Here is a 57671-nt window from a genome sequence, read left to right on the forward strand (position 1 = left end):
TTGGAACATGGGTATGCGTCGAGATTGCAGATGTATATACGATATGATATATAAAGTTAGGAGTTAGGAATTAGGAGTTAGGAGTTGCTGAGTTTATGACCTGTTTTTTAACTAAGGAACTAAGAAACTAAAGAACTAAGCGGGTTACTTTGATATTAAAAGAGAGGTGACGAAACCCCTCGAAGTAATCTCAGAAAGTTATCGTTTTCTTAAAAATCTTTTCTTTTCCATATCTCTCGGTTTTCTAATCTTCCATAGCGAGGGGTGTAACTCATCGATACACGAACTATTAGGTAGTAGGTAGTAGGTAGTAGGTAGTAATTTAAACTTAGTTTAGCTTAGATGGAATTGTTTTTAAATATAATTGATATCATTATTTCTCCGTCTTCAACGAGGTGGCCTTGGCCCCTCGCTACACGAACTATTAGAAAAATAAACCACGGTAAACCCGTAAGTTTTGATACTCCAAAGCATCAAAACCTGCTACCTACTACCTACTACTTACTACCTAAAAAAAACCTGCTACCTGCTACCTGCTACCTACTACCTATTTTCCTCCTCCTCCCACTCTTCTCATCTGCCCAATGGATGCGTACCGACGTCGACCGTGTCACCTATCTTCGAAGTGGTGGCGATTATAATAGTCCGGTATTGATGAGGATTGAGCCTGGTCGGGATATTCTTACTCTGCCTTTGGACTCGACTTCTCTGTATGTTCGTGCTTGGGATTACCTTTCAGGGAAAAGAGGATATGTGGCCCGAAAAGATATTCAGATCGTAGATGTGTTGGTGAAAGGGGTGCTGACAGCCGACACGACTGACCATAACTCTATGAGAGATGAGGCGATTTTAAGGATTGAAAATGAAGCGAACCAATCCATTATGGTGGAGATCAATCAGCATGCGTATAATCTTAGGGCGTATGAATCGATTAAACTGAATCTACAGCCTGGGTCTCATGGTTTTTGGACGACTCGAGATGGTGCTTTTCCGTTTTGGGGTGAGTTAAGATTACCTGCACATTCGGAAAATATTCTTCAGATAGATATTCAAGACAGTGTTATTATTGCTCAACTTGAACCGATCGTGCATCAAAGAGATACGGTGGTATTGGAGCAACATCATAATGAGGTCGTCAATTTAAAAGAGATTATTAAGGTCGATACCACGAAGATTGTTGAACAGGTCCATCCACAAGATATCGCTCAGGCATCCACATTCTTAGGAATACGTGGCTATGTTAAAATGAATACGCTGGTGGATTTTAACGGATTAACAGCCACCGGAGGTTTTGCTCCTTACAATATTCCTGTGGGGGAAAGAAATGATCAAGTGGGATATCATATGGATGCTCGACAGTCGAGAATTGGTTGGTCATCACGAATAGAAACAGGAGATGGTTTTATCAGATTCTATGTAGAAAGTGATTTCGCTGGAGGAGGAACGGGTATCAATAATTTCCGTTTACGACATGCTTATGTGAGTTACGGTTACCTAACGGTGGGTCAGACTTGGACGACGTTTAACGACTTAGCTACTACTCCACTAACGGTAGATAATGAAGGTCCAAGTAGTGGTTCATCGACAAGACAAGGGTTAATCCGTTATGAGAAAAAGATTGCCAATACCGAAAATGAATTCGGTGTAAGTATAGAAACTCCCACACGTACATTTACCGATTCTGTGGCAATAGACAGAAGACAGTTTATACCTGACTTTGCTTGTCGTTATAAATTTGTCCGCGATAATTTGAGTTTACAATCGGCAGGTTTACTTCGATTTATATCAAGTTATAATAGCGATGAGCAGGTGGTGACAGATGTGGGATTTGGAGCCATGCTTAGTATGTTGATCGATTTGGATATTAAAGAAACACGAAATCATATTTACCTTCAAGCTATCGGAGGAAAAGGAATTACTCGATACATATCTGCTTTTTCTAATTATCAATTGGATGCTGTCCCTAACCCAAGTGGCGATCTTTTTATTCCTTATACCGTGGGTGGTTATTTAGCTTTAGAACACTATTTCAGAAAGAATATATTCGTCAATTTTGTAACAGGTTTCTCTTGGATCGACAATGCCGATTTCCAACCGGGAAGTACTTTCGAAAGAAGTTATTACACCAGTTTAAACTTATTTTGGTTTCCTTTCGATCGTATGAGGTTTGGCACAAGTATCGTTCATGGTGAGCGATTCAATAAAGATCAACAAAGAGGAGGTGCACAAAGATGGCAGATGTATATTCGTTACGATATCTAACCATTATCGAATTATTACGTATTAAATTGAGTAATACACAAAACGTATTTCCATGATAAAAGTACGCACTGCATTTACACTATTATTTGGAGTGATTATCATCTCCCTAATAATTACCACCATGGTCTTTCTAAAGTTACTCGATAACAGAAAAGGCTTTGGCAGGATGCAGTTTACAAAACATGCGAAGCTACAACTAAGTCATCAGATAGCCGAAAAGAACAACGACCTCTCCTATTTGTTTTCTCAATACCTTCTCACCCAAGAAGCTGACTGGAAAAATCAATATCAACAACTTAAAAATGAGCCTTCAGAAGCATTAGCCGATTACCAAAAGTATCATCTCAAAGATACGGTGTTCCGCTTAGCTGAAAGTGAAATTCAACTGCTTCAACTTGCTCAAGAAAAAGATAATTATTTGCGTCAGCTAGAGGCTGATGTATTCAAAGAAAAATCACCAACATCAGCTATAGAACGATTTTCTGATAATGAAGAGGAATATCAAATAGCTAGAAAACAACTCTTACATCATTTAGAAGATTTTGATGATCTCATCGAAAATGAAAGCACTAACAAGTGGAATAAAAGTTCGGAAGAGGGCTATTTTTACTTCTATGTATCCCTTTCATTGTTGCTGTCGATCCTTTTGTTCTCTTGTATATCATTTATCTTAATTCAAAAAAGAGTAAAGCAACAGGAACAGTTGGATCTTCAACTTCAAGAAAATATTAAAGAGATAAAAGCGACCAAGAACGAGTTAGAAAAGAGCGATGAACGTTTTCAATTGGCCATAAAAGGTAGTAAGGCATTAATATGGGATTTTGATACACAGCAGAAGAAAATCAAATGGTTTCCAAAGGGAAAGGATTTTCTTGAATATGATGCTGAGGAATTAGGAACTGATCTTCAATTCTTAAAAGACCATATCCATAAAGACGATGTATCCCTTTTTGATAAGGAGATCAAGGAACATAAAGAAACGAGAAACCCCATTGCTTTTGATGCTCGATTCTATTCAAAAAATAAAGAACTTAGGTGGCTAAGGTGTCAAGGTCTGCCGGTATTTGATGAAAACACCAAAGCTTTGAATCGTATTGTGGGTACGTTTGTGGATATCACCGATGAATTAAAAGCGGAAGAAAAAATCGTGAATGCAGTGCTGGAAACTGAGGACAAGGAAAGAAGTCGAATTGCTAGAGATATTCACGATAGCTTGCAACAAACGATGTCGACTGCCCTGCTTCATTTAGAAAAAGTGAGGCACCATCAACCGGAATTAAATTCAGAGGAACATTTTCAATTGGGGTATTCCCTTTTAAAAAAATCGATAAAGGAAAGTCGATCTTTGGCACATAATCTTATGCCAAAAGTCGTCGAAGAAAATGGCATCGTCCCTGCCCTACAATCCTTAATTACAGCAATGAAAGGATCTACGGATACTCAGATTTCATTTTTTGAAAATATCGGCGAAGAACGTCTAAAGCTGAGTTACGAAATTAGTATCTACAGGATTGTTCAGGAGAGTATCAATAATATGATGAAGCATTCGAAGGCATCAGAATGTACCATACAACTTATGAAATATCCTGACCTTTTGGTGCTTACTATTGAAGACAATGGAGTTGGTTTTGATACTTCAAAAACGGATCAATCGTTTGGAATCAATAGTTTAAAAACACGTGCTTCGGCTATCGGTGCCTACCTACAAGTCTCTTCGAATTTGGGTAAAGGGACAGAAATTTTCTTAGAATTAGCATTATAATATGGAAACCACTATAAAAATACTTTTAGTCGATGATCATCAAATGGTTAGGGAGGGATTGAAGTCTTTTCTAGATCAAGAGCATTATCAAATTGTCGGCGAGGCCAATAACGGAACAGAGGCATTATCACTCTTATCAGATAGAGAGGTAGACGTTTTGGTTACTGATATCACCATGCCTGAAATGGATGGTATCGACTTAACAAAAGAAGCTATTAACAAATATCCTTCATTAAATGTATTGGCTTTAACCATGATGAATGAGGGACACAATATTAAAAAGATGTTGGCAGCGGGGGCGAAAGGGTATGTATTAAAAGATTGTACTCAAAGTGATCTCCGAAAGGCCATCGAAAATGTGGCGAATGGTCAGACTTTCTTCTCAGATGAAGTGACGGAGACGATCATGCAGGGATTAACCGCTCAACCTTCTCTGAAGAAAAGAGTGGCAACAGAAATTCCCTTGACTAACAGAGAAACAGAAATCCTACATTTGATATGTAAAGAATATTCCAATACAGAAATAGCAGAGGCACTTTTTATCTCTGCAAGAACCGTAGAAACCCACAAGCGAAATCTATTGGAAAAAACGGGAGTAAAGAATATTGCGGGGTTGGTTTTATACGCCATCGAAAGGAAATTATTCGATGATTTATAAACTAAGGGATTCACTTATTTTTTGAAGGTCAGTGGTCCGCGTAGCTTAATGAAAAGAACATCCTTGATATTTGTAACATCACAAAAGGGGAATGAGTCCCTATTAGATTACTAACTTAAAATTAAGAGGATGAAAACATTAAAGTCTACTGTAGTAATTGGATTCGCATTGCTACTATCGTTATTTACACTAGGATCGTGTGACAACAATAATCAAGAGGTTGGGCCGGAAGAAAAACCGGAACATCCAATTGTTAACCCAATACCTACTCCATTAGAACAATAACAAATTAGGTTAAAGAAATAAAGTCCTTGAGGCAGTTTGTCTTGAGGACTTTTTTTGTGCCTTGTAAAAACTACGTGATTCACGTAGCTACTCAAAATGCTGTTTTTACAGAGAATTTCATCGAGTGGAGCGTCTACATTTGTACATATCAAATAACACAAGAGATGAAAAAAATAACATACACCTTTTTATTATTGCTATTTGGTTTTCACTGTTTCGGACAGAAAAAACCTAACATTATTATGATTATGACGGATGACGTCGCTCCACAAGATATCTCGATTTATCATCGAGGAATCGGAGCGGTGAATACTCCAAATATCGATCAAATTGGTAAAGATGGTATGATGCTGACCGATTATTACGCTCAACCAAGTTGTACCGCTGGTCGATCATCATTTTTAACTGGTCAATATCCTATTCGTACTGGTTTAACCTCGGTAGGTCAGCCCGGGTCGAAGCTAGGCTTACAAGCAGAAGATGTAACGATTGCCGAATTACTAAAAGACAAAGGGTATAATACTGCTCATTTTGGGAAAAGTCATTTAGGCGATAGAAACGAACACCTTCCAACGGTCCATGGTTTCGACGAGTTTTTCGGGTTCCTTTATCATTTAAATATGATGGATATGCCGGAACAACCTGAATTCCCAAAGGACAAAAACTTTGTGGGTCGTCCAAGAAATGTCATCTATAGTAAAGCCACTGATAAAGATGATCAAACTGTAGATCCAAGATGGGGAAAGGTAGGCAAGCAAGTCATCGAGGACAGAGGCGAATTGGGTAAACTTCGTCAGGAAACATTTGATGATGAAGTGTTGGAAGCTTCTCAAAAATGGATGAAAGAGAAAAGTAAAAAAGATGAACCTTATTTCTTGTTTTTCAATCCTTCGAGGATGCATCAAGAAATCTATGTGTCGGAAAAGTGGAGAGGAAAAAGTGGGCACAGCACGTATGCTGACGGTTTACTTCACTTAGATTATCTAGTGGGCGAATTATTATCCACTTTAGAAAAAACGGGAGAAGCAGAGAATACCATCGTCATGTTTACTTCTGATAATGGGGTGAACTTATCACATTGGCCAAGCAGTGGATCAGCTTCTTTTAAGGGAGAAAAAGGAACAACTTACGAAGGTGGTTTCAGAGTACCTATGTTAGTAAAATGGCCTAAGCACATTCCTGCAGGAGAATATAGCGGGGAGTTATTCACAGCTGAAGACTGGTTACCAACATTAATGGCAGCAGTGGGAGACACCACTGTAAAAGAAGATTTACTTGATTGGACCATAGTAAATGATAAAGACTATAAAGTACATATCGATGGTTACAATCAATTAGGGGTGCTCACAAAAGGGGAAAAATCGAGAAGAAGAGAGTTCTTCTATTATGCCGAAAATGAACTACAGGCCATTCGTGTGGATCACTGGAAAATCTATTTAGCCATTAAAGATGAGTGGTTGAAAGAATCGGAAAAACTGCCTGCAGGATTAATTTGCAACCTAAAACTAGACCCTTACGAAAGGTCTTTAGATACACCTGGTCACTTCTTATGGATGAAGGAGAAAACTTGGATTTTACCAACAATCGCAGCACCATTGATGAAGTTCGCAAAAAGTATGGAAGAATATCCTTCTAGACAAAAAGGAACGGGTATTGGTGCAGCAGCAATTATGAATCAATTAAGTAAATAAATATCCGAAACCTGAATTTAACTATTATTCGTTTCAGTAAGATTTCTTTTTTATATCAAAGCAAACATTATTGAGTTAGTAGTTCCGCTATAATTTTAATAAGTGTATTTTGATTTGAATAGTTATCAAAATAGAACTGGTTTTGTTTTGGCCGGATGCATTACGCATTCGGCTTTTTAATTATAACCTGACCTCAAACCTTCTCATCATATTCACCACTTTTTCGTCGGGAACATTGTGTACGGAAATACCGTCATGTCTGTTTTCTACAATCACCGAACTTACTTGATAATTATATTTTTCAGCTACTTTAAAATAAGGAATCATTTCCTGTTCTGTGGTAAAAGTATTTGAAACAATCACCAACTCCTGCCCTCTTCGAATACACATTTCGGCCATCTCCAAACAACTTTTGTGTGCATAATCTAATTTGCGGACATCAAACTCATATTCGCCTCTATCGTTTACCATAAAATCGTCTGCTTCAATGGAACCTCCTAACGATTGTGCTAGTGTTGTTTTACCTGAACCTGGTAACCCTCTCAATAATAGTAACCTACCCATAACTAAAAAATAACATAATATTTTTACTATTTAATAATATATCATTTAACTTTAAATACCAACCGAGTATTTATAATTTTCGTAACTATTACCTTATCAAATGATACACTTACAACACGTTACATTCAACAAATTGAGCTTGGTGCAGAAAGCTGAGATAGTTCAATACTTTTCAGATTTCCTTAGTACGATCACTAGGCTAGGCAAGAAAATCGAATTGTACAATTACGACGGTACATACATTGAGGTTTTGTACAAAAACAATACATCCTACGATAACGAAATTGAATCGATTATGGAATATGATCGTTTACTTCCTTTTTGTCCAAAAATCGATTGGAAAAAGTATTTAAAATAAAAAGAGATTGCTACATTTCACTGCAACAATCTCCTTAATTATTCTTTTTTTCTTTACTATTTCTTAGCCACTAATTCCGCAATCTTAATGATAACATTTGTTGCTGCTTCCATAGTTGGTACCGGCACATATTCGTAACGAGCATGCATATTATGTCCACCTGCAAAGATATTTGGACAAGGTAACCCCTTAAATGATAATTGAGCTCCATCAGTTCCCCCACGAATGGCTTTTACATCTGGCTCAATATTTAATTCTTTCATCGCCTCAATAGCGAAGTCGACAATATGCATATTTGGAGCAACTTTCTCCTTCATATTGTAATACTGATCTACCAACTCTAATTTCACTCTATCTGCACCATATTCACTTTGGAAAGTTTTCACCAAAGATTCCATATGATCCTTTCTTGAAATAAATAAGTTATGATCGTGATCACGGATAATATATTGTAATTTCGTTTCTTCTACAGATCCACTCATAGTTAATAAGTGATAGAAACCTTCGTACTTTTCTGTTTGCTCTGGCGTTTCGCTTTGAGGGAATTTTGTCGCAAATTTCGCAGCAATATTCATAGAGTTCACCATTTTACCCTTAGCAGTACCAGGGTGAACATTTTGTCCTGTAAAAGTTACCTCAGCATAAGCAGCGTTAAAGTTTTCGTACTCAAATTCTCCCATAGGACCTCCGTCCATAGTATACGCCCACTCAGCACCAAACTTTTCAACATCAAATAAGTTGGCACCTTTACCCACTTCTTCGTCCGGAGTGAAGCCTACTTTAATGGTACCGTGCTTAATTTCAGGATGCTTAATCAGATAATCCATTGCTTCCATGATCTCAGCCACACCTGCTTTATCATCAGCACCTAAAAGTGTAGTACCGTCTGTAGTGACGATCGTTTGTCCTTTATATTTCTTGATTTCAGGAAATTCCTCTGTCGTTAAAACGATGTTTTGTTCCTTATTTAAAACGATATCCTCACCATCATAATTTTCCCACACCTGAGGCTTCACATCTTTACCTGTTAAATCTGGAGTGGTATCCACATGGGCGATAAACCCGATAGTTGGAACTTCTTTATCGATATTAGAAGGAAGCGTAGCCATTACATAGCAGTTCTCGTCGATGCTGACATCCTGCATGCCCATCGCTTTTAATTCGTCTACTAGTAAGTTCGCTAAATCAAATTGTTTTTTTGTACTTGGTATTTGCTCAATGCCCGGAACAGATTCTGTATCGATTTTCACGTAACGTAAAAATCTATCCAATAGGTTTTCCATGAATGATATGTTATATATGTTTAATTGTCTCTTACGCTTATAAATGATCTTTCAAAGATACAATTATAAACTTTTAATGCTTATTTAGATAGTAATTGATATTCTCAAAAAGAGGATCTTACTCATTTAAAAGTTATTACTATAACTTGTTGACGATAAATAAGTAAAAAAAGTTTAATTAATTCGATGATAAATGTGAATAAAACTTGTGACTAGCATCTTTTTTGTAACTTGCAACCTGAAAAATTTTTTCAATAATTAGAAAACACACACCATGAAACTGCTGGAAGGCAAAAACGTATTGATCACAGGTGCGTCTAAAGGTATTGGACGTGCAATCGCAATTCGTTGCGCGGAGCATGGCGCAAATATAGGATTCACTTATCTTTCAAGCGTTGAAAAAGGAGAAGCATTAGTAGCTGAATTAGAAGGTTACGGTGTTAAAGCTAAAGGTTACCGTTCTGATGCATCAGATTTCGAAGCAGCTGAAAAACTTATCGCAGACTTCACTACTGACTTCGATTCATTAGATAGTTTAATCAACAACGCTGGTATCACAAAAGATACTTTATTAATGCGTATGTCAGAAGAACAATTCGACGACGTTATTCGCGTTAACTTAAAGTCAATCTTTAACTTAACAAAAGCTGCAACTAAAACTTTCTTAAAACAACGTAAAGGAGCTATCATTAACATGAGCTCAGTTGTTGGTGTTTACGGAAATGCAGGTCAAGCCAACTATGCTGCTTCAAAAGCAGGTATTATTGGATTCACAAAATCTGTAGCAAAAGAGTTAGCTCCAAGAAACATTAGAGTAAACGCTGTTGCTCCTGGTTTTATCGAAACAGAAATGACAGAGACTTTAGATGATAAAGTAAAACAAGTTTGGTTACAAGACATCCCTATGAAACGTGGTGGACGTCCGGAAGAAGTAGCTGATCTTTGTGTGTTCTTATCTTCTGATATGTCAACTTATATTACTGCTCAAACAATCCAATTAACTGGTGGTATGAAGAGCTAGTTTCAGGTAGAAATTTGATATTCTACAGACTGAAATATATGATATTGGGCTTCTCAAGATATTGAGAAGCCTTTTTTAATAATGTATCAACTAACAAATACTCTTAATTTTTTCTCTTTAAAGTAAACAGATAAAAACTATGAACTCTTTAATAAAGATATCTATTCTATTCTTCACTTTTCTATCTTCCCTTACCACCACTATTCTTGCTCAAGATTTAATGGAGGTACAATATAATTACAGAGATATTAGAGCAATCGAAAAAAGGCATGAAATACAAACGATTGAAAATAAAACAACTAAAATCAGAGTTGTTTTAGAAAAGGAAAATAAAAACCTTTTAGTTTCTTTAATCACAATCGATAAAAAAACAAATAAACTAACCACAAATCGTCTAAGTGGATATTATCATTTAAAAACTGCTCACTACATTGAAGGAAATTTAAAATACAATTTTGAAAAAGTCATTGAAGATTATCAAGGAAACTTTTGGGTGTTATCTTCTGTCTACTCTCCTAAAAGTCAAAAACTATATCGAAGATCCTTTGATACCAATACAGGAAAGTTAGGAACCAATATATTAATGTGCGAAAGAGAAATTCACGATTATGCTGGAAGAGCTGTAAAATATAAGGGTACTTATTTTTCTAATGTCAATTATCATTTTGTTCAATCAAAAAACAAACAGTTTTTTTCTATAGTAACTTATTTTTCTAATGCTAAATTAAAAAATACCAAAATGATGATTGATATTATAGATAAAAACTTTGATAACTATTGGAGTACAACAACTACACTTAATACATTTAATGATCAGGCCTATTACCAAAATCATGATCCATATAAATCTCCTTTCGAATTTAAAGATATATTAATTACCGGTAATGGGATTATTTTCGCCATGCATAAGGTTTATAACTCTGATAAAAGAAAAGATAAATTTTATATTCTTAAAGCTTTCAAAAAAGGAGAAAAAGAGCCTATCACACATTACATAAGACATGATGAAAAAAATATTCATGATTTAAGTATTACAATTAATAACTCAAATAATGTACTTGTCTCAGGTTTCTACAACACAAAGAAAAAATACAAGTCTGAAAAAATTGAAGGGTTGTATTTCCTCAATATCAATTCTGATGAAATGTCAATGATAACAGAAAGTTATACACCATTTAATCGAGATCAATTAAAATCTTTTTGGATACCATCAGTTCATCCGTTTGGTGATCAGAAAAAATTTAAATCCATCGTTAAAAATGCAACTTATAATTTCGATCATAACGAAGACTTTGTACTCGATAATTACTATTATACTTTAAAATTAATTCCACATGAAAATAACTCATTCTCATTAGTCTCTGAAACAATAATACCTCCATTAGTTGCTGAAAATCTTCAAATAATTAATATAAATGAATTCGGTAAAATCAATTGGATAAAATGTTTTAGGAAAAAAAATATCACAAAAAAAGAAGCTAGATTAGAAAAATTAGCCTATTCATCAACTATTTCTTCTTTATATCATAAACCTCATTCTTCAGTTTTTGAAATATTAGATCACGTTGTTATGATTTACAGAGAAGATAAAAAAGTCATATTAGGCATCGTAAACTCTAATGGTGAAACTCAATTTGACCTCATTTATGACAATGAAATAAAAAATGATTTATCAAAATATAGGATATATCCTGGTGAAATCACTCTAGCAAGTTATAACTCATTAATGGGGATTGCTTTCTATAACCAAAAAGAGGTAAAAGACGAAAAAGTTAAAATTCTTGACTATAAATTTAATCTCAAAAATCCTCAATAATATTTATTCAAGGCTTCTCATTTATTATGAGGGCCTTTTTTTGTTGTAGAGAGATTTTTATTGACAGATGAAGTAATCTTTGCAAAAAGATATTTTAAGTAATAAGTAATAGGTAATAACTAATAGGTTTTCTAATAGTTTGCTCCTCATTACGTTGTTTATGTTTTTCTTTTTAGGCAATTCTGTATACTACCTTATATCATTTAAGTAATTAGTCTTTTCACGAGGGGTTCCACTGCCTCGTTGGTGAAGATGGTCGCTTTTGGAGTATGGAAAAGAAAAGGCACTTCAAGAAAAGATAACTTTTTGTCGTTAGTTCGAGGGGTTTCACCACCTCTCTTATGATATGAAAGTCATCCCTATTAGTTATTAATTATAAGTTATTAGTTAAAAACGAGCATAAACTCAGCAACTCCTACCTACTACCTGCTACCTACTACCTACTACCTACTACCTACTACCTACTACCTAAAAATAAAAAACCCTAGGCAGATCAAACTACCTAGGGTACTCGCGATTTGGTGAGCGTGAGTTTTAGTATTAGCTCTGTTTTGGGAAGTGAGAGCTAAGTCTAAATATATATTTTAATTATTCACAAGTTTCACAATCGTCAACGTACTCAACTTCTGAGTCTACACCGTCAACTGTGTATTTAGAAACTACAACTTCGTCGTTTAATACGTTAGTGATAGTTACGTCGTTGTGAACGTCAAAACCTTTCTTAGCATTCATTACTTTGATGTTCTCGAAAGTACCTTTAGCACCTTCTCTTACTCTGAAAGCAGTAGTCTCACCAGCAACACCCATTACAGTTACGTTTTTAACTGTAGCATTAGAGTAAGGCTCAGCAGAGTTGTTTTTAGAGTTATTGTCGATTTCGAAAGCTTTATCGAATTCTCTTGAAGCATCGTGCTCAACCCAAAGGTTAGTTAGGTTACCAACGAAACCGTGCGCCCAGTCAAATGAGTCATCTTCGTTACCAGTAGAAACTAAGTTAGTACCGTTTACAGTACCACCGAACCACTCAAGTCCGTCATCAGTACCTTTCCAAGCTTGTAAGTTTTCTAAAACAGTACCGTTACCAACACCTGAGAAAGTAAATCCGTTGTGCTCAGACTCATCGTTGTACTTGTATCCAGTGTACTCAACACGAACATACTTTAACATACCTGAGTTATCAGCTGCATCGTTACCACCGTACTTAACATTAGAATCAACTTCTGGAGAAGCTTCACCGTTAGAATCACCGTTGTTAATTGGAGCATTACCATTAATAAGAACACCACCCCAAGCACCTGGCTGCTTTAACTCAGAAGTAAATACGATCATATCTTGAGCTGTACCAACTGCTTCAATTTTAGCACCTTTAAGTACCATTAAATAAGCACCTGATGCTTGATCATTTTCATTTTTAGCGAAAACATGAGTACCAGCAGCGATTTCTAAAGTCTTACCAGCAGGAACTTTAATAGCACCAGAGATAGATACATTACCTGTCCAGCTTAATTGATCATCAGTTAATTCACCTTCAGTTAAAACTAAATCGTAGCTACCTGGCTTTGCTTCACTTGTGTGATCTAAACCTACAGCAAAAGATAATTCACCTGCAACAGCACCTGTTCCTTGACCGTCAGCAACAATTTTAGCTGCTGCAATAGCTTGATCTTGTAATCTAACATCCGGCTGAGGAGTAGTCTTATTGTCGTCATTACTGTCACATGACATTACTGATGCTGCTAAAGCTGCAGCTACAATCGCAAATCTGAATTGCTTTTTCATAATAAAAAATGTAATTTTACCGCGTATTAAAAAGATTAATTTTTAGAGGGTTGGGATTTTTCCAACCCTCTTTTGTTTTTTGTTGGTTTAGAAACTGTATGTGAAACTAATTTTAGCCTCTACACCTCGTTTATAAGTTTCAACGACACCAGTTGTACCGTTTGTAAACTCTTGTTCTAAAGTGATATCTGGGTTCAACAAGTTTTTCATTGTTAAGTTCAATCCCATTTTCTCACCGATTCTATTCTTCCAAATGAAGTTCAACGTTCCGTAAGATCTTTCGTAAATATCACCTGCACCTTGAGCACCAGCTGCTGCTAAACGATCTCCAAATGTGTTATAAGTAACAGTGAAGATTGAAGTTACATTATCAGAGAATAAGTTCGCTTCGTGTGATGCATCAATGTTGATCATGTATGGAGAAGCTCCGAACATTGCTCTCTTTTTATTAGTGAACAAGCCTTCTGCATTTGATAAATCAGTTTCTGAAGTAAGTAACGTTAAGTTGGCACCTACTGTAGATCTGTTTAACCAATCTCCACCATTTTGGAATACATTTGATAACCTCTTGTTTACCTCAACTTCAATACCTGCAACAAAAGACTCACCTGCGTTTACATATTCAAACTCTGTAATTGCTGATGCTTTCGTGACTAATTCGATTGAGTTTTCGATTTTCTTACCAAATACACCAACTGAGAATAATTCACCACTGTTAGGGAAAATCTCATATTTCAAGTCAATGTTTGTTACTTGAGAGCTTTCTAGATCCGGGTTACCTACGATTTTCTGACCGTTAGCGTAAGTAAAACGGAATGGAATCAACTCTGACATCAATGGACGAATTAACGTTTGTGATGCTGCGAAACGAACATTTGATTTTTCGTTTACTGTATATTTTAAACCAAGTGATGGTAAAATATTATCTGTTTCTTTAGTGTTAATGATGTCTGGAGCATTTGGATCAGTTGTGTTTTCTTGCTTGTAAACCACTTCTTGATATCCTTTCTCATAACGAGCTCCAACATTCATTTTTAATTTTGATGGTACAATATCAAAACCATAATCAGCGTAGAAAGCGTTTACATTCTGAGTTGCTGAGAATTTTGTATCGTATCTAACGATTGGCTTATACTCTACAGATCCGTCTTCGAATGCATCATTCAATCCTGATTGAGGATCGTTGATATCTAACCTTGGTGCTCTACCTACAATACTTAATGTCGACATCCACCATTCGAAATCTCTTTGTTTAAAGAAAGAGTTATAACCAACAGAAATATTATGTCTATAAGTATCATTATTGTCGTTGTACTCACCAAATCCATAAGATGTTGCTAATTTGAAAGAATACGTATCCTCGTTCATATCAGACCAGAATCTATGTGAATCATCTGGAGCGTTAGCAAATAATCTACCTGAAGCGATATCACCTTCTGCATCATAATCTAAATCTCTGTAAGTAATCTGACGTCTATCAGGCTCTTGTGCATTTGATTTAGAATAACCACCACCCCAAGTTAATTTCAAACGATCATTCACACCGAATTTATGATCACCTACCAATTGGTGGATGTTTACAGTAGATTGTTCGTAAGTATTACGTGTTCTGAATACTGGCTCAGTTCTACCTAATTCTTCGTGCTTACCAAATAACTCTAAGTTTGAGTTAGAAGATTGGTTAATGAAGAAGTTATTGAAACTAACTGAGTTTTTATCGTTAATCTTAAAGAATAAGTTACCCATAGCAGTTGTCTTTGTGCTATACTCATATTCTTTAGAATCATATGCGTTAATTGTACTACCTTCTGCTCTGTATGTGTTTTTTACACCTTCGTAGATATTGTACTTATTATCGAATGAACCCGCAGCTATAAAACCTAAAGCCATTCCATTGTCGAACTCATAAAGATTACCACCAGATAATTTAACACCAATATTTGGCATTGCATTAATTGTTGATGGAGTATATGAGTTGTTGTAAGCATCAGGAACTTGTCTATCGTTCATCTCAGCTGGCAATGCTCTACCGTTTCCTGAGAAACCTAAGAATTCTGAATCACCATCTTGGAAAGTTCTAAATTCTTGTCCAGTTGCTTGAGTATTGTAAGCACCTGATAAACCTACATTAAAGAATCCTTCTTCAGGGTAATCTTTTGTTACTACGTCTACTGTAGCTCCTGCAAAGTCACCATAAAGAGCTGGATTAAATGTTTTATTGATATCGATGTTTCTTACGATATCTGAAGAAAATAAACCTAAGTCGATTACTTTCTTACCTGGATCTGTTGATGGAACTACTAAACCATTCACAGTTGCATTGTTATAACGGTCTCCTAAACCTCTAACAAACAAACCTTTTGATTCAACTTTTGTAATACCAGTAACATTTGTCACGGCATCTTCCACATCAGAAATTCCTTTAACAGACATTTCTTCAGCACCAATTGCTTGGATCATTACGTCTGCTTTTTGTCTTTCTACCATCAATGCTCCAGCAGATTCTGTGTTGGCCTTACCAACAATCTCTACTGCTTCTAATTCTTGAGCATCAATTGCAAGAGTTAAGTTTAATACAGTTTCTTGTCCCTCTACAACTGTAATCTCTTGCGTTGTTTTTTTGTATCCAATAAACGATGCAATCACATTGTACGTTCCTGCAGGAGCAGTAAATTGGAAATTACCAAATACATCTGATGATGCACCTGTTGTTGTTCCTTCTAGAGAAACACTTGCCCCGATAACCTCTTCACCGGTATCGGCATCTTTTACAGTACCTTTTACGATTCCCTTTTGCGCAAAAGTAGCTGCAGTAGTTAATAAGATGATAGCGAACGAAATAAGATATTTGTTCATTGTTAAATTAAATTCAATACTAAAACGTGTTACCAAATCACAGGTGCAAATGTATAGGGCGTTTGTTTTGTATTAATATCTAAATCTTAAACTATCTGTTAATTAAATTACCTTTAAAATTAACTCAATGTTACATAATTTGTGAAAATGTGTTATAAACAAAGAATAGAATCTTATCGGATTGTATTTTTTTTGCGATTCCGTAGTTTTGAGTAAAGATTTTAAACAAATAACTCTAATGTTAAGAAAAAGCCAACTTCAAATTTTACTACTACTTCTTGGAATTTTCATTTTAGGATGTGAATCGAAAAAAAGCGACAAATTTCAGGAACAAGAGTACGTAAAGAAAAAGGTAGTGAAGCGAACGATGCCTGAACTCAACGATGATAATGCCATTGAAGAGCTCACATGGTACGGTGAAGAAAACCAAGATTCCATCGTTTTATTATCGACTCGTTTAGGTGATATCAAAATCAAGCTATATAAAGATACTTGGAGACATCGCTCTTCTTTTATCATGTTAACCAAAAGAGGCTACTTTAATAACTCTGAGTTTTACAGAGTCGTACCTCAATTCATCGCCCAAGGAGGAGATACCGATGATCCAAAATTTAGAAAGAAAAAGAGATCATTCGGCAAATACCATTTACCCAACGAAATTTATCCTCAGAAACACATCCATAAAAGAGGTGCAGTTGCTGCGGCTAGAGAATACGATAATAACCCAAAAAGAGAATCAACACCATTCGACTTCTTTATCGTTCAAGGATATCCTGTCACCGACAATGAATTGGCGGCCTCTGAACAAGAAAACGGAGTGAAGTACAATGCCCAACAAAGAAAAATCTATAAAAAAATTGGTGGCACCCCTCACTTAGATGGCATGCACACCGTATTTGGAGAAGTAATAGAAGGTATGGACGTAGTGGATAAGATCTGTGCGGAGAAAACGGAAGGGGAATGGCCGTTGGAGATTGTGACGATACAAGCGAAAACAGTTATAAATTAAAAGTTAAAAATGAAAAATGAAAAACGTGAAATGTTACTCTAACGTGGAAGAGGGAAACTGTGTTCCATATGATTTTAGCTTTTACGTGAGAAATTAGAAGTTAGGAACTAGGAGTTAGGAGTTACCGAATTTACGCTCCTACCGTAAACACTAAAGCAACAACTTGTGGCATATTTAGATGGAGTGTAATCCACTTTAAAAATCACTTTTCACTCCTAAATTCCCGCGTTAGCTTAACTAACCACGTTTTTCATTTTTAACTTTTCATTTTTCATTTCCCCCAGCGGCAGCTGGAAGTAAAATATTTCTTAACCTATAGCCTCCTTATTAAATAGTATTTTTAATTTTACATTAGAGTGATGTATTCGCTCTTTTGTTTAATCAAGAACTTCATTGTTCTTTTTGATATTGAACTCCATGATTTTAAGTATAGATACTTCTACCACTGTTTGTTCGGTGGCATTACATACATTAGAAGGGGAACTGACCTCTTACTACGAACAACATATTGATAAATCGCACTCAGAATATCTGGCGGTGATGATCAAAAACTTGGTAGAGAATGCCAACTTGAAGATGAGCGACCTTAAAGGGGTGGCTGTTTCCGAAGGTCCGGGTTCTTATACAGGATTGAGAATTGGGGCGTCAACAGCAAAAGGTATTTGTTATACTTTGGATATTCCTTTAATGGGGATTAGTACTTTGGAGTCGATGGCACTTCAGGTGAGCGAATATGCTGAAGAAGGTGATATGATCTGCCCAATGTTGGATGCCCGAAGAATGGAAGTGTATACTGCTTTATATACTAAAGGTATGGAGGAGTTACTTTCGCCTCAACCAAAAATTATGGACGAAGAAAGTTTCAATGATGTGGAAGCTCGATTAGTCTATTTTGGTAATGGTGCTGAAAAATGTCTTCCTTTATTAGAAAACAGAAGTTCTAAGATAATTAAAGGTATTGTTCCTTCGGCCAAATATATTGGTGAGTTGGCTTTAGAAGAATATAAAAAAGAAGCTTTTAAAGATGTGGCTTATTGGGAGCCTGAATACTTAAAAGAATTCCAAGCAACTACTCCGAGAAAACGACTGTAGTTTTTTATTCATCCGTTTATAATGCTTCTATGAAATTTGCCGAGGTCTTATTACCTGTACCTATTCCAAAAAGTTTTTGCTATGCTATTCCACCTCAATTAGATCTTGAATTGGTGGTGGGACATCGTGTGCTTGTAGAATTTGGAAATAGAAAAATGTACACGGGTATTGTCTCGGAGATTCATCAAAAAGTACCGGAGAAATACGATCCTAAACCTATATTAGAAGTACTGGAGGTAGAACCTAGTGTCCTGCCTTCTCAGATAAAACTTTGGCAATGGGTGGCCGACTATTATATGTGTTCTATTGGCGAAGTCCTCAATGTAGCACTCCCATCAGGACTTAAACTAAGTAGTCAGTCATTTTTACAGATCCATCCTCATTTTATCGTCGAAGAAAATCTTGAGCGTTTGAACGATCGGGAATTTACTTTGATGAGCTATTTAGAGAAAGAACAAACCATTCCTTACACCCAAGTGGGTGAGATTCTGGAAATCAAGAGCCCTTATAAAACTATCAAGAATTTGATAGAAATGGAGGCTATTCTCTTGATAGAAAAAATTAAGGAAAAGTATAAACCTAAAATGGAAAAGAGGTTGAGGTTGGTGCAATACTATGCTGAACAACCTCATCTCGTAGACAAGCTTTTCGAACATCTAGCCAAAAAAACAAAACAAGAAGATGCACTTCTAAAGTACCTTTCTTTGGTGCCTATTCATGATGATCACCTTTTAAATTATCATGGGGTAAACAAAAGAGAGTTTCTTCATGTTGGTCGTCCCCTATCCCCTAGTTCGGTGGGAACAATGACCAAAAACGGCATATTTGAAGAGTTCGAAAGACAAGTTCCTCGATTTGAACTATCCGCAGCTGATAAAGTTCAACCTACACCAGTCTTATCTCCTGCTCAACAGGAATGTTTGGAAAAAACGATTCATGGTTTAAATGAAAAGAATGTCTGTTTGCTTCATGGTGTTACCGGAAGTGGAAAAACAGAAATCTATCTTCAGTTAATCAAAAGTGTTATTGATAATGGAGAACAGGCTTTATTCCTTATTCCTGAAATTGCTTTAACAAGTCAATTAGTAAGGCGATTGAAAGTCTATTTTGGTGACGTATTAGGGATTTATCACTCCAAATTTTCTGATAATGAAAGAGTAGAAACGTGGAAAGGCGTTCAAGAAGATCAATTTCAAGTCATTGTGGGAACAAGATCATCTATATTCTTACCCTTCACCGATCTTTCTTTAATTATTGTCGATGAAGAACACGATAGTTCATACAAAGCACACGACCCTGCCCCACGTTATCAAGGTAGAGATTTGGCTTTGGTATTGGCACATATGCATCATGCAAAAGTAGTTTTGGGATCAGCTACTCCTTCTTTGGAATCCTATTATTTGGCGGCTAAGAAAAAGTATGCTTATGCAGGGCTTCATGAACGTTTTGGAGATGCTCAATTGCCAGAAATCAAAATCATAGATATAAAAGAGAAGCGGAAGCAGAAGAAAATGATGGACGATTTTTCTGATGATCTGCTTCATGAACTCAATAATAATACAGAACAAGGCTATCAATCAATCTTATTCCAAAATAGAAGAGGTTATTCCCCTTACGTAACATGTGATGTATGTAATTGGGTGCCTTCTTGTCCAAGTTGTAATGTAAAACTCACTTATCATATTTATAGAAATGAGCTGAGATGCCATTATTGTGGACATAAAGAACACGTTCCTCATACTTGTGTTTCTTGTGGTTCTACCAATATGAAGACAGTAGGGTTGGGAACTCAGAAAATTGAGGAAGGATTAAAAACGCATTTAACTGATATTCGTGTGGGGCGTTTAGATCTGGATACCACGAGAAGAAAACATAGCTACGAACAAATACTCACTGATTTCGAAGAAGGCCACATTGATGTACTGGTAGGTACTCAGATGGTGACCAAAGGATTAGACTTCGGAAATGTACGATTAGTTGGTATTATTGATGCCGATTCTATGTTGTATTACCCCGACTTTAGAGCCCATGAAAGAGCCTTTCAATTACTTACACAGGTAAGTGGACGAGCAGGGCGTAGAGGAGAAACCGGAACTGTTATCTTACAAACCCATCAACCCAAAGAAACACTTTTTGCTAAAGTCGCTCGAAACGATTATCGCAATTTCTTTAGAAAAGAAATTAAGGATAGGGAACAATACCATTACCCACCTTACACGAGATTAATCAAATTAACTGTTCGAAGTGAGAAGCAAGATTTAACCAATCAAGCATCAGAAAAATTAGCTCGACTATTGGTCAATTGGTTAGGACAAAAACGTATCCTGGGACCTCAAGAACCAGGTATCAATAAAATTAGAAATTACTTCCTCTCAGAAATTCTGATCAAGTTAGAAAGAGAAGGAATAGACCTGAAAAAGGCAAAAGGGCTTATCCAAAAAGCCATTCTTCAACAAAAAGAAGAAAAGGCATTTAGTAGAGTTTGGGTGAGTATTGATGTAGATCCTCAATAAAAATAAAAGCTGCCCCAAAATTCAGGACAGCTTTGCTATTATTTGATTGTCTATCTAATTCTAATTGCTAGATGTTTTTGAGTTCAAAGAACTCTGATTTAATTACTCTACAATAAACTTCTTGGTCTGAGACTCTAATTCATTGTTGATTTTAATTAAATACAACCCTTTTTTAAGTTGATCAATTGGAACTACAGTTTTCGATTGATCTACCGGAATTGAAAGGATATTTTGTCCGTTGATGCTATAAATATTCATCACGCCATTCCCTACAAAAGTTTTAGCATCAATATTTATCAGAGTACTTGATGGATTTGGATAGATACTAAAATCCCTTGATAAGATATCATTGTCTAATGGCATTGCAGATATCAACTCTCTACCATAAGAAACTAAAGGAGCATTTATACTTGGAGAAGAAGTGATATTCACTAAATAATCTTCCACTTCACCGTAAGTAAATGTTTCACAAGGTGTAGATACGGATCCATACTTCATTGAAACTCTCATTCGGGTAGTTCCTAAAGAAGCTGTAGCAGGAATCGTTTGGGTCGATGTTAAAGTACCCGCACTACTTGATGATCCTTGTACAAAAAGTTCGTTAGCATCTTCGAAATCACCATCTCTGTTATAGTCAATCCAAATTGACCAATAAACAGTGTAAAGAGTATTATTATATCCAGCACTAAACGTGATGGTCTCACTTGCTCCTCTTGTAATTGTACCTGCAGAAAGATTGGTGTAATCACCATATCCTCCATCTTTTGAAGAAGAATTATTTAATCCTCCTACATTTACATTATCAATCCAGAAGTAAAAATCGTTGCTACCTGTAGACGAACAATATGATGTTGGAACACCTCCTCCTGATGATAAAGTAGTAAAGGAAACGATTGAAGAAAAGGCTGATGAGCCAGATGAACAGTTGGATGCCACCTGAAGATCATAAGACGTATTTTCCGTTAAACCCGTAAAAGACGCACTTGGATTGGTAGCCGTATAATCGCTCCAAGTTCCACCACTTTCTCTTAATCTTATTGTAAAATCGTTGGCTGCGGAAACATTATTCCAAGAAACGTCCACAGTTGAAGCTGTAATATTACTTACAGATAATCCTGTTGGCACATCACATACTTGAGGAGTTCCGCTATTTGAGATAATTACTTCATAATCCTCAACTTCACCATAACTAAATGTTTCACAGACAGTTTGAGTTCCATTATACTTCATAGACACTCTCATCTTAGTGGTAACATCACCTACTGTGGATGGAACTGTAATGCTTCCTGTTTGAGTTGTTTGACTTAAACCACCTGCATCAAAAGCTAATTCGTTGGCATCGTCAAAATCTCCATCACCGTTATAATCAATCCATATTTTCCAATATTCATTATAAGCTGTATTAGAAAAACCAGGTGATAATGAAACATTGTAGGTACTTCCCGCAGACATTGTTACAGATTTAGAAGAAGAAAAATCGTTATACCCTCCATTGGTTCCTGTAGTGTTTATCATATCACCAACAGTAACATTGGCAATCCATTCATAAGAGGCATCCGATCCTGCAGAAGAACAATAAGAAATCGTACCAAATTCACTTCCAACGCCAACAGCATACCATGCATTCGTTGTTTGCACTACTTCGTTAGAACCTGCTCCGTATAAATCTATAGCCGATTGAATAGAAAACGTTCTTGCATCAGCAAAAGTAGAAGTCGAAGTTAGGTAAACTGCCTCTGTACGATAGGCAATTTTAGCCGATTTTTCTATACCTATTGCTGAAACTGAGTAACTGCTTCCGATATCATTTGTACCATTTTTCCCAACTGTAAGAATATAAAACCAATGGTTTAATACGCCACTATTGGTATGTACTCCACAGTAATCATTATTTCTGGTAGGTGTTCCGCAGTTGGGATTTTGCCAATAAGAACCTCCATAAGTATCGGGTTGATTCTCAGAATTTGGATCACTCATCGAACGTAGTGCCTGACTCGTGGACCTTCTTTCAATATCCTCTCCGATTAACCAAATATCTTTTTCTGGAGCAGCAAAAGCTTCAACACAAGCGGCCCAAATATCAGAAAACCCTTCATTTAAAGCTCCAGATTCTCTTTGATAAACAAGATTAGCCGTTGTTTCACAGATAGCATGTCCTATTTCATGAGCAGCAACGTCTAAAGAAGTTAATGCGTCAAAATAAGTATCACTCCCATCTCCATAAGTCATTACTGATCCATTCCAGAATGCATTATCATAGGCATTATCAAAATGAACGTAACTTTTAATTTTAGCTCCGTTTCCATCCCAACTATCTCTGTTGTGTTCTGAAATAAAATAATCGTAAGTCATTTGTGCCCCCCAATGTGCATCAAATGCTGCATTATCTTTTTGAGCATTATTCCACTCTCCAGAAGTCCAATTATTATCACTGTCTACAAAATCTACAGCAGAGTTGTAGTTGGTACCAGTATTCATATCATACGTTTCAATACCACTGCCCCTAGTATAATCACGTAAACGATAACTACCGTTATAAGAATCTGTCTTCGAACTTTTTGAACCTGAATAGCGAGTCGCCAAAGTTCCATTCGCTTCTGCATGTTTTATAATCGGGTTGATATGAACCACTTTACCCGTAATAGCATCGATATAAATAAAAGACCTACTTAGGGGTTGTTCAGCATAGATATCAAACTTATATGCCAGCACAGGTTTCATTTTAAGTTCACGTTCTGTGGCTTCGTAATTTGGAACGATCACTAACTCTGCATTCGGATAGAATGTCGTTTGTTTTCCATTTGACATTTTTGAAGCCATTTCTTCTTGATTTGCAAGTTGCCACATATACTTTGATGCACCAACATGTTTTACGGCAAGACTCAAGGCTTCTTCTTCAGATATACTTGCTTCTACCGAAGGTATATCAATTTGTTTTACATAGTGAACAATTGAAAGAGGAGTTGTTCCCTTGAAGTTTAAGGTGTAACCTCCGTATTCAACTTTCACATTTTGATAATACTCTTGAAAACGACGATGGCTAATTCCAAGGTCGTCAACTTTCGTATCGATTTGTTTAAAAACAACGGGGGGTGTCAATTGTAGTTGTTGTCGTAATACGCTTTCAGTTTGTTGAAGAGAGATGTTTTTTCTTTGATTTGAATTGTCTTCAAAATTAATGAATTCTTGAGCATAGGAATTCATCATGGTGATCCCAATCAGGATCAGCATCATTAATTGCTTTTTCATTATTTATTTAAGTCAGTTATTGAATTGGTCTCACTATGTGAGCAATTTAAGGTTCTAGCAATCAGATAGAATGTCGTATAATAGCATTACAAAGATATCGAAGAAAATTTCACTTATACAAGTTTATAATAACATGCCAAATAGTCGCAAACAGCTATATCTTTATATAATCCAACTTTAAGATTATGCAATAGTTCAGAAAAATGTAAGGAATTTTGTTGAAACAAATGGGGGAATTTATGATGTTAATTTCACTTTAAGTACATTGTTATGCGTAATTAAGACATCATAATCTTTTAAATGTAACTATAGATTGTGCAATGATTTTTTTTCAAAAAAATAAAGTCACAAGATACTGAATCCGTGACTTTTGTAGATATATAAAGTTTCGATGTTAATTACTTACTAAATACTTCTTCTTTCCTGTATTGGATTTGAAGTTCCAACATGCATGATGCACAAAGGCAATCATCATATTCTTTTCTCATTCTCTGAGTTTCCTCATAGGTCATTTTTACCTCGTAGCATTGACATTGAGTGATGTTCCCGACTTTACATTCAAAATCTTTTTTACAACGCTGGCAAGTTTTGATTTCGTGTGAAGGCATTTTCGTCTAATTTAAATTGAAAAACAGGTTCTCGATAAATTGTTGTGTCAATAAAATGCAGGTGTCAATTGTTTCTTAAATATACGATATTATCTATACATTTCTGTTAAGTCTCCTAACAAGATTATACAAAACAAGATAATTTGGTATCCTTTATCAATTGTTACAAATAGATTAATGACACTTCATTTCTACCTGTTCCATTGGCTTTTCGGCCAACTCTTTAGAAGATTCATGAATGTTATAAGCACGCATCATCAACAATGCACCCATCGCTAAAAAAAGAACAGGATATATCTTCTTCACTTTGGACCTTACCTTAGCTTCTAGGAACTGACCAGCTACAGCCACGCCAAACATCATAGGAATTGTACCCATTCCGAATGCAATCATGTAACTCATTCCTTCAAAGGCATTTCCTGTAGATAATGCAGCAATCATTGCCATGTACACCAACCCACATGGTAAAAAGCCATTCAATACACCTATGGTAAAGAAGTTATACCATTTAGCGTCCCTCATAAATTTACCTAGCTGCTTTCTAATCCATTGGAACCAACCACCCAAGAAAGGCACCATGTTTAGCAACTTATCTGGATTGATGGCAAAAATTCCAAAGGCAATCATCATAACAGCTAAAAATACTGTTAGATATACCTGATACCCTACCAACCAAGATAAACCATGGCCAATAAGACCCGCAATTGCTCCCAAGAAGCCATAGGTCATTGCCCTACCTAAATTGTAAAGAAGTCTGTCTAAGAAAAGTTTAGGTCCGCTTGTTTGACCTCCTTGAATCGCTAACGCAATAGGACCGCACATACCTAAACAGTGGAAACTGCCTGCAAAGCCTAGTCCTAATGCCGTTAAATATAACTCGTTCATATCCTATGTATTAATTGATCTTAAATGACCAAAGACTTTTCATATAGGTAGTCTACACCTTTAGAAGTGAAGGTTAATTTGATGATCCAACGTCCTTTCACCATACGGCTAGCATCAATCGCTTGTGCATTAGCCTCGTTTAATTTTAATGGTGCATTAAAGTCTAAACGACTATCTGATGGACGAAAGAAACGAATGTTCCCTTCTATATCTTGAATATCCTGTGGCAAAATGAAATCGATATTACCATCTGCCTTATTTAATGTGATGATTGGCTCAGCAGACAACAACTTGATATTGTCTTTTTGTCGTTGCTGCACCTCATACAATTGTTCCTCGGCATAATATTGTTTGGAAACCATATTTACCGGTACTTGAAACATTTTGATGACCATTGAAATAATAAATACACCAAAAATAACAAATACTACTACAACACTTTTCCCCCAATGTACTTTCATCTTAATTACGCTTTTTAGCTGGCCCCATAAAATTGGTCGATACCTCGTCAATTATCTGGTCACCATTCATTATTTGAAGTTTTATTTCATTCTTTCTTCCATCCAATTCACTTGGTGGAATTTCAATAAAGAAAGCACCGTCGAGCTTTCCTTCTTGTTTCAATATCATTTGACCACCTGCAATAGTGATTTTACCTTCTCGCTCAACCAACTTCACCGATAAGTCGTTATAATCTACATTGCTTTTATTGATGATATTTAAAGTATATAAATTTCTAATATCACCATTATCGGCTTTTTGATACAACATGCCTGGAGCTCTTAAAACCGTAGTTTCTATATCGTTTCTTGTCGTTAAAGCAAATACTACTGCCACCACCAATATGGTTAATACAGCTGTATAAGCTTTTATTCTTGTGGTAAACTTAAATGGTTTTCCTTTTTCGATATCATTAGCTGAGGCAAAACGGATAAGTCCTCTTGGCTTATCAATCTTATCCATTACTTCATCACAAGCATCGATACAAGCAGTACAGTTTACACATTCCAATTGAGTACCATTTCTGATATCAATACCGGTAGGACAAACGTGTACACAAAGTTTACAATCGATACAATCACCTTGAGGTTGTTCTTCAGAAGCAGAGGCATTCACATCTGCTAATGTCATTTTTCTAACTTCCTCTTCTTTTGGCTTTTCTTCCTTCTTAATCTCAGGAAGTGGTGCAGGTGTTGGTCGTTTTGGCTTTACTCTACTCACAATCGGCTTTACTGCTTCTTGTTGAGATCCACAACCTCCACATCCAGATGTTGCTCTCTTCTGTTTCTTAAGTTTTCCTCTTGGTTCACCCCTAACGTGATCATAAGAAATTACGATGGAATCTTTATCCAAAAATACACCTTGCAAACGTCCGTAAGGACAAACTTGAGTACATGCTTGTTCTCTGAATTTTGCAAAAACGAAATAGAAGATCCCTGCAAAGCCAATATGTGCCAAAAAGACTGGCCAGTTTTCAGCAGGTTTATTTTTCACCATATGAATCAGTTCATCTCCTCCTACGATATAACCTAAAACCATATTGGCTATGGCTAAAGAGAAAACGATAAAAATGGTATGCTTAGAAATCTTTTTAATGTATTTCTCCCTTGTCCAAGGGCCATTATCCAATTTTCTTTTCTGATTCGCATCTCCCTCAATCCAATATTCGATTCTTCTAAAGATCATTTCCATAAAAACGGTCTGAGGACAGGTCCATCCACACCATACACGTCCATAAACTACCGTAAACAATACGATAAATATGACGAGGGAAATCATGATCAATACAAAAATGAAGAAGTCTTGAGGAACAAAAAGTTGTCCGAAAATGACAAACTTTCTTTCTAGAATATTCATCATAAAGAAAGGCTGTCCGTTGATCTTAAGGAAAGGTCCAACAAAAAAGAAGGCTACTAAAATGTAGGCTACCCACTTTCTTGCATTATAATATCTCCCACTTGGCTTCTTTGGGTAAAGCCAAATCCTTTTACCTTGTGAATCTACAGTAGATATACTGTCTCTGAATGAATCCGGCGATTGGGAGTGTAAATCCTTTCTCATGATCAGACGTGCTTATTTATGATGAAGATCTTTATCCAATAGTCTTTTCTATTGGTTAGGTTTTATATCATCAATTTACACAATATTCTTATATATGATGATATATTGATATTTAATAAAGACAAAAAGGGTAATCTAAATAGACTACCCTCTTCTATATTAAAATGTTTTATTCTGCAGCTACTTTATCACCTTGAGGTGCTTTAGCGTTCGGAGGGTTAGTTCCTTGTAAGCTCAAAATATAACTAGATACTTGCGACATTTGTTGAGGAGTCAACTTAGATTCCCAAGCCAACATACCTTTCTCCGTCACACCGTATTTAATTGTTTTGAAAATACTTGCAACATCACCACCGTGCAACCAGTATTCGTCAGTTAGGTTTGGACCTACACCACCCTCACCGGCACCACCGTGACAAGCTTTACAGTTACCATCAAATACTTTTTTACCAGCTGATAAATCGCCAGCATCAGTAGAAACGGCAACGTTAGTTTCATCAATTGAATTTGCCATAGTTGCTAAGTAGGCTTTCTTAGCTGCTTCTGCATCTTCCATTGTTTGGTGATATTCTGCAATAGATACAGGTTCTGCATCCGACTCTGCCCACCAGTGATAAACACCTAAATAAACAAAACCACTCAAGATACAGATGTAGAACATTGCTTTCCACCAAGGTGGAAGATCGTTATCTAATTCTTGGATACCATCGTAATTGTGGTCCATTAAGATATCTTTTTCCAATGCCATTGGCTTGGCACCTTGAAGCTTTTGCCAGAAGAATTGCCACCAGCCAGTTTCTCCAGCTTTTTCGAATGCTAATTCTTCTTCTGTTTTAGGCATTGATTGTAAGCTTTGTCTTACAACATAAAGTAAACCTAAAGCAACGATCATTATTGCAATGAAAAGTAATCCTAAGATGGTTACTAGAATAAACAACAATGTATCGAAATTATCCACACCGTAGATCAGTTGATCTCCGGCAGCGAATGCTGAATGACCTGTAAGTGCCATCAGTACCATCGCCATTATTTTTTTATTTGCAGATTTCATGTTTCAAATAGTTTGAAAATCAATACAAGTAACAGTTATTGATTTGTTTGTTTTTTTGTCACAACCACTGTATAAAACACCAAAGCCAATACTAGGAAGATCAAGAAAAATACTACGATAGCAAATCCTAATAATGTAATTGCCCACTCGCTAGCATTCATAGAGTTTAGCATACTCTGTGTACCAGATTGAGCGAATGCGCCTGAAGCGTTGAATAAAATCATGCCTAGGATCATCACCATAGACATTAAATGTTTCGAAAGTCTACTTAAATTCATTTGTGCTGTTATTTTCGGTGTCTTCATCAAGATCTAAAGGCATACTAGATAGTTCTGCTACTTCATCTTTTTTCATACTGAAAGCATAAATACTCCAGGCAACGAAAAAAGTGAAAAAGATAAGTATTCCAATCACTGGAAATATCTCAACATCTTCTATAGATCTTAGTACATCTTTATACATAACAAGGGTTGATTTGGAAGGTGACTCTTACAAGCCACCTTCACTATAAATTATTTTAAAGGAACACTTGATGCTTTACCAGCGTCGATACCTAATCTTTGTAGGTAAGCAATTAGTGCTACGATTTCTTTTCTAGAATCAGTTTCAGAACCGTCATTGATTAAGCTTTCAACGATTTCGTCAGCTTGCTTATCAAGGTCTGCCACTGCTTTGTCCTCATAACCTTCTTCGTATGGAACACCCAAGTTTCTCATTAATGAGATTTGAGCAGGAACATCATCAACATTGATGTCGTCGTCCAATAACCAAGGGTAAGATGGCATGATAGAACCTGGTGACATTGAACCTGGATCTAACATGTGGTTGTAGTGCCATGAATCTGGATACTTACCACCAACTCTTGCTAAATCTGGACCAGTACGTTTCGATCCCCATTGGAATGGATGATCATAAACAAACTCACCAGACTTAGAATAATCGCCATAACGTTCAGTTTCCGAACGGAAAGGACGAATCATTTGAGAGTGACATAAGTAACATCCTTCACGGATATAGATATCACGACCTTTTAATTCTAGTGGGGTGTAAGGTTGAACAGTAGAGATCGTTGGTGTATTTGATTTCACAAAATACGTAGGTAAGAATTCTACCAAACCACCAATTGAGATAGCAATTAATGAGAAGATCGTCATTTGAATTGGACGAGCCTCGATCCATTCGTGCCATCTTTTTATCTTATGACCACCTTGTAATGCTGGAGCAGAAGCTTCTTCTTCTTTCAATAAAGAACCAGAAGCAGCAGTCATGTAGTAGTTGTAAACGGCTACTAAAGCACCAACAACATACAATAGACCACCAAAAGCTCTAAGCTCATACATGTGGATAATTTGTGTAACTGTTTCTAAGAAGTTAGGATACTTCAAGAATCCTTCTGGAGTAAAGTCTTTCCACATTAATGACTGTGTAAGACCTGCCCAATACATTGGAATTACATAGAATACAATACCTAATGTACCTAACCAGAAGTGAACGTTCGCCAATTTAAGCGAGTGTAATTTTGTTCTGTACATTTTCGGGAACAACCAGTATAACATACCGAATGTTAAGAAACCGTTCCATCCTAATGCACCAACGTGAACGTGAGCAATTGTCCAGTCAGTATAGTGAGTAATTGCGTTTACGTTTTTGAAAGACAACATTGGACCTTCAAAAGTAGCCATACCATAAGCAGTAAGTGCTACTACCATAAACTTCAATACTGGTTCTGTACGCACTTTGTCCCAAACACCTCTAAGTGTCAATAGACCGTTCAACATACCACCCCATGATGGAGCAATCAACATTACTGAGAATACAGTACCTAATGATTGTGCCCAGTCGGGTAATGCAGTATATAATAAGTGGTGAGGACCTGCCCAAATGTAGATAAAGATTAATGACCAGAAGTGGATAATCGATAATCTATATGAGTATACCGGACGATTCGCTGCTTTAGGAACGAAGTAGTACATTAAACCTAAGTAAGGAGTAGTTAAGAAGAATGCTACTGCATTGTGACCATACCACCACTGAACTAAGGCGTCTTGTACACCTGCAAACACAGAGTAAGAGTTGAATAACGATAAAGGTAAAGCTAAAGAGTTTACAATATGAAGTACCGCTACAGTAACGAAAGTGGCAATGTAGAACCAAATTGCTACGTATAAGTGGCGTTCACGACGTTTGATCATCGTCATGATCATATTTAAACCAAATACTACCCAGATTACTGCAATTGCAATATCAATTGGCCATTCTAATTCTGCATATTCTTTACCTTGAGTAAAACCTAAAGGAAGAGTAATTAAAGCGGAAAGAATAATCAATTGCCATCCCCAGAAATGTATCTTACCAAGTAGGTCGCTGTACATTCTAGCTTTTAACAATCGAGGTAATGAGTAATAGATACCTGCAAACATACCGTTACCTACGAAAGCGAAGATAACTGCATTTGTATGAAGCGGTCTAAGTCTACCAAATGTTAACCAGGCTTGTTCGCCTATATTAAAGATAGGGTTTGCGAGTTGTAATGCTACTAAAAGTCCCACTACCATACCGGCTACCCCCCAAAACATTGTCGCGATTGCGAAATTCTTTACAATCACGTTATCGTACGAGAAATGCTCAAGATTGCTCGTCGTCTCCGGTTTGTGTTGCTGTTCTTTGTCGATCATCGTCTTCGAATAATATTCGGATGCTTGGAGTGTAAGTATCTTCGTACTGATTGGACTTTACAGACCAGATAAACACACCTAAAAAGATTAAGGCGACTACCAGACTAATTCCTATCAATACTATGATTGCACTCATGGATATATAAAATGTATAAAATAAAAGAGTTCTAATATTATTACGCAAAGATAATTGTCATTTCAACGGGTGCAACATGACGGATGTCAATAGTTTTTACTGACTTTGATCATCATTTTCAATTGTGTTCATTTAGTGATGGGTGTTTACTAAACAAAGTAGTTATGTCCTACCGTTTATTTCATTTAACTTATGCGTATCTCTACATAAAACTAAAAATTTACATTAATTAAAAAAGTGATTAATCGCATCTTTAGGTTTTTTATCTTTGTATATGATTAGATTTTTTGGAATATCACTTATTCTCCTAATATTAATAGGCCTATTACCTGCAAATATCTTCCCTCTAGCGTTTGTAATATCACTTGGAACGCCTATCTATTTGCTACTTTTGGTTGTTTCGACTTTGATTGAATTATTTCAACAAAAAAGACATTTTAAAAAGTTTTTTTTATTGTATATAACTGTTATTATCTGTAAATCAGACCTTTCTTTATTAATGAATATTAGTTCACAAAAGGAAGCTGATTTCTCTGTAATGAGTTATAATGTCTCTGTTTTTAACACCTATCAGTATCTAAATCAAGATTATAAAGAATCGAAAGGAATGATTGACTGGATTCTAAAGGATGATACTGACATTTACTGTTTTCAGGAATATTATAATTGTGATACTTTATTAAAAAAGTCTAACCCTGACAGTTTATTTCAACTCAACCGTAAGCTAACTGATATCAAAAAACTACATGTTTATGCACCTCCTTTTCTTACCAATCATATAGGGGCCACTTTTGGTTTAGGGATCGCATCTAAGTTTCCAATTATCGACCAAGGGTACTTAAAGTTTAATAAAAAAGTGAGTGGAGTAACCAATGGAATTATATGGGTGGATGTTGTCAATGATTCATCAGACACTTTAAGAATTGTCAATTTCCATTTGCAATCCCTAGCTATTGATAACGGAAATAAGACCAACGAATCCTTTATTGAAAAGGGAATCAATATCTTTAAAAAAGTATATCATTCGTCATTAAAAAGAGAAGAGCAAGTAGCCCAATTAAATAGCTTGATAAAAAACTGCAAATACCCTTATATTTTATGTGGAGATGCCAACTCTTTACCATATAGTAATGCTTACTTTAACCTAAAAAAATATACGAAAGATTCTCATTTCACAGGAGATTACGGTTGGTCGTTTACGCACAGGGACTTACCTATTAGAATAGATTACACTTTTTTTGATCATCAAAGACTAGAAAACACCCATACAGAAGTACTTAAATCCAATACGTATTCTGATCATCTTCCTTTAAAAAGTTATTTTAAGTGGGTTTCTGAATAGATTTATCCTCAATTTATTGATCACTGACTACGCAACGTTTACTTTTACGGTCATAAATTATTTATCTAACCATAAATAAAAACGAAATGAAAAAAACAATCCTGATAGCAGGTTTGGCCATGGGAGCTACATTGTTTAGTGGATGTTCCCAAGAACAAAAGAAAGAAGAGAAAAAAGTAGTTACCGTTCCAAAGGTGAGCAATTTGGTAGATTATACGGACTTCACACTTACTTCAGACATCAAGCATTTAGATAAAAACCAGCGTTTGATGATCAAAAAAATGATCGAGGTAAGTAAGATTATGGATAACCTTTTCTGGAAACAGGCTTACGGCGATAAAGAATCATTTATTTCATCTTTAAAAACTGATGAATTAAAAAGATATGCTGAGGTAAACTACGGTCCATGGGATAGGCTTCAAGATAATAAACCATTTATTGATGGTATCTCTAAGAAACCAATTGGAGCGAATTTCTATCCTCAAGATATGACCAAGGAGGAGTTCAACGCACTTAGTAATCAAGATAAAAATAGTCTATATACTGTTATTAGAAGGGATGTTAGAGGCGAACTAAAAGTAGTACCTTACTCGAAGGAGTATAGAATCGAATTAGAAAAAGCGTCTAGCCTTTTAATGGAATGTTCTGATTTAGCGAAAGACCCTGGTTTAAAGAAATACCTTAAATTAAGAGCAAACGCTTTCTTATCGAACGATTACCTTGCTTCTGATATGGCTTGGATGGACATGAAAGAAAATCCAATCGATTTTGTGGTGGGTCCTATCGAAAACTACGAAGACAAATTATTTGGTTATAAAACCTCTTTTGAAGCTTATGTCTTAATCAAAGATATGGAGTGGTCGAAGAAATTAGCAAAATTTGCTTCTTTCCTACCTGAACTTCAAAAAGGACTTCCTTGTGAGCGTAAATACAAAATCGAAACTCCAGGTACCGACTCTCAGTTAAACGCCTACGATGTGGTGTACTATGCTGGTGATTGTAATGCTGGTTCAAAAACAATTGCGATCAACCTTCCTAATGACGAAAGAGTGCAGGAACAAAAAGGGTCAAGAAGATTGCAATTGAAAAACGCCATGCGTGCGAAGTACGAAAAAATTCTAGTTCCTATTTCAGAAGTATTGATCGATCCTTCTCAAAGAAAACACATTACTTTCGATGCATTCTTTGCTAACACTATGTTCCATGAAGTGGCACACGGGTTGGGTATCAAAGAAACAATTAATGGAAAAGGTACTGTAAGAAAAGCGCTAAAAGAACATGCTTCAGCTTTAGAAGAAGGAAAAGCAGATATCTTGGGTCTATACATGGTTTCTCAACTTCATAAAAAAGGAGAAATTAAAGGTAACATGAAAGACTACTACACTACTTTCCTTGCTGGTATCTTCCGTTCGGTACGTTTTGGTGCAGCATCAGCACACGGTGTAGCAAACATGATCCGTTTCAATTTCTTTAAAGAACATGGTGCTTTTGAATACGACGAAGCTTCGGGATTCTATAAAGTGAATTATCCTAAAATGGAACAAGCAATGAACGACCTTTCTGCAATCATTCTAAAACTTCAAGGTGATGGTGATTACGAAGGTGTTTCTAAACTTGTACAAGAAAAAGGTAAGATTACACTAGATCTTCAGAAAGATCTTGATAAGATTGATGATGCAAACATCCCTACTGATGTCATCTTCAACCAAGGTGTAGAAGTTTTAGGACTATAATACTTTTGTATTTTTAGAAGTCATTTGATGTAAAACATCGACTGAAGGCTGATTTAAGAGATAAATTCCAATAAAATGAATTTTCTTTTACATCAGCCTTCTTTTTTTTAGGCTCATAATGAATACCTTAAAGTGTATTTGATTTTTTTTATTGATCCGTATTTGCATAAAAAAGATCTACCTATTAATATTGCAACGTCTTAAAGACACACGGGCATAGCTCAGCTGGTAGAGTTACGGTCTCCAAAACCGCAGGTCGTGGGTTCGAATCCTACTGCCCGTGCTAACCGCAAAATCTTAACAGGTTTTGCGGTTTTTTTTTATCAAAATTTTAAATTGATCTCGAAAACCATTTTTGATCATCAAACAGTAGTATAATGAGATATTTTGTTGAAATCGCTTACCTAGGTACCAACTATCACGGATGGCAAGTACAACCAAATGCCACTACCGTACAAGGCGAGTTGGATTTTGTCCTCAGCAAATTATTACGTCAAGAAATAAATACTATTGGAAGCGGTCGTACAGATACCGGCGTTCACTGTGCACAACAATACGCTCAATTTGATCATCCCGATGATTTAAATGGCAAAAACATTCTTCACCGAATCAATTCATTTTTACCTAATGATATTGCCGTAAAAAGCCTTTGGGAGGTAAAAGAAGATGCACACGCACGATTTGATGCCACTAAAAGAAGTTACCGCTACGATATTTGTCTTGAAAAATCCCCTTTCAAACAAGGTCTCGTTTGGCAATACTTCAGAAAACCTGATTTTGATAAACTTCAAGAAGCTGCCAAAGTACTTTTAGAATTCGAAGATTTCACTGCCTTCTCTAAAATGCACGCCGATGTAAATACCCATATTTGCGATATCATGTCGACACATTGGACCAAAGAAGGAAATAACCTTTCTTTCCACATCACCGCTAACCGTTTCCTTCGAGGGATGATCCGTATTATCGTAGGCAACATGATGGAAGTGGGCATGGGTAGAATGACTGTGGACTACATGAGAGAAACACTCGCATTAAAAGATAGAAAAAGAGCCGCAAAACATCTGGCTCCAGGTCAGGGACTGTTTTTGTCTGAGGTGATTTATCCTGAAGAGACGTTCGTTAGGGAAATTAGGGATTAGGTAGCAGGTAGCAGGTAGCAGGTAGCAGGTAGCAGGTAGCAGGTAGCAAAATTAACGCTTGTTTTTAATTAGAAATTAGGAGGGAGAAATTAGGAGTTACTAAATTGACGCTCGTTATTTTTTAGGTAATAACTAATAGGGAATAAATTTTTGCCATAAAGTATCAAAAGCCCCTTAATTTATTCCTTGGTTTATTTTTTTAAGTAAGAGGGAAATAATATAAGGTAATGTTATAATAGACTAGCTTCAACAAAACTATTTAGAACTTCTAACCAAATGTTTCAACTTTAGCCCATTTTTAAATTAACCAAATTAAGGTTTGAGGTATTTTTTCTCAGTTGTATTAATAAATTATAAATATCTAACTGATGACTTATTTCAATCTTAAAAAAACTTATAGGCCAACTTCTAAGGTTGAACTTCTAGTGTGCCTTGTTTACATTGACATAACAGAAATTACTATTTAATGATAAAAGCAAACATTAAAATCATTAATCCTTCTTCAATAAAACTAATATTATGAGAAATCTAATTACCACTCTATCCTTATTATTAATATTCTCAGCTTGTCATCAAAAAAACTCTGATGGACAAATATTAATGGATTTAGGAATGATGGATTTAGAAATGATGGATGAAGATATAACAATACCTACCTCTATTTCTGACAACTCATCACCTTTACCTCAAAAAGATGGAGTCCAAAAAAAGATCATTAAAGATGGTAAAATTGCAATTGAAGTTTTTGATTTAGAAAAGACAAAATCAAAAATTGATGTTCTTGTAAAAAATAATAATGCTTATTACGAGCAAGAAGATTTAAGAAATGACGAATGGACAAATTCATATGAGCTAAAAATTAGAATACCTGGTCATCAATTCGAAACGTTCTTAAGTCAGGTTGAGCAAGGAAATGGAAAAATCACCTATAAAAATATTAAAGCAAGAGATGTTACAGATCAATTTATTGACATTGAAACACGACTAAAGAATAAAAGAAATTACCTTAAGAAGTATAACGACTTACTTAAAAAGGCTCAAACAGTAAAAGAAATCTTAGAAATTGAAGAAAAAATCAGAAAGCTAGAAGAGGAAATTGAAAGCCAAACTGGTCGTTTAAATTACTTAAGTGATTTGGTTGCTTATAGTACTTTAGATCTCACTTTAGAAAAACCTGGTTTTACTCAATACAAAACACAACAAAGAGATAGTTTCTTGAATAGAATCAAATATGCTTTTTCAAATGGTTGGATTACTTTTATTGATTTTATTGTCTATATGTTTAAGCTTTGGCCATTTTTTATTCTATTAGGTTTTATCATTTATGGATGGAGAAAATATAAAGCCAAGAAAAAGAAAAACTCCTAACTCCTCGCTCCTAATTCCTAACTCTTCTAGTTTCGAGCGTAAATTAATCACCTCCCACCTGTTACTTATTACTAACCTTCAAGTATCACCCTTTTCGCCTTGAACCCATAGCGTTCGTAAAAACGAAGCACTCTTTCATTTTCAATGCCTACTGCTAACTTTTTTCGAATAACTCCTTTATAATTAAACCAATTTAAGGCCTCCTCAAGTAAAGCACCTCCTATTCCATCACTTCGAAGGTCTTCTCTAACAAATAAAGAATCAACTTCTCCGCAAGTAGGTTCTAGCTTTTGTAGAGATGCTACTAAATAGCCGACAGGCTGATTTTCTGATACGGCAATTAATACAATCATATCACAAGCCTTATCACGAAGTTTGGTTTTTCTACGGTTCCAATCGGCATCCGTTGGTTCATGAACTGTATGATGCCTCATTGTATGATGATAGGCATATAATTTTTTCCATAATGGGGCAATGCGATCTATTTCTGAAACATCGCATAAACTAATTGTATAATCGATTTCTGTCTTAGGTTCCATTCCATTTAGTGTTTATTGTGCTAGTTGTTAGGCATAAAAAAACCTCTTGTCTCAAAGATACTTGATACAAGAGGTTTATTTTATGAAGTTTATAATCTAAATAAGGTAATCTAGATTACTTTTTGTACATCACTTTCTTTACCGCTTCTACTGTACGTGCAACGTTAGGAAGAATTTCTTCGATTAATGTTGGTGCGTAAGGAAGTGGAACGTCTTTAGATGCTACTCTTACCACTGGAGAATCCAAGTGATCGAATGCATGCAATTGTACGTGGTGAGAAATCTCAGATGAGATTGACGCTAATGGCCAAGCTTCCTCAACAACTACAAGACGGTTTGTTTTCTTCACTGAAGTAAGGATCGCATCATAATCGATTGGTCTTACAGTACGTAAGTCGATTACTTCAACTGAGATACCTGCTGCTTCTAACTCTTCTGCCGCTTTAGTGATTACGTGAACCATTTTACCAAAAGATACCAAAGTAACATCTGTACCTTCTGAAATTACGTTCGCAACCCCTAATGGAATAATGTATTCGCTTTCAGGAACTTCTCCCTTATCAGCATACATTACTTCTGATTCCATAAAAATAACAGGATCGTTATCTCTAATCGATGCTTTAAGAAGACCTTTTGCATCATATGGATTTGAAGGAACTACTACTTTCAAACCTGGAGTGTTAGCATACCAGTTTTCAAAGTTTTGGGAGTGCTGAGCTCCTAATTGACCAGCGTTACCAGTTGGACCACGGAATACCATTGGTGCCGAATATTGTCCTCCAGACATCGAAAGAATTTTCGCTGCACTGTTAATTACTTGGTCAATTGCTACCAAAGAGAAGTTGAAAGTCATGAATTCAACAATTGGACGTGTACCGTTCATGGCAGCACCAACGCCAATACCTGCGAAACCAAGTTCTGCAATCGGAGTGTCAATCACACGATCAGGACCGAACTCGTCTAACATACCTTGAGTTACTTTATAGGCACCATTGTATTCAGCAACCTCCTCACCCATGATAAATACATCTTTATCACGACGCATTTCCTCTTGCATCGCCTCTCTAAGGGCTTCTCTGAATTGTATTTCTCTCATTACTTATTAAAAGTTCTGCTAATTATATCAGTATTTTCGTTTTCGGATGCCAAGATAATAAGTTTTCATCTATTTTTTAATAGGATAGTGCAAAAGGTTTTAGTGAAAAAAGAACATATATCATTAAAAGTTGATAATTGATCCCCGATTCAGCCAAAATTTATAAAATTAAAGACTTTTTGACGCTAATTCTTGTATTTTCGTTGAGAACAAAAAAACAACATTATTTAATATGATTAAACCAATTTATTCTCCATCACAGGATCGATACGAAAAAATTTTTTATCGTAAATGTGGAGACAGTGGATTAAAACTTCCTATCCTATCTTTAGGAATGTGGCACAATTTCGGTAATCATGATAGCTTCGAAAATGCAACAGAAATTGCCACCACTGCTTTTGATAACGGCATCACTCATTTTGACTTAGCAAACAATTACGGACCTCCATATGGTTCTGCAGAAGAAAATTTTGGCCGAATTTTAAAACAAAACTTTCTCCCTTACAGAGATGAACTACTTATAAGTAGTAAAGCAGGATACGATATGTGGCCTGGACCGTATGGTATTGGTGGATCAAGAAAGTATATTATTTCGAGCTGCGACCAAAGCTTAAAAAGAATGGGTCTCGAGTATGTTGATATCTTCTATTCTCATCGATTCGATCCTGAAACCCCATTGGAAGAAACTGTCTTGGCTTTAGATCAATTAGTTAAGTCTGGTAAAGCATTATATATAGGGATATCAAGATATGATCCTGATCAAACGGAAAAGGCTGTTCAACTATTCAAAGAATTAAAGACACCTTTTATCATTCATCAATGTAGATACTCACTTTTAGATCGTTCTCCAGAAGAAGGAGTATTTGATAAATTGGCGGAACATAAAAAAGGTGCCATCGTTTTCTCTCCTCTTGCCCAAGGAATGCTAACAAATAAATACTTAAATGGTATTCCAGAAAAAAGTCGAATGGCCAATGAAAATAAAATCCACCTCAATAAAGAACAGCTGACTGACAATGTATTATATAAAGTGAAAGCTTTGAATGAGATGGCTGTAAGCAGAGGACAAACGTTAGCTCAAATGTCATTGGCTTGGTTGGTTAGAAACGAAAGTGTGACTTCTGTATTAGTAGGTGCAAGTCGCAAAGAACAACTTCTTGATAGTATTGGCTGCCTGAATAATATTGAGTTTAGTTCGGAGGAATTGAATAAAATTGATCAGATAGTGCTTTAGCAGCTCTCACATCCCTTTTTATAGCCCACGATCGAAATCGTGGGCAAACCAAAAAACACCACACTTGAACAAAACAGGATATTTTTTGAAAACTAAAGTATAATCTACCTATCTGTTATCATCGTTTTATATCATTGAATTAAGACTAATACATGATATGAAAAAGGTAATTATACTATTATTATCTGCGTTGTCTTTTGTCAGTTTAGCCGACGACAAAGGAAAACCAAAGAAAAATCAAAAACCAAACATCGTTATCCTATGGGGTGATGATATCGGACAATTTAACTTGTCTTTCTGGAACAGAGGTCAAATGGGTTATAGAACTCCTAACATCGACAGAATCGCTGAAGAAGGAATTGCATTTACGGATTACTATGGTGAGCAGTCGTGTACTGCAGGTAGATCTGCATTTATGACAGGACAAAGCCCTATCCGTTCTGGTTTATCTAAAGTTGGTATGCCGGGTGCTCCTGCTGGATTCAAAAACGAGCACCCGTCTATCGCTTGGTTGTTGAAAAGAGAAGGATACTCTACTGCTCAATTTGGTAAAAACCACTTTGGTGATAGAGATGAGCAATTGCCTACAAACCACGGTTTCGACGAGTTCTTCGGTAACCTTTACCACTTGAACGCAGAGGAAGAGCCAGAGCACGAGGACTACCCTAAAGAAGAGTGGTTCAAAGAAAAATTCGCACCAAGAGGTGTGATTCACTCATATGCTGACGGTAGAATTTCAGATACAGGTCCATTAACGAAAAAGCGTATGGAAACTGTAGACCGTGAAATCACTGATAGAACTTTAGAGTGGTTAGACGAGAAATCTGAAGAAGATGAGCCTTTCTTCTTATGGTACAATACTGTAGGTATGCACTACCCTACTTACCCTGCTGAGGACATCAAAGGTATTTCTGGAATGGAAGGTGACACTTTCTATGCGGATGCAATGGTTGATCACGACAGAAACATTGGTAAGATTTTACAGAAGTTGGAAGATTTGGGCATGATGGAAAACACGATCATCATGTACTCTACTGACAACGGACCTCACTACAACGAATGGCCTGACGGTGCTGTAACTCCATACAGATCTGAGAAAAATACGAACTGGGAAGGTGGTTACAGAATCCCTTGTCACGTAATGTGGAAAGGTCAAATCCCTGAAGGAAAAGTATTGAACGGTATCGTTTCTCACCAAGACTGGCTACCTACTTTATTATCTGCAGCTGGTGTGGATAACATCAAACAAGAAATTGAGTCAGGTATTTCTTACATGGGTAGAGATGTACAAACTACTATTGATGGTTTCAACATGCTTCCTTATTTCAAAGGTGAAGTTGAAGAATCTCCAAGACATACATTCATTTATACTTCTGATGATGGTGACATCACTGCAATTCGTACAGATGACTGGAAAGTAGTATACATGGAGCAAAGAGCGAAAACATTAGCGTTATGGTTAGAGCCATTCGTTGAGTTAAGAGCTCCAAAAGTATTCAACATCAGAAGAGATCCATACGAGCGTGCTGATACAGATTCGAACTCTTACTGGCATTGGTTATCAAAAAGACCTTTCTTCTTATACAAAGGTGGATATATCGCTGGTCAGTTTGTTCAATCGTTGTACGAGTACCCTCAAATCCAATCTATTGACAGTTTCACAATTGATAAAATTATGGAACAGTACAATAAGTGGAATGACGAAAGAAAAGCTCAAAAATAACTCCTTTATTAGTAAGTAATTTTCACCCTCTATTTTTAAAATAGAGGGTTTTTCTTGTTATTGGTTAAATACTTTTGATGAAATCTAAGATGAGTAAAAAAATTCCCTATCAAATTACATTTAATGAAGGAACACAACATTCTTTATTACTCCAACTAAAAGATACTTTTGGCGGTACCCTTCATAATAAACACCACTATACTGTAAATAACGAATGGGTGGAGGGATTTGTATGGTATTTTTCTTTACAAAAAGGTTTAGAAGTTACTTTAAACTCCTTAAAATTTAAAAACGATCATCAAATGATCACTTTAGGTGAAACCAAAGAAACAGCTCGTATTTGTTTTCGTTTTGAACATATTGGAGCCGTAATGCAAGGAAAGAAAACAAAACTGGGGAAAGATTTAGGGTTAACAGGCAATATGATAGCTTACGATACTCGTTTAGATTTTTTGGTGGATATCAAAAAAGATACGCTTAATCAATGGTTAGCTGTCCGAGTTGATCAAGAAGCCGTTAAATATGAGCATGTATCTTTTACAAAGTATTTTGGTGATGTGTTCAATCAATCCTCCTTATGGTGGAGAACAGAGATTGTCCCATTAGAAGTACAAGTTCAGTTAAAAGATGCTTTTGGAATGTCTAGAGAAATGCATGTTCCCGTATTTAATAATCGACTAGTAGCAAGAGGCAGCGACTGTGTAAGTATCTTTTATGATAAGCTACTAAGCCGAAATCAAATAAAAGAACACAGCTTACATGAACAGGATTTCACCTACATGATGGACCTAAAAAACAAGTTATTACAAAGCTTGGAACGTCCACCCTCATTAGAAGACTTATCTGAAGAATATGGTTTCTCCGTTTCAAAACTAAGAAGAGACTTTGAACAGGTTTTTGGTACATCGATCCATCGTTTTCATTATAACTTCAGATTAGAGAAAGCCAAATCAATGCTCGCCACAGAGAACAAATCAATATTAGAAATTAGCAGAAGCTGTGGGTTTAAATCAAGTACCAAGTTTACAGAAGCATTTAAAAAGAAATTTGAGGTGACGCCGAAGATGATATCGCAGAGGTATCAGCATCTTTATTAGGTAGCAGGTAGCAGGTAGCAGGTAGCAGGTAGCAGGTAGCAGGTAGCAAATTTAACTCTCGGTTAAATTAGGAGGTAGGAATTAGGAGTTGCTAAACTAACGCTCGGTTTATAAGTAATAACTAATAGGGAATAAGGAATAGTTTTATTGAAGATAGAGTATCAATAGCCCAATAATTTATTGCTGGGGATATATGATTGAGGTAAGAAGTAAAAGGTGAAAAATATTAATCCTAAGAGTATTAAAAAATTAGGTTGAAATAAAGTGTTTCAACATAAATTGATAGTAATTGTACACAAACTACTTACACGTTTCACCTAACATTTCACGTTTTTCATTTTTAACTTTTAATTTTTCATTTCCCCCCTTCGCTTTTCACTCAAAACAAAAAAGGCTTACTTCCATGGAAGTAAGCCTTTTTTGTTTTTATGTTTACAAACTACTTAGTAGCAGCTTGGAAATCTGCATTTTCCCAAAGAGCGAAGAACTCAAGATCTTGAGCAGCTTTTGTTTTCAAGTCGCCAGCAGCTTTGATTTCTTTGATTGCTTCGTCAGCTTTAGACTGTCTAGCAGCAACGATAGCGTTACCGTAGTGAGCCCAAGCGTTGTCTTGTGCGTTGATTGACTCACCGAAAGCAGCAGTTGCTTGAGAGAAATCAGTAGCACCTGATTTTTCAGCTTTCAATAAGTAAGCAAGACCTTTGTTGTAAAGAACAGTTGCGTCGTCACCAGCAGATGAGAAGTACTGGATAGCACCGTCATAATCACCTTCTGATAAAGCAACATAACCTTTCACTGCGTTTGTAGTTGCAGCAACTGAAGGGTTAGAAGAATTTGCTTTAGCGATATCCGCTTGAGCACCTTCAACATCACCTTTAGTCAACTTAGCACCTGCAAGGTTAGCGTAAGCTTCTGGCATGCTGTTAGACTTAGCAGCAGTCTCGAAGTGAGGGATTGCTTTTTCGATCAATGCAGCAGCAGCGTCAGCATCAGCAGCTTTTGCTTGAGCGAAGTAAGTTGCACCTAAGTTGTTGTGAGCGATTGCAGAATCGTCTTTACGGATAGCAGCTTCGTAGATTTTAACTTTAGCGTCAAGATCAGTTGCGAAGTGTGCAGCGTAAAGTAACTCAGGAGTAGACAATGAATCTAAAGCCATTTGACCGTCAGCGATGCTAGCAGCACGAGACTTGATTACTTCTGGATCCAATTTATCTTTGATCTCTAAGATCTCTGATTTAGCGTTACGTAATGGAGGGTAAACGTAACGGAATAATTTCTTATAAGAAGCTAATGATTGTAATTTCAATTGCTTAGAAACGAAATCACCTGAACCATTTACTACTGATAAGATTTCATCTTTTTCAGCATCAGTAAACTTGTCTGAATCTTTCAAGATAGCCTTGAAAGCAGACCAGTTTTCTACTACTGGCTTAGTAACGAATTGAGGAGCTTCACCTTCCTCAACTTTATATTTCTTTAATAAAGACTCGTAGTAACTTTGTACAGCCTCAGGACGCTTGTTAGCTAATTTAGTGTTAGCCTCAGTCGAACCTTCAGGAGAGTGAGAACCTGTAATTGTTACAGTTCTTGTAGGGTTGCTAGCAGAAACATACTCTGTTAAAGCTTTACCTTGCTCACCTCTCTTCTCCGAGTAACGAAGAACTGATGATCCTTGCAAGAAGAAGAAATCAACGTTAGTTGGGATATACTCTTCTGCATCGTTGTAACCGTGATCCGCGTAGTTCGCGATAAATACTGGTTGGTAGTTTTTAGATGTTGTGATAACACCTTGACCTAAACCGTTTGGCATTGCAGCGAAAGCACCATCGTTAGTTTCTTTAACTTTTTGGTTTTTCACTTTAGTCGCACGACCTAAGTATTCTAATTGACCTCTCTCAAACTTATCCTCGTAAGCAAACGCCATACGCTCGCTTAATGATGGAGTTGCTTCAGGAGCATCAGCATAATCATCGCCATTGAAAGATACAACACCTACTTCGATAGGCTCAGCATCGTTAGGGTTATACTGTACAACTACGTCGTAAGTAAAACCTTTCTTCAACGTCTTCGCTGGAAGTTTTGTATCAATGTCAAAAACTACAGAGTCACCGTGTAATTCTAACGGTGAAGGATTAATTGTCAAGCCTTGCTCTTCGGCCATCTTATTCACGTCTACGTTCGAGCAGTTCGTGAAGAACAATGTACCTGCAGCAAGTACAGTTGACAAAGCACTAGTGTATTTGTTCATAATCGTCATCCAAAATTTTTCTATTTCTAGATCCGCAATTTACCCGTATGTAGGCAAATTTCATCTTTACAGTACAAATCTTAACTTTTTTTAGAATTTTAACCAGTAAAAAGGTAGATTATCAGAGTGAAATTAGCACAAAAGGTATATTTACTTTTATTTTTTAAAGATAAATGATAAAAAAATATGCTCTATCGATTTAAATTAATATTTTCAATAATTAACATATTATAAAACTATGACCCCTAGATTAATTCAAAGATTCATCGAAAAGCAAGCATATGGTGTATGTTCTAAATTGGGTAATAAACTAAGTATTTCTTCTAATAGCATTAGACTTTACTTTGTTTATGCTTCATTATTTACATTTGGCTCACCTATTATCCTCTATTTTTCTCTTCACTTTTTTATCAATATAAGGAAGTATATTCGTCAGTCGTCGAACTCCAGAGAGACTCTATTTTAGAGATTCAATATCTTGAAGGTCTGAGAACTTTTTTCTACTCTTCAAAAAGTATTCCGATACGATCAATCTTTTATATACTTGATCAAAAAAAAGTCTCTTTTCAGGAATTTTCTTTCTCTGACATATTAAGTAGCGTAAAGATAGATAAAAATCCCTATGCGACTTAATTACAGCGAGAAAATTAGCCATTTCACTTTTAAATAAAAACCTAATTCCAGCGATTCCATCTAAAACCATTCGAATAAAAATGCTTGGCAACAAATGTTTGGTAGGTAGGTTTTTAAAAAGTAAAAATAACCCATTTCTAAAGTTCAAATATGTCTTTTTAGGATTGTCTCTGCTTAATGTACCACCTCCAACGTGATACACTTCTGAGTTACCCACTGTCATGATTTTATAACCCGCCGATTTTAATCTCCAACATAGATCAATTTCTTCCATGTGGGCAAAAAAACGTTCATCTAAACCTTCCATTTGATGATATAGTTTAGACTGTATAAATAAACATGCACCAGTAGCCCAAAAAATCTCTCGAGTATCGTCGTATTGCCCTTTATCCTCTTCTAATGTATGCATGATTCGTCCCCTACAAAAAGGGTAACCCATATAATCGATAAAACCGCCAGCAGCACCTGCATGTTCAAAATATTTCTTTTCAGAAAACAATTTGATTTTAGGCTGACAAGCAGCGATACGATCATCGGATTCCATTAACTCTAGCATTGGAGTGAGCCAATTTTCGGGAACTTCGATATCAGAGTTTAATAAAACGAAATATTTAGACTCTACTTGTGCGAGGGCACGGTTATAACCTCCCGTAAAACCATAGTTTTTATCGAGAACAATTACCTCTACAGAGGGTTGGTTTTTACTTAACCATTCCACTGAACCATCGGTAGAAGCATTATCTGCAACAATAATTCTCGCATTGTTACTGTTTTGAATAACACTATCAAGAAATTGTTCTAAAAAATGTTTGCCGTTGTAGTTTAAAATAACGACCGCAACCTGATCGTAGGGAAGCATATATAAATTACTATATTAAAAAAGTTTGTTATCCTAGGTTTCCAAAATCCATACCTGGAATATTTGGCATCATCCCCTTTGTAGTCTTCATCAAACGCTCTTGTCCTTTTTGATCTGCTTCTGCAATTGCTTTGTTCACTGCTGCGATCACAAGGTCTTGAAGCATTTCTTTATCTTCTTCTTTACAAAGTAAAGGGTCGATATCTAATTTGATGACTTGTTTCTTAGCATTTGCTACACATCTCACCATACCGCCTCCAGCATCTGCTTCAGCAACTACATTCACTAACTCCTCTTGTGCTTCTTTTAATTTCTCTTGGACTTGTTTTAATTGTCCAAACATATTGCTAAAATCCATAAAACAAATTTTATTTAAAACACAGACAGCAAAGCACTAAAAATAGTGTTTTGCTGTCTGTTTATTACTTTATTTTTTTATCCTGTTATGCAACTCTTAGGTTTTTTGCATGTGATGAACTTTCGAATTTTAAAGTTGCGTAATCTCTATCGATTACAAACTTCTCAACCTTTTCATCGCTAGATGGAATTTCGTACATAGAATCCAACATAATTGCTTCAAGGATTGATCGAAGTCCCCTTGCTCCTAAGTCGTATTCCATTGCTTTTTCAACAATGTAATCCAATGCACCATCAGTAAACTCTAACTCGATGTCTTCCATCTTAAACAATTTGTGATATTGTTTTGTTAGTGCATTCTTTGGTTCTGTTAGGATATTTCTTAATGCATCTTTATCCAATGGCTTCAAGTAAGTTACCAATGGTAAACGACCGATAAGTTCTGGTATGATACCAAAACGTTTCAAATCCTGTGCAGTAACAAACTCTAAAAGTTGTTCTTTATCCAATTCAGGTAGATCATCCTCTTTACCTGCAAAACCAATAGGTCTTGTATTTAAACGAGAGGCAATCATATCTGCAATACCTGCAAATGCTCCACCACAAATGAATAAGATATTTTCAGTATTTACTGAAATAAGTTTTTGTTCTGGATGCTTTCTACCGCCTTGTGGTGGTACATTAACAATAGAACCTTCTAATAATTTCAATAATGCTTGCTGAACACCTTCACCCGATACATCTCTTGTGATGGATGGGTTATCAGATTTTCTAGCAATTTTATCAATCTCATCAATGTAAACAATACCTCTTTCAGCTTGCTCTACATTGTAATCAGCTGCTTGTAATAAACGTGTAAGAATAGTTTCTACGTCCTCACCTACATATCCTGCCTCTGTAATTACAGTAGCATCAGCAATACAGAAAGGAACCTGAAGCGCTTTTGCTAAAGTTTTAGCCAATAACGTTTTACCAGTACCTGTATTACCTGTCATGATGATATTTGATTTCTCAATTACCACCTCATCATTATCTGCTTTTTGATTTAACCTCTTATAGTGGTTATATACTGCTACAGATAGCACCCTCTTCGCTTTATCCTGACCAATAATATATTCGTCAAGATGTTTTTTCATTTCTGCAGGCGTTTTTAAGGTAAAGTCTGATGTTTCAGCATCTTGTTTACGAGGCTTTCTTTCCTCCATTAAGATCTGATGCACTTGCTCAATGCAGTTATTACAGATTTGGGCATTTTGTCCCGAAACCATTAGCTCTACCGTATCTTTCGGTGCGCCACAAAATGAACAGAAATTTCCTTTCATTTATTATTAACTATCCTTTTTTACAAAAAGTGTTAAACACTCTTCTTTCATTATCAGTCAACTAACTGATAAATTTCAATTTTGATTGAAAACGCAATTTACGTATTTAATTGCACTTTCTTAGCATAAACAAGAGGGAAATGTGTTGCATTTCCCTCTCTATTGTAATCATTTACACTAATTTAATTAAAATTAATGAATGACTACCTTTATTATTTTGTAAATCGACTTAACGAATTATGGTTTTCTAGTTAAAACCTCATCCACCAAACCATATTCTTTAGCTTCTTGTGCTCTCATCCAATAATCACGATCAGAATCTTGCCACACTTTATCGTAAGGTTGCTTTGTATGAGTTGATAAGATCTCATACAATTCCTTCTTTAATTTTTGAATCTCACGAGCTGTAATTTCAATATCAGAAGCTTGACCTTGAGCACCTCCTAAAGGTTGGTGGATCATGATTCTTGAGTGTGGTAAAGCAGCTCTTTTACCATCTGCACCACCTGCAAGAAGCACAGCTCCCATCGATGCAGCTAAACCAGTACAAATAGTTGCCACATCTGGACGTACATATTGCATTGTATCATACATTCCCAAACCAGCATACACAGATCCTCCTGGGCTATTGATGTACATCAAAATATCTTTCTTTGCATCTAAAGACTCCAAGAACAACAACTGAGCAACAACGATATTTGCTACCTGATCGTCTACTTGAGTACCCATAAATATGATACGGTCGGCAATCAATCTTGAGAATACATCAATTTGTCTAAAGTTACGCTCTCTTTCCTCGATAACGTAAGGTGTAGTATTTTCGATGTTACTCATGTATGCATCCGTATGCAAGCTAGAGATCCCCTGATCTTTCAGAGCAAATTTTTTAAATTCTTCTTTAAAGTTCATATGTAATACTTTTTTGAGTTTCTTTTTCCAGTACTAGATAGTACAAAGACATAGGAAAAATGGGTTGTTTATCTAGTTCTCTATACAAATATAAAAATATACTGATTAGAGCAAAGAACTTTTTTGCCAAATTGGAACTTTTTTCTACTGAATTCGGCCGAAAGCACGACTTACTTTTATCGACAAACTCACAAATACAATTTTGGCATTTCCGTTTCTTTCGATAAAATAACAAGCATCGTTAAAACTGTTTACCAGCATGGGTAAGTTTTTATCGCTTAACACTTGAGCGAAATTTTTAGCAAAGGTGTGCGACTCTTCATCTAAACGCACCACTTGATCTGCTTGATTTTTAATAAGCATGGCTTCTCTAAACAAGGTCAAACCAAATTTGAAGAAACTTTTCTGCCCTTCCTTACCCAACTTATTGAATTCTTCCGACCACTGTGTGATAATTTCAGTAAAGCTTGGTTTAAAACAAGCACGCATCCATTCTTTAAACAAACTCTCGCTTTGATCTGGAATATCTGATGCTATTCGAAGTGCTTCTCTAATGTTTCCATCAGATAAAAATGCCACCTTTTTCGATTTTTCAGTTTCAACACCTTGTTCAATTAAGAACTTAGAAATATGTTCGTCAGAAGGTGAGGGAACGAATACCTTTTGTGTTCTTGATAAAATAGTCACTATCAATTTCTCTGGGTCGTTCGTTACCATAAAAAACAATGTCTTTTCTGGTGGTTCTTCCAATATTTTTAAAACGGCATTTGCTGCGGGTGCCTGCATCAATTCAGGTAACCATACTAAAACAATTTTATAACCATTCTGATGTGCTTTAACAGACAAGGCTTTAATAGTTTGTCTACTCTCTTGTCGAGTAATCATTGCTTGTTTGTTATCTCCTCCAATATGATCTACCCAATCGGCAACATTTTTATACAAACCATTTTCTTCTAAAAGAAACGATCTCCAATCGGGTAAAAATTTATCGGAAGTGGCATCCTCTCTTTTAGTCACTTTCTTTGTCAATACGGTTGGCAAAACAAAATGAAGATCCGGATACATCAATCGTTCCGCATTTTTACAAGATTTACACTCACCACAAGCATCCTCATCTGTAGGATTTTCACAATTTAAATAAGTAGCATATGCCAAAGCTAAAGCCAACTGCACCCCTCCTTCTTTACCAATAAAAAGTTGTGCATGGGCTACTTTACCTTGCTGTGCGGCATGAATTAATACCTTCTTTATATCATTTGCTCCTGGAACTTGCGAGAAAAGCATATTGTCTTTTTTAATACTTGAAATATTCTAAAATATCTTCATTGAGTGTAAATACTTTAGGTAGACAAAGTTCGATGATTCCTTTATTAATACAAGTAATTAAAAAGTAATTTATAGAAATATGTGTTAGTAATCATTAATTGTACTAATGATACACCTTCTCATAAATAGAATGTGGATGGTCTGGATCGGATAAAACCACTGTATTTTTTGATGTAATACAACTACTTAAAGCAACAATGGTAACGATACTCAATAAGATTTTCACTTTTTTCATAATGCTAATTAGGTTTAAGTTTATGATGGTAGAAGGTTGATGTAGCTTAAAATGATTTTAAAAAAGTTGCTCTCAGATTAGATTGAAGAGAACAACTTTTGTCTTTTTAAAATGCGATGTTTCGGTTTATAGCTAATCCTTAAAATAAATATCGTAAGAATTACACTTATACTAACAACTTGATAACAATTTTTATAAAGTTGAAAAATACCATACAAATCAATAACTAAAGACACACTTTTTGAATAACAAAGTGCATTCAACATAAAGACAATAAAAAACCCTTCATTGAATGCAACGAAGGGTTTGTAATAATTAACATTTCATACTTAATAATTTCTTTTTGATAATGGTTAAAACTATTCGTGTACCAAATGGTAAATGTTTTCAGTGTTATTTGGGTTATAACCTGCAGCTACATGATTCTTATATGAAGTGCAGCTTGACATAGCTATAATTATCCCGGTAGCTAATAATAACTTTAATATTTTCATAATAATGTGTTGTTATCGGAGAGATAATTATTTAACAGTGTTCCAAGTTAACATTTATTTACAACAAATACAAAAAGTTATAAATATTAGTGAATTGAAATGGACTCCACTAAGGTATCTTTGTCTTTGTTTCTATCTTTGTATAGGTTAGTACATCTCATTTAAAGTAATCCCTAGAGGCGTTTTGTACTCAAATCATCAAAAAAATTGATTGAAAATTATGCGTATTGATATTATTTCATGTGTTCCGAACTTGTTGGACAGTCCTTTTTCACATTCTATCTTACAAAGAGCTAACGATAAATCATTATCTGAAGTGCATGTACATGACTTAAGAAAATACGCAGTGAATAAACACGGTCATATTGATGATTATGCTTACGGTCATGGTGCAGGCATGGTCATTATGTGTGAACCTATTTTCAATTGCATAGAAGACTTAAAAAAAGAAAGAGAGTATCAGGAAGTAATTTATATGACTCCTGATGGTGAAGTATTCAATCAGCAAATCGCCAATCATCTTTCGATTACATGTGAGAACATTATTATTCTTTGTGGACATTACAAAGGAATTGATCAACGTGTAAGAGATGAACTTGTAACTAGAGAAATAAGTATTGGAGATTACGTGCTATCCGGTGGTGAATTAGCCGCTGCAGTTGTTGCAGACGCAATTATTCGTCTACTTCCAGGAGTTTTAGGAGATGAAACATCAGCACTAACCGATTCTTTTCAAGATGGTCTACTAGCCCCACCAGTATATACTCGCCCCAAAGAGTGGAAAGGAAAAGAAGTTCCTAGCATTTTACTTTCTGGCCACGAATCTAAAATTGATGAATGGAGATTAGAAGAATCTATGGAAAGAACAAAAGTTAGAAGACCCGATTTATGGGATAAATATCTTGATGCTCACCCCGAGGTCAAGAAGAAAAAGAAATAACCTATTCCCCTGATACTTCCTGTTTATATTGACTTATAGAATAACTCAAATTACTGTGGTACTTATCTTGATAAGACCCATCTTCTAATTCGATGTGTTCTAAGTAACCCAGTAATTCAGGTATTTTATCTTTCCTTTTTTCGGGATCAAGTTCAAAAAACAATTCAGCTAACATCACCTCAGCAATTTCGATCTTGGGGTGATTCAATTCTTTTTTCATCTCTATCACCACTCTGTAAATAGCAGCGTTGTTATCTAATTTTTGATGTGCATGTTGATTAGATACTTTCAGGATATAATCCATTTCTTCTTTGGAATAGTTTTTCTTGAAATCATCTTCGGTTCCAAGAAAATTGCATTTGCCACAACGAGCTAGATATGGAGAGTAATTAGAGATGTCAAACTTTTGATGAAAACCTCCATAGAATAGTGTTTCACTATCTTCTACTGTTCTTTGAGTGAAGTGATTGTCGTGTGGACATTTTACTCCCTGTTGATGTGTAACATAATACGGGGTAAAGCACATGAGAAAGGTAATTAGCAATGGCTTCATGATATTTGATAGTCGGTCGGGTAAGAATTAATTTCATCACAAAATTAATAAATTTAAATACGGTTTAGAATCATTTTCGCTATTATTTTTTGATGAACACGTTATTTTATAACACCTAACACATCTCATCATCAATTAGTTATATAAAATTCAATATTATATAAGTATAAAGTAATATGAAATCCATAAAAAGAAGCTGCCTTTTGTTTTATCATAAAAACAAAGAGCAGCTTCTTTAGCTAATATCAAATAATGGAGTTATAAAAATTAGATTTTATATGTCCATCCTTTCGTATCTTCAATTTCTCCTTTTTGAATACCTTGGAATTTGGCCTTCAATTCTGTAGAGAATGTATAATCTGCAGGTAGATCGAAATCTTCACCATCGTTAGAGATCACTGCAAAAGGAGCGATTGTTACAGCTGTACCAATACCAAATGCACCTCTCAGTTTTCCATTTTTGATCGATTCAATTACTTCGTCCACTGAAATATGACGCTCTTCTACTTTATGTCCCATCCCTTCGATAAGATCGATTACTGTTAAACGAGTGATTGATCTAAGGATAGTGTCTTCTACTGGTAGAGTTGGTGCCGTTACGAATGTTCCGTCAATATCAAACATTACGTTCATTGTACCTGACTCCTCAATGTACTTATGCTCTTTAGCATCTGTCCATAATAATTGATCGTACCCTTGTTGAGCAGCCAATTTAGCTGGAAGTAAAGATGCGGCATAGTTACCTGCTACTTTTGCAAATCCAGTTCCGCCTGGTGCAGTTCTACTAAATTCCTTCTCCACTTTAACTCTTAAAGCTTTAGAATAGTATTTACCTGCTGGAGCAGTAATAATAGCAAAAGTATACGTGTCTGATGGTTTCATTCCTAAGAACTCATCAGTAGCAAACATAAATGGACGAATATAAAGTGAGCTATCCGGCGTGCTTGGTACCCAATCTCTATCAATTTCTATCAAACGGTGAAGACCCTCCATAAAAATTTCTTCAGGGATACTAGGCATGCAAATACGCTCAGCAGAGACGTTCATTCTTTTTGCATTTTCTTCTGGTCTAAACACAAGGACTTCTTCAGGGTTTTGAGCATTTCTAAATCCTTTTAATCCTTCAAAAATTGACTGGCCATAATGTAAAGACGACGTTGCAGGTGCAAGTTGAAAACTATCGTAAGGGACAATTCTCAAGTCCTGCCATTCACCATCGCGGTAATCTGCGACAAACATGTGATCGGACATCGTTTTACCAAATGCAATATTGTCAAAATCTACTTCGCTTAAACGAGAATTTTGAGCTTTTTCTACGCGAATATCTAATTTTAATTCCTTCATATTATTGTCCAAACATATTTTGCGATGTGTATCAAGCCATAAATATAGATACATTTGTACTATTGTGAGGAAAAAATTCAAAAATAGTGTCACTCTCCAAGACTTTTTTTGATATTTGATAAGAAATTAAGAATTATAATGAACGAAAACATCATTTACATAGGACTTTGTCTACTTTTTTCCGCCTTCTTTTCGGCGACGGAAATCGCATTTGTTTCTGCGAATCGTCTTCATATAGAGGTACAAAGAAAAAAGCTTTCTTTGGCAGGTCGTCTTATCAATAAATTTTTCGAAAATAAATCGACTTTTATTACCACAATATTAATCGGAAACACCACTGCTTTAGTGATGTATGGTATTTTTGTATCGAAAGTTTTAGACCCAATTTTACAAAACTTTTATATGACTCAATTTCCATCCATGGATCCTGGGACTGTAGAAGTCACTGTTTTAATTACACAAACTATTTTATCTACAGTTGTCGTTTTAATAACAGCGGAATTTCTACCCAAAAGTTTAACGATGATCAACCCCGATGTTTTCCTAAATATTGCATCGCCTCCAATGAATGTTATCTACACACTCTTATATCCAATTACTTGGTGCGTAGAAAAATTATCACAGTTTACTATCAAAAATATATTTGGTTTCCATTCTCAAGAAGAACAAAATTCATTCAACCTCACCGATCTGAGTCAATATATTAGAGATATAGAAGTAGCATCACTTGATCAAGAAGATTCAGAAGGAGATGCTATTGATAAAACCTACTTGGAAAACGCATTAGAATTTAAAGATGTCCGTGTGAGAGATGTTATGATTCCAAGAAAAGAAATCGTTGCTATCGATATTGAAGAAGATATTGAAGAACTGAAGAAACTCTTTATAGAAAGCGGACATTCCAAAATTCCTGTTTATAAAGAAGACCTTGATGATATTGTAGGTTACTGTCACGCTCGACAGTTATTTAAAAAGCCTGAAACTATACAAGAAATTCTCCATGAAATCCCTACTCGTCCTGAAACTGCAGCAGCAGATGAAGTGATGACATTTATGATGGAAGAAAAGAAAAGTTTAGTGTCTGTTATCGATGAATATGGAGGAACTGCGGGCATTGTTACTTTAGAAGATATTACTGAAGAAATTGTAGGTGAAATCGAAGATGAACACGATGAAGAGGAACTTCCTTTCTTTCAAGAAAATGAATATACTTATCTTCTAACTGCTCGACATGAAATTGATTGGCTCAACGAAAAGAAAGATTGGGAAATAGAAGAAGGAGAATATGATACCCTTGGAGGTTTTATTTTACATCATTATAGAAACATACCTGTAGTTGATGAAGAAATCGATATTGAGGACCTAAAATTCCATATTGTTACCATGGATGGGGCTAGAATTGACATGGTTAGACTAATTTTCCCTCATCAAGAAGAGGAAGAAGAAGAAAATAACAACGAAATAACGGAGTAATTTTGCAAGTATAACCCAAAAAGTCCATTCTATTCTTTACCCTTTGCACTAAGAACAAAACTATTCTTATTCTTACTTACCCTTAATTATTCATTTTAGCTTAATGTATAGGTCATTTTTAATTATTAAATTAAAGATGAGATCATTTTTCGTTATCAGTAATGAGTTATACACCCTAAATAGTTCCTTTAATAATACAGAATATAAATTCATTCACATTTGGTAATCACTTGTAAAATTTATTGTGAATGATATTTAAAAATCACTCTATATGGAACGTTATGATCGATCAAAACCGTTTATCTATCGACGAACGTCTTGTATCGAAATTATTATGTACAATCTACACCTCTACATAATTTTGGTACATCGAAAAGAAAAAGAGACCGATTCTATAGTTCTTTTTGATTATTAAAAGAGTAAAAAACCAACATAAAAAAATATATTATGACCACTACATTGTTAAACCAACAGGTGATGACAGACAGAGAGTTCGAGCGTTTAGAAACGCTTACTTTCGAAACAAGTGCGAAAGCATCTATCGTTATCGCTAATGAAATCGCTGACCTTATTCGCGACAAAGCTTCTAAAGGTGAAAACGCTGTTTTAGGTTTAGCTACAGGTTCTTCTCCTCTTAAAGTATATGACGAACTTATTCGTCTTCATAAAGAAGAAGGCTTGTCGTTCAAAAATGTGATCACTTTCAACTTGGATGAGTACTATCCAATGCAACCTGATTCGATTCATTCTTATGTTCGTTTCATGAAAGAGAACCTTTTTGATCATGTAGATATCGAAGAGAAAAACATCCATATTCCTGACGGTACTTTGGCAATGAAAGACGTTTACGCTTTCTGTCAAGATTACGAAGCTAAAATTGCTGCTGCAGGTGGTTTGGATATCCAAATCTTAGGTATTGGTCGTACAGGTCATATCGGATTTAACGAGCCGGGTTCTACAGAAAATAGCCGTACTCGTATGGTGACACTTGCTGCAGTAACTCGTATCGATGCTGCTCCATCTTTCGGTGGTTTGGACAACGTTCCAAAACGTGCGATCACAATGGGTGTGAAGCCAATCATGCAAGCAGGTCGTATTATCATGATGGCTTGGGGTTCTGGTAAAGCACCAATCGTTCAAAAAATGGTAGAAGGCGACATCTCTATGCAAGTCCCTGCCACTTTCCTTCAAAAACACGATAATGTATCAGTATTCCTAGATGAGGGTGCTACTGAATCATTAACTCGTGTGACTAACCCTTGGTTAGTTCGTGAAGTAGAATGGACACAAGCCATGATGAAAAAAGCCATCGTTTGGTTAGCATACAAAACAGGTAAGCCTGTATTGAAACTAACAAACAAAGATTACATCGAAAATGGTTTAGATAGCTTGTTATCAACTAAAGGTGCTGCTTACGATTTGAACATCGAAGTATTCAACCTTTTACAACATACAATTACTGGATGGCCAGGTGGGAAGCCTTCAGCAGACGACACACAACGTCCTGAAAGAGCAGAACCAGCTAAGAAACGTGTAATTATCTTCTCTCCTCACCCAGACGACGATGTGATCTCTATGGGTGGTACTTTCCAACGTTTAGTGGATCAAGGACATGAAGTACACGTTGCTTACCAAACATCTGGTAACATTGCCGTTTCTGATGATGATGCTCGTAGATATGCGACTTTCTCAAAATCATTGATGGCGAAATTTGGATTCGATACAGCAGAATCAAATTCTAAGTTCAAAGAAATTACAGGTTTCCTTGATGCTAAAGAAGAAGGTGATATCGACTCATTGGCTGTTCGTCAGTTAAAAGGTCAGATCCGTAGAGACGAGTCAATTGCTGCTTGTCGCTACACTGGAGTTCCTGAATCAAAAGTTCACTTCCTAGATCTTCCTTTCTACGAAACAGGTAAAGTTCGTAAGAATCCAGTAGGTCCTGCAGATATCGAAATCATCAAAAACTTGATCTCAGACATCAAGCCTCACCAAATCTATGCAGCAGGTGACTTAGCCGATCCACACGGTACTCACCGCGTTTGTTTAGATGCCATCTTTGCTGCTCTTGAAGAGTTGAAAAACGAAGATTA

Annotated in this window: 48 protein-coding genes and 1 tRNA gene (2 of these 49 running past the window's edge); 24 read left to right on the forward strand and 25 right to left on the reverse strand. The window is 35.8% G+C overall.

Annotated elements, in window-relative coordinates; translation table 11 throughout:
• The 6 genes from KMW28_RS17535 to KMW28_RS17560 all read left to right on the forward strand — a co-directional run.
• A protein-coding gene (locus KMW28_RS17535; RefSeq protein WP_169662931.1) for a DcaP family trimeric outer membrane transporter crosses the window boundary here: on the forward strand, positions 1–54 show its end. The gene continues 1692 nt to the left of window position 1, outside the view; 54 of the gene's 1746 nt are visible here — the last part of the coding sequence; its start codon lies beyond the left edge, outside the window; it ends in the stop codon at positions 52–54.
• Positions 55–342: 288 nt separating this feature from the next.
• Positions 343–2262 (forward strand): DcaP family trimeric outer membrane transporter, encoded by a 1920-nt coding sequence (locus KMW28_RS17540; RefSeq protein ID WP_169662932.1) that lies wholly within the window; start codon positions 343–345, stop codon positions 2260–2262.
• A 52-nt stretch (positions 2263–2314) separates the two neighbouring features.
• A complete protein-coding gene (locus KMW28_RS17545; protein ID WP_169662933.1) occupies positions 2315–4024 on the forward strand; it encodes a sensor histidine kinase in 1710 nt (569 codons plus the stop codon).
• A 1-nt stretch (position 4025) separates the two neighbouring features.
• Entirely contained in the window at positions 4026–4682 is a 657-nt protein-coding gene (locus tag KMW28_RS17550; protein WP_169662934.1) for a response regulator, read from the forward strand.
• Positions 4683–4811: 129 nt separating this feature from the next.
• Positions 4812–4967: a hypothetical protein gene (locus KMW28_RS17555; RefSeq protein ID WP_158297777.1), complete on the forward strand. Its 156-nt coding sequence runs from the start codon at positions 4812–4814 to the stop codon at positions 4965–4967.
• A 164-nt stretch (positions 4968–5131) separates the two neighbouring features.
• Positions 5132–6658, forward strand: coding sequence for an arylsulfatase (locus KMW28_RS17560; protein WP_169662935.1), 1527 nt, complete (start codon positions 5132–5134; stop codon positions 6656–6658).
• A 180-nt stretch (positions 6659–6838) separates the two neighbouring features.
• On the opposite strand, the gene KMW28_RS17565 is transcribed toward KMW28_RS17560, so the two are convergent.
• The gene (locus KMW28_RS17565; RefSeq protein ID WP_169662936.1) at positions 6839–7222 is read right to left on the reverse strand and encodes an AAA family ATPase; all 384 of its coding nucleotides are present in this window, start codon (positions 7220–7222) and stop codon (positions 6839–6841) included.
• A 100-nt stretch (positions 7223–7322) separates the two neighbouring features.
• On the opposite strand from KMW28_RS17565, the gene KMW28_RS17570 reads away from it, so the two are divergent.
• A complete protein-coding gene (locus KMW28_RS17570) occupies positions 7323–7580 on the forward strand; it encodes a hypothetical protein (protein ID WP_169662937.1) in 258 nt (85 codons plus the stop codon).
• 56 nt (positions 7581–7636) lie between these two features.
• Here KMW28_RS17570 and pepT read toward each other — a convergent pair whose 3' ends face one another.
• On the reverse strand, positions 7637–8863 hold the full coding sequence (gene pepT, locus KMW28_RS17575) for a peptidase T (RefSeq protein WP_169662938.1): 1227 nt from the start codon (positions 8861–8863) through the stop codon (positions 7637–7639).
• 274 nt (positions 8864–9137) lie between these two features.
• On the opposite strand from pepT, the gene fabG reads away from it, so the two are divergent.
• Both fabG and KMW28_RS17585 read left to right on the forward strand, forming a co-directional pair.
• Positions 9138–9884 carry a 3-oxoacyl-[acyl-carrier-protein] reductase gene (fabG, locus tag KMW28_RS17580; protein WP_169662939.1) on the forward strand — a complete coding sequence of 249 codons (747 nt, stop codon included), beginning with the start codon at positions 9138–9140 and terminating at the stop codon, positions 9882–9884.
• Positions 9885–10023: 139 nt separating this feature from the next.
• Complete coding sequence (locus KMW28_RS17585) at positions 10024–11700, forward strand: hypothetical protein (protein ID WP_169662940.1); 1677 nt, start codon at positions 10024–10026, stop codon at positions 11698–11700.
• A gap of 588 nt (positions 11701–12288) precedes the next feature.
• On the opposite strand, the gene KMW28_RS17590 is transcribed toward KMW28_RS17585, so the two are convergent.
• Together KMW28_RS17590 and KMW28_RS17595 are read right to left on the reverse strand one after the other, a co-directional pair.
• Positions 12289–13479, reverse strand: coding sequence for a hypothetical protein (locus KMW28_RS17590; RefSeq protein WP_169662941.1), 1191 nt, complete (start codon positions 13477–13479; stop codon positions 12289–12291).
• Positions 13480–13566: 87 nt separating this feature from the next.
• Entirely contained in the window at positions 13567–16335 is a 2769-nt protein-coding gene (locus KMW28_RS17595; protein WP_169662942.1) for a TonB-dependent receptor, read from the reverse strand.
• A gap of 238 nt (positions 16336–16573) precedes the next feature.
• Between KMW28_RS17595 and KMW28_RS17600 the strand changes: the two genes are divergently transcribed.
• From KMW28_RS17600 to priA, 3 genes are all read left to right on the forward strand, one after another.
• Complete coding sequence (locus KMW28_RS17600) at positions 16574–17344, forward strand: peptidylprolyl isomerase (protein WP_169662943.1); 771 nt, start codon at positions 16574–16576, stop codon at positions 17342–17344.
• A gap of 417 nt (positions 17345–17761) precedes the next feature.
• Positions 17762–18436 carry a tRNA (adenosine(37)-N6)-threonylcarbamoyltransferase complex dimerization subunit type 1 TsaB gene (gene tsaB / locus KMW28_RS17605; protein ID WP_169662944.1) on the forward strand — a complete coding sequence of 225 codons (675 nt, stop codon included), beginning with the start codon at positions 17762–17764 and terminating at the stop codon, positions 18434–18436.
• 29 nt (positions 18437–18465) lie between these two features.
• Positions 18466–20949 (forward strand): replication restart helicase PriA, encoded by a 2484-nt coding sequence (priA, locus tag KMW28_RS17610; RefSeq protein WP_169662945.1) that lies wholly within the window; start codon positions 18466–18468, stop codon positions 20947–20949.
• A 102-nt stretch (positions 20950–21051) separates the two neighbouring features.
• Here the strand turns inward: priA and KMW28_RS17615 are convergent, their stop codons facing one another.
• From KMW28_RS17615 to ccoS, 10 genes are all read right to left on the reverse strand, one after another.
• A complete protein-coding gene (locus KMW28_RS17615; RefSeq protein ID WP_169662946.1) occupies positions 21052–24198 on the reverse strand; it encodes a M4 family metallopeptidase in 3147 nt (1048 codons plus the stop codon).
• 398 nt (positions 24199–24596) lie between these two features.
• A complete protein-coding gene (locus KMW28_RS17620; RefSeq protein WP_066212324.1) occupies positions 24597–24806 on the reverse strand; it encodes a cysteine-rich CWC family protein in 210 nt (69 codons plus the stop codon).
• Positions 24807–24980: 174 nt separating this feature from the next.
• Positions 24981–25691 carry a sulfite exporter TauE/SafE family protein gene (locus KMW28_RS17625; protein WP_169662947.1) on the reverse strand — a complete coding sequence of 237 codons (711 nt, stop codon included), beginning with the start codon at positions 25689–25691 and terminating at the stop codon, positions 24981–24983.
• 20 nt (positions 25692–25711) lie between these two features.
• Complete coding sequence (locus tag KMW28_RS17630) at positions 25712–26152, reverse strand: FixH family protein (protein WP_169662948.1); 441 nt, start codon at positions 26150–26152, stop codon at positions 25712–25714.
• A gap of 1 nt (position 26153) precedes the next feature.
• Positions 26154–27752 (reverse strand): 4Fe-4S dicluster domain-containing protein, encoded by a 1599-nt coding sequence (locus KMW28_RS17635; RefSeq protein ID WP_169662949.1) that lies wholly within the window; start codon positions 27750–27752, stop codon positions 26154–26156.
• A 169-nt stretch (positions 27753–27921) separates the two neighbouring features.
• On the reverse strand, positions 27922–28803 hold the full coding sequence (locus KMW28_RS17640) for a cbb3-type cytochrome c oxidase N-terminal domain-containing protein (RefSeq protein ID WP_240972570.1): 882 nt from the start codon (positions 28801–28803) through the stop codon (positions 27922–27924).
• Between the two features lie 35 nt (positions 28804–28838).
• The gene (locus KMW28_RS17645; RefSeq protein WP_066212317.1) at positions 28839–29081 is read right to left on the reverse strand and encodes a hypothetical protein; all 243 of its coding nucleotides are present in this window, start codon (positions 29079–29081) and stop codon (positions 28839–28841) included.
• Complete coding sequence (locus KMW28_RS17650) at positions 29068–29265, reverse strand: hypothetical protein (protein WP_066212315.1); 198 nt, start codon at positions 29263–29265, stop codon at positions 29068–29070. Before KMW28_RS17650 ends, KMW28_RS17645 begins: the two co-directional genes overlap by 14 nt.
• Before the next feature lie 50 nt (positions 29266–29315).
• Positions 29316–31478, reverse strand: coding sequence for a cytochrome-c oxidase, cbb3-type subunit I (ccoN, locus tag KMW28_RS17655; RefSeq protein WP_169662950.1), 2163 nt, complete (start codon positions 31476–31478; stop codon positions 29316–29318).
• Positions 31429–31614 carry a cbb3-type cytochrome oxidase assembly protein CcoS gene (ccoS, locus tag KMW28_RS17660; protein WP_066212311.1) on the reverse strand — a complete coding sequence of 62 codons (186 nt, stop codon included), beginning with the start codon at positions 31612–31614 and terminating at the stop codon, positions 31429–31431. Before ccoS ends, ccoN begins: the two co-directional genes overlap by 50 nt.
• Before the next feature lie 499 nt (positions 31615–32113).
• Between ccoS and KMW28_RS17665 the strand changes: the two genes are divergently transcribed.
• The 5 genes from KMW28_RS17665 to KMW28_RS17685 all read left to right on the forward strand — a co-directional run bounded on the left by KMW28_RS17665 (position 32114) and on the right by KMW28_RS17685 (position 37196).
• Complete coding sequence (locus KMW28_RS17665) at positions 32114–32956, forward strand: endonuclease/exonuclease/phosphatase family protein (RefSeq protein WP_169662951.1); 843 nt, start codon at positions 32114–32116, stop codon at positions 32954–32956.
• Positions 32957–33042: 86 nt separating this feature from the next.
• Entirely contained in the window at positions 33043–34689 is a 1647-nt protein-coding gene (locus KMW28_RS17670) for a dipeptidyl-peptidase 3 family protein (protein ID WP_169662952.1), read from the forward strand.
• Positions 34690–34899: 210 nt separating this feature from the next.
• A tRNA-Trp gene (locus KMW28_RS17675) sits at positions 34900–34972 on the forward strand.
• 94 nt (positions 34973–35066) lie between these two features.
• Positions 35067–35828, forward strand: coding sequence for a tRNA pseudouridine(38-40) synthase TruA (truA, locus tag KMW28_RS17680; protein WP_169662953.1), 762 nt, complete (start codon positions 35067–35069; stop codon positions 35826–35828).
• Between the two features lie 519 nt (positions 35829–36347).
• Entirely contained in the window at positions 36348–37196 is an 849-nt protein-coding gene (locus KMW28_RS17685) for a DUF4349 domain-containing protein (RefSeq protein ID WP_169662954.1), read from the forward strand.
• A 71-nt stretch (positions 37197–37267) separates the two neighbouring features.
• Here KMW28_RS17685 and KMW28_RS17690 read toward each other — a convergent pair whose 3' ends face one another.
• Together KMW28_RS17690 and KMW28_RS17695 are read right to left on the reverse strand one after the other, a co-directional pair.
• Complete coding sequence (locus KMW28_RS17690) at positions 37268–37735, reverse strand: GNAT family N-acetyltransferase (RefSeq protein WP_169662955.1); 468 nt, start codon at positions 37733–37735, stop codon at positions 37268–37270.
• A gap of 115 nt (positions 37736–37850) precedes the next feature.
• Positions 37851–38831: a pyruvate dehydrogenase complex E1 component subunit beta gene (locus KMW28_RS17695; RefSeq protein WP_066212302.1), complete on the reverse strand. Its 981-nt coding sequence runs from the start codon at positions 38829–38831 to the stop codon at positions 37851–37853.
• A gap of 232 nt (positions 38832–39063) precedes the next feature.
• On the opposite strand from KMW28_RS17695, the gene mgrA reads away from it, so the two are divergent.
• From mgrA to KMW28_RS17710, 3 genes are all read left to right on the forward strand, one after another.
• Positions 39064–40065, forward strand: a complete 1002-nt coding sequence (gene mgrA / locus KMW28_RS17700) for an L-glyceraldehyde 3-phosphate reductase (protein WP_169662956.1) — start codon at positions 39064–39066, stop codon at positions 40063–40065.
• 157 nt (positions 40066–40222) lie between these two features.
• Positions 40223–41788 (forward strand): arylsulfatase, encoded by a 1566-nt coding sequence (locus KMW28_RS17705; RefSeq protein ID WP_169662957.1) that lies wholly within the window; start codon positions 40223–40225, stop codon positions 41786–41788.
• A gap of 89 nt (positions 41789–41877) precedes the next feature.
• The gene (locus tag KMW28_RS17710) at positions 41878–42885 is read left to right on the forward strand and encodes a helix-turn-helix transcriptional regulator (RefSeq protein WP_169662958.1); all 1008 of its coding nucleotides are present in this window, start codon (positions 41878–41880) and stop codon (positions 42883–42885) included.
• Positions 42886–43324: 439 nt separating this feature from the next.
• Here KMW28_RS17710 and KMW28_RS17715 read toward each other — a convergent pair whose 3' ends face one another.
• Positions 43325–45133, reverse strand: a complete 1809-nt coding sequence (locus KMW28_RS17715) for a tetratricopeptide repeat protein (protein WP_169662959.1) — start codon at positions 45131–45133, stop codon at positions 43325–43327.
• 238 nt (positions 45134–45371) lie between these two features.
• Between KMW28_RS17715 and KMW28_RS17720 the strand changes: the two genes are divergently transcribed.
• Entirely contained in the window at positions 45372–45599 is a 228-nt protein-coding gene (locus tag KMW28_RS17720) for a PspC domain-containing protein (RefSeq protein WP_084005965.1), read from the forward strand.
• Here KMW28_RS17720 and KMW28_RS17725 read toward each other — a convergent pair.
• The 6 genes from KMW28_RS17725 to KMW28_RS28590 all read right to left on the reverse strand — a co-directional run bounded on the left by KMW28_RS17725 (position 45591) and on the right by KMW28_RS28590 (position 50774).
• Positions 45591–46625: a glycosyltransferase family 2 protein gene (locus KMW28_RS17725; protein WP_169662960.1), complete on the reverse strand. Its 1035-nt coding sequence runs from the start codon at positions 46623–46625 to the stop codon at positions 45591–45593. The genes KMW28_RS17720 and KMW28_RS17725 overlap by 9 nt on opposite strands.
• Before the next feature lie 28 nt (positions 46626–46653).
• A complete protein-coding gene (locus KMW28_RS17730; RefSeq protein ID WP_066212292.1) occupies positions 46654–46983 on the reverse strand; it encodes a YbaB/EbfC family nucleoid-associated protein in 330 nt (109 codons plus the stop codon).
• An 85-nt stretch (positions 46984–47068) separates the two neighbouring features.
• A complete protein-coding gene (gene clpX, locus KMW28_RS17735; protein WP_066212290.1) occupies positions 47069–48304 on the reverse strand; it encodes an ATP-dependent Clp protease ATP-binding subunit ClpX in 1236 nt (411 codons plus the stop codon).
• A 237-nt stretch (positions 48305–48541) separates the two neighbouring features.
• The gene (locus KMW28_RS17740) at positions 48542–49213 is read right to left on the reverse strand and encodes a ClpP family protease (RefSeq protein WP_066212289.1); all 672 of its coding nucleotides are present in this window, start codon (positions 49211–49213) and stop codon (positions 48542–48544) included.
• Positions 49214–49357: 144 nt separating this feature from the next.
• Positions 49358–50497 (reverse strand): DNA polymerase III subunit, encoded by a 1140-nt coding sequence (locus KMW28_RS17745; protein ID WP_066212288.1) that lies wholly within the window; start codon positions 50495–50497, stop codon positions 49358–49360.
• 145 nt (positions 50498–50642) lie between these two features.
• Positions 50643–50774, reverse strand: coding sequence for a hypothetical protein (locus tag KMW28_RS28590; protein WP_260157739.1), 132 nt, complete (start codon positions 50772–50774; stop codon positions 50643–50645).
• Between the two features lie 714 nt (positions 50775–51488).
• Here KMW28_RS28590 and trmD point away from each other — a divergent pair.
• The gene (gene trmD / locus KMW28_RS17750; protein ID WP_169662961.1) at positions 51489–52208 is read left to right on the forward strand and encodes a tRNA (guanosine(37)-N1)-methyltransferase TrmD; all 720 of its coding nucleotides are present in this window, start codon (positions 51489–51491) and stop codon (positions 52206–52208) included.
• Between the two features lies 1 nt (position 52209).
• On the opposite strand, the gene KMW28_RS17755 is transcribed toward trmD, so the two are convergent.
• On the reverse strand, positions 52210–52761 hold the full coding sequence (locus KMW28_RS17755; protein WP_169662962.1) for a hypothetical protein: 552 nt from the start codon (positions 52759–52761) through the stop codon (positions 52210–52212).
• Between the two features lie 267 nt (positions 52762–53028).
• Positions 53029–54105, reverse strand: coding sequence for a branched-chain amino acid aminotransferase (locus KMW28_RS17760; RefSeq protein ID WP_066212280.1), 1077 nt, complete (start codon positions 54103–54105; stop codon positions 53029–53031).
• Positions 54106–54243: 138 nt separating this feature from the next.
• Between KMW28_RS17760 and KMW28_RS17765 the strand changes: the two genes are divergently transcribed.
• Positions 54244–55578, forward strand: coding sequence for a hemolysin family protein (locus KMW28_RS17765; protein ID WP_169662963.1), 1335 nt, complete (start codon positions 54244–54246; stop codon positions 55576–55578).
• Between the two features lie 447 nt (positions 55579–56025).
• Positions 56026–57671 carry the 5' portion of a glucosamine-6-phosphate deaminase gene (gene nagB, locus KMW28_RS17770; protein WP_169662964.1) on the forward strand. The gene runs 286 nt beyond the window's last position, so only the first 1646 of its 1932 coding nucleotides appear in the window; the start codon lies at positions 56026–56028; its stop codon lies beyond the right edge, outside the window.

Source organism: Flammeovirga yaeyamensis (genome assembly GCF_018736045.1).
Taxonomy (GTDB): Bacteria; Bacteroidota; Bacteroidia; order Cytophagales; family Flammeovirgaceae; genus Flammeovirga; species Flammeovirga yaeyamensis.

Excerpts from the sequence above, each read along its gene's own strand:
- KMW28_RS17590 (WP_169662941.1), bottom strand. The coding sequence starts at position 13,479 with ATGAAAAAGCAATTCAGATTTGCGATTGTAGCTGCAGCTTTAGCAGCA.
- KMW28_RS17730 (WP_066212292.1), bottom strand. The coding sequence starts at position 46,983 with ATGGATTTTAGCAATATGTTTGGACAATTAAAACAAGTCCAAGAGAAA.
- KMW28_RS17685 (WP_169662954.1), top strand. The coding sequence starts at position 36,348 with ATGAGAAATCTAATTACCACTCTATCCTTATTATTAATATTCTCAGCT.
- KMW28_RS17635 (WP_169662949.1), bottom strand. The coding sequence starts at position 27,752 with ATGAGAAAGGATTTACACTCCCAATCGCCGGATTCATTCAGAGACAGT.
- KMW28_RS17565 (WP_169662936.1), bottom strand. The coding sequence starts at position 7,222 with ATGGGTAGGTTACTATTATTGAGAGGGTTACCAGGTTCAGGTAAAACA.
- KMW28_RS17670 (WP_169662952.1), top strand. The coding sequence starts at position 33,043 with ATGAAAAAAACAATCCTGATAGCAGGTTTGGCCATGGGAGCTACATTG.
- KMW28_RS17545 (WP_169662933.1), top strand. The coding sequence starts at position 2,315 with ATGATAAAAGTACGCACTGCATTTACACTATTATTTGGAGTGATTATC.
- KMW28_RS17600 (WP_169662943.1), top strand. The coding sequence starts at position 16,574 with ATGTTAAGAAAAAGCCAACTTCAAATTTTACTACTACTTCTTGGAATT.
- mgrA (WP_169662956.1), top strand. The coding sequence starts at position 39,064 with ATGATTAAACCAATTTATTCTCCATCACAGGATCGATACGAAAAAATT.
- KMW28_RS17585 (WP_169662940.1), top strand. The coding sequence starts at position 10,024 with ATGAACTCTTTAATAAAGATATCTATTCTATTCTTCACTTTTCTATCT.
- KMW28_RS17625 (WP_169662947.1), bottom strand. The coding sequence starts at position 25,691 with ATGAACGAGTTATATTTAACGGCATTAGGACTAGGCTTTGCAGGCAGT.
- KMW28_RS17615 (WP_169662946.1), bottom strand. The coding sequence starts at position 24,198 with ATGAAAAAGCAATTAATGATGCTGATCCTGATTGGGATCACCATGATG.
- KMW28_RS17665 (WP_169662951.1), top strand. The coding sequence starts at position 32,114 with ATGAATATTAGTTCACAAAAGGAAGCTGATTTCTCTGTAATGAGTTAT.
- KMW28_RS17650 (WP_066212315.1), bottom strand. The coding sequence starts at position 29,265 with ATGTATAAAGATGTACTAAGATCTATAGAAGATGTTGAGATATTTCCA.
- truA (WP_169662953.1), top strand. The coding sequence starts at position 35,067 with ATGAGATATTTTGTTGAAATCGCTTACCTAGGTACCAACTATCACGGA.
- KMW28_RS28590 (WP_260157739.1), bottom strand. The coding sequence starts at position 50,774 with ATGAAAAAAGTGAAAATCTTATTGAGTATCGTTACCATTGTTGCTTTA.
- pepT (WP_169662938.1), bottom strand. The coding sequence starts at position 8,863 with ATGGAAAACCTATTGGATAGATTTTTACGTTACGTGAAAATCGATACA.
- KMW28_RS17710 (WP_169662958.1), top strand. The coding sequence starts at position 41,878 with ATGAGTAAAAAAATTCCCTATCAAATTACATTTAATGAAGGAACACAA.
- KMW28_RS17550 (WP_169662934.1), top strand. The coding sequence starts at position 4,026 with ATGGAAACCACTATAAAAATACTTTTAGTCGATGATCATCAAATGGTT.
- KMW28_RS17630 (WP_169662948.1), bottom strand. The coding sequence starts at position 26,152 with ATGAAAGTACATTGGGGGAAAAGTGTTGTAGTAGTATTTGTTATTTTT.
- KMW28_RS17740 (WP_066212289.1), bottom strand. The coding sequence starts at position 49,213 with ATGAACTTTAAAGAAGAATTTAAAAAATTTGCTCTGAAAGATCAGGGG.
- KMW28_RS17620 (WP_066212324.1), bottom strand. The coding sequence starts at position 24,806 with ATGCCTTCACACGAAATCAAAACTTGCCAGCGTTGTAAAAAAGATTTT.
- KMW28_RS17540 (WP_169662932.1), top strand. The coding sequence starts at position 343 with ATGGAATTGTTTTTAAATATAATTGATATCATTATTTCTCCGTCTTCA.
- priA (WP_169662945.1), top strand. The coding sequence starts at position 18,466 with ATGAAATTTGCCGAGGTCTTATTACCTGTACCTATTCCAAAAAGTTTT.
- KMW28_RS17690 (WP_169662955.1), bottom strand. The coding sequence starts at position 37,735 with ATGGAACCTAAGACAGAAATCGATTATACAATTAGTTTATGCGATGTT.
- trmD (WP_169662961.1), top strand. The coding sequence starts at position 51,489 with ATGCGTATTGATATTATTTCATGTGTTCCGAACTTGTTGGACAGTCCT.
- KMW28_RS17760 (WP_066212280.1), bottom strand. The coding sequence starts at position 54,105 with ATGAAGGAATTAAAATTAGATATTCGCGTAGAAAAAGCTCAAAATTCT.
- KMW28_RS17720 (WP_084005965.1), top strand. The coding sequence starts at position 45,372 with ATGACCCCTAGATTAATTCAAAGATTCATCGAAAAGCAAGCATATGGT.
- KMW28_RS17745 (WP_066212288.1), bottom strand. The coding sequence starts at position 50,497 with ATGCTTTTCTCGCAAGTTCCAGGAGCAAATGATATAAAGAAGGTATTA.
- clpX (WP_066212290.1), bottom strand. The coding sequence starts at position 48,304 with ATGAAAGGAAATTTCTGTTCATTTTGTGGCGCACCGAAAGATACGGTA.
- KMW28_RS17640 (WP_240972570.1), bottom strand. The coding sequence starts at position 28,803 with ATGAAATCTGCAAATAAAAAAATAATGGCGATGGTACTGATGGCACTT.
- ccoS (WP_066212311.1), bottom strand. The coding sequence starts at position 31,614 with ATGAGTGCAATCATAGTATTGATAGGAATTAGTCTGGTAGTCGCCTTA.
- tsaB (WP_169662944.1), top strand. The coding sequence starts at position 17,762 with ATGATTTTAAGTATAGATACTTCTACCACTGTTTGTTCGGTGGCATTA.
- KMW28_RS17725 (WP_169662960.1), bottom strand. The coding sequence starts at position 46,625 with ATGCTTCCCTACGATCAGGTTGCGGTCGTTATTTTAAACTACAACGGC.
- KMW28_RS17560 (WP_169662935.1), top strand. The coding sequence starts at position 5,132 with ATGAAAAAAATAACATACACCTTTTTATTATTGCTATTTGGTTTTCAC.
- KMW28_RS17765 (WP_169662963.1), top strand. The coding sequence starts at position 54,244 with ATGAACGAAAACATCATTTACATAGGACTTTGTCTACTTTTTTCCGCC.
- ccoN (WP_169662950.1), bottom strand. The coding sequence starts at position 31,478 with ATGATCGACAAAGAACAGCAACACAAACCGGAGACGACGAGCAATCTT.
- KMW28_RS17715 (WP_169662959.1), bottom strand. The coding sequence starts at position 45,133 with ATGAACAAATACACTAGTGCTTTGTCAACTGTACTTGCTGCAGGTACA.
- KMW28_RS17705 (WP_169662957.1), top strand. The coding sequence starts at position 40,223 with ATGAAAAAGGTAATTATACTATTATTATCTGCGTTGTCTTTTGTCAGT.
- fabG (WP_169662939.1), top strand. The coding sequence starts at position 9,138 with ATGAAACTGCTGGAAGGCAAAAACGTATTGATCACAGGTGCGTCTAAA.
- KMW28_RS17755 (WP_169662962.1), bottom strand. The coding sequence starts at position 52,761 with ATGAAGCCATTGCTAATTACCTTTCTCATGTGCTTTACCCCGTATTAT.
- KMW28_RS17645 (WP_066212317.1), bottom strand. The coding sequence starts at position 29,081 with ATGAATTTAAGTAGACTTTCGAAACATTTAATGTCTATGGTGATGATC.
- KMW28_RS17555 (WP_158297777.1), top strand. The coding sequence starts at position 4,812 with ATGAAAACATTAAAGTCTACTGTAGTAATTGGATTCGCATTGCTACTA.
- KMW28_RS17595 (WP_169662942.1), bottom strand. The coding sequence starts at position 16,335 with ATGAACAAATATCTTATTTCGTTCGCTATCATCTTATTAACTACTGCA.
- KMW28_RS17570 (WP_169662937.1), top strand. The coding sequence starts at position 7,323 with ATGATACACTTACAACACGTTACATTCAACAAATTGAGCTTGGTGCAG.
- KMW28_RS17695 (WP_066212302.1), bottom strand. The coding sequence starts at position 38,831 with ATGAGAGAAATACAATTCAGAGAAGCCCTTAGAGAGGCGATGCAAGAG.